General features: G+C 34.0%; 47 protein-coding genes and 2 pseudogenes (1 of these 49 running past the window's edge). 31 read left to right on the forward strand and 18 right to left on the reverse strand.

Annotated features, from left to right (window positions below; all coding sequences use genetic code 11):
- Together FA045_RS19215 and FA045_RS15715 are read left to right on the forward strand one after the other, a co-directional pair.
- Positions 1-80 (forward strand): annotated as a pseudogene (locus FA045_RS19215) (integrase core domain-containing protein); the annotation flags it as partial.
- A pseudogene (locus FA045_RS15715) lies at positions 65-244 on the forward strand (integrase core domain-containing protein); the annotation flags it as partial. The pseudogenes FA045_RS19215 and FA045_RS15715, both read left to right, overlap by 16 nt.
- Positions 245-374: 130 nt before the next feature.
- Here FA045_RS15715 and FA045_RS15720 read toward each other — a convergent pair.
- From FA045_RS15720 to FA045_RS15740, 5 genes are all read right to left on the reverse strand, one after another.
- The gene (locus tag FA045_RS15720; protein WP_136878038.1) at positions 375-1,730 is read right to left on the reverse strand and encodes a DEAD/DEAH box helicase; all 1,356 of its coding nucleotides are present in this window, start codon (positions 1,728-1,730) and stop codon (positions 375-377) included.
- A 400-nt stretch (positions 1,731-2,130) separates the two neighbouring features.
- Positions 2,131-2,691, reverse strand: a complete 561-nt coding sequence (locus FA045_RS15725; protein WP_136878039.1) for a hypothetical protein — start codon at positions 2,689-2,691, stop codon at positions 2,131-2,133.
- A gap of 43 nt (positions 2,692-2,734) precedes the next feature.
- Positions 2,735-4,078: an MFS transporter gene (locus FA045_RS15730; protein ID WP_136878040.1), complete on the reverse strand. Its 1,344-nt coding sequence runs from the start codon at positions 4,076-4,078 to the stop codon at positions 2,735-2,737.
- Positions 4,079-5,239, reverse strand: a complete 1,161-nt coding sequence (locus tag FA045_RS15735; protein ID WP_136878041.1) for a trans-sulfuration enzyme family protein — start codon at positions 5,237-5,239, stop codon at positions 4,079-4,081.
- Positions 5,239-6,591: an APC family permease gene (locus FA045_RS15740; RefSeq protein WP_136878042.1), complete on the reverse strand. Its 1,353-nt coding sequence runs from the start codon at positions 6,589-6,591 to the stop codon at positions 5,239-5,241. Before FA045_RS15740 ends, FA045_RS15735 begins: the two co-directional genes overlap by 1 nt.
- 268 nt (positions 6,592-6,859) lie before the next feature.
- Between FA045_RS15740 and FA045_RS15745 the strand changes: the two genes are divergently transcribed.
- Positions 6,860-8,749, forward strand: coding sequence for a DNA topoisomerase IV subunit B (locus FA045_RS15745; RefSeq protein WP_136878043.1), 1,890 nt, complete (start codon positions 6,860-6,862; stop codon positions 8,747-8,749).
- Positions 8,750-8,868: 119 nt separating this feature from the next.
- A complete protein-coding gene (locus FA045_RS15750; protein ID WP_136878044.1) occupies positions 8,869-11,022 on the forward strand; it encodes an ATP-binding protein in 2,154 nt (717 codons plus the stop codon).
- Here the strand turns inward: FA045_RS15750 and FA045_RS15755 are convergent.
- From FA045_RS15755 to FA045_RS15765, 3 genes are read right to left on the reverse strand one after another with little or no spacing between them, the layout of a single operon-like run.
- Positions 11,019-12,017: a YihY/virulence factor BrkB family protein gene (locus FA045_RS15755; protein ID WP_136878128.1), complete on the reverse strand. Its 999-nt coding sequence runs from the start codon at positions 12,015-12,017 to the stop codon at positions 11,019-11,021. The genes FA045_RS15750 and FA045_RS15755 overlap by 4 nt on opposite strands.
- 6 nt (positions 12,018-12,023) lie before the next feature.
- Positions 12,024-14,342 carry a translocation and assembly module lipoprotein TamL gene (tamL, locus tag FA045_RS15760; protein ID WP_136878045.1) on the reverse strand — a complete coding sequence of 773 codons (2,319 nt, stop codon included), beginning with the start codon at positions 14,340-14,342 and terminating at the stop codon, positions 12,024-12,026.
- The gene (locus tag FA045_RS15765) at positions 14,326-19,314 is read right to left on the reverse strand and encodes a translocation/assembly module TamB domain-containing protein (protein WP_136878046.1); all 4,989 of its coding nucleotides are present in this window, start codon (positions 19,312-19,314) and stop codon (positions 14,326-14,328) included. Before FA045_RS15765 ends, tamL begins: the two co-directional genes overlap by 17 nt.
- Positions 19,315-19,469: 155 nt before the next feature.
- On the opposite strand from FA045_RS15765, the gene FA045_RS15770 reads away from it, so the two are divergent.
- The 3 genes from FA045_RS15770 (at position 19,470) to FA045_RS15780 (ending at position 23,922) form a co-directional block, all read left to right on the forward strand.
- Complete coding sequence (locus FA045_RS15770; protein ID WP_136878047.1) at positions 19,470-19,958, forward strand: cytidine deaminase; 489 nt, start codon at positions 19,470-19,472, stop codon at positions 19,956-19,958.
- Positions 19,959-20,408: 450 nt separating this feature from the next.
- Complete coding sequence (locus FA045_RS15775) at positions 20,409-23,372, forward strand: DNA gyrase/topoisomerase IV subunit A (RefSeq protein ID WP_136878048.1); 2,964 nt, start codon at positions 20,409-20,411, stop codon at positions 23,370-23,372.
- Positions 23,373-23,430: 58 nt separating this feature from the next.
- A complete protein-coding gene (locus tag FA045_RS15780) occupies positions 23,431-23,922 on the forward strand; it encodes a hypothetical protein (RefSeq protein WP_136878049.1) in 492 nt (163 codons plus the stop codon).
- 112 nt (positions 23,923-24,034) lie between these two features.
- Here the strand turns inward: FA045_RS15780 and FA045_RS15785 are convergent, their stop codons facing one another.
- Entirely contained in the window at positions 24,035-25,432 is a 1,398-nt protein-coding gene (locus FA045_RS15785) for a thioredoxin domain-containing protein (protein WP_136878050.1), read from the reverse strand.
- 357 nt (positions 25,433-25,789) lie between these two features.
- Between FA045_RS15785 and pnuC the strand changes: the two genes are divergently transcribed.
- Together pnuC and FA045_RS15795 are read left to right on the forward strand one after the other, a co-directional pair.
- A complete protein-coding gene (gene pnuC, locus FA045_RS15790; protein WP_136878051.1) occupies positions 25,790-26,413 on the forward strand; it encodes a nicotinamide riboside transporter PnuC in 624 nt (207 codons plus the stop codon).
- Between the two features lie 103 nt (positions 26,414-26,516).
- Entirely contained in the window at positions 26,517-27,599 is a 1,083-nt protein-coding gene (locus FA045_RS15795) for an acyl-CoA dehydrogenase family protein (RefSeq protein ID WP_136878052.1), read from the forward strand.
- 62 nt (positions 27,600-27,661) lie between these two features.
- On the opposite strand, the gene FA045_RS15800 is transcribed toward FA045_RS15795, so the two are convergent.
- The 4 genes from FA045_RS15800 to FA045_RS15815 form a co-directional block, all read right to left on the reverse strand.
- Positions 27,662-28,696 carry a hypothetical protein gene (locus FA045_RS15800; protein ID WP_225871362.1) on the reverse strand — a complete coding sequence of 345 codons (1,035 nt, stop codon included), beginning with the start codon at positions 28,694-28,696 and terminating at the stop codon, positions 27,662-27,664.
- A gap of 98 nt (positions 28,697-28,794) precedes the next feature.
- Positions 28,795-29,679: a class I SAM-dependent methyltransferase gene (locus FA045_RS15805; protein ID WP_136878053.1), complete on the reverse strand. Its 885-nt coding sequence runs from the start codon at positions 29,677-29,679 to the stop codon at positions 28,795-28,797.
- A gap of 91 nt (positions 29,680-29,770) precedes the next feature.
- Positions 29,771-30,523: an ABC transporter ATP-binding protein gene (locus FA045_RS15810; RefSeq protein ID WP_136878054.1), complete on the reverse strand. Its 753-nt coding sequence runs from the start codon at positions 30,521-30,523 to the stop codon at positions 29,771-29,773.
- Positions 30,520-31,254 (reverse strand): MlaE family ABC transporter permease, encoded by a 735-nt coding sequence (locus FA045_RS15815; RefSeq protein ID WP_136878055.1) that lies wholly within the window; start codon positions 31,252-31,254, stop codon positions 30,520-30,522. The genes FA045_RS15810 and FA045_RS15815 overlap by 4 nt, the downstream gene beginning before the upstream one ends.
- Before the next feature lie 142 nt (positions 31,255-31,396).
- Between FA045_RS15815 and FA045_RS15820 the strand changes: the two genes are divergently transcribed.
- From FA045_RS15820 to FA045_RS15835, 4 genes are all read left to right on the forward strand, one after another.
- Positions 31,397-32,086, forward strand: coding sequence for an SDR family oxidoreductase (locus FA045_RS15820; protein WP_136878056.1), 690 nt, complete (start codon positions 31,397-31,399; stop codon positions 32,084-32,086).
- A 25-nt stretch (positions 32,087-32,111) separates the two neighbouring features.
- Complete coding sequence (locus FA045_RS15825) at positions 32,112-32,759, forward strand: PspC domain-containing protein (RefSeq protein WP_136878057.1); 648 nt, start codon at positions 32,112-32,114, stop codon at positions 32,757-32,759.
- Positions 32,760-32,793: 34 nt separating this feature from the next.
- Complete coding sequence (locus FA045_RS15830; RefSeq protein ID WP_136878058.1) at positions 32,794-33,741, forward strand: LiaF transmembrane domain-containing protein; 948 nt, start codon at positions 32,794-32,796, stop codon at positions 33,739-33,741.
- Positions 33,742-33,864: 123 nt separating this feature from the next.
- Positions 33,865-34,470, forward strand: coding sequence for an RDD family protein (locus FA045_RS15835; protein ID WP_136878059.1), 606 nt, complete (start codon positions 33,865-33,867; stop codon positions 34,468-34,470).
- Positions 34,471-34,475: 5 nt separating this feature from the next.
- Here FA045_RS15835 and FA045_RS15840 read toward each other — a convergent pair whose 3' ends face one another.
- On the reverse strand, positions 34,476-35,672 hold the full coding sequence (locus FA045_RS15840; protein ID WP_136878060.1) for an ATP-binding protein: 1,197 nt from the start codon (positions 35,670-35,672) through the stop codon (positions 34,476-34,478).
- Between the two features lie 173 nt (positions 35,673-35,845).
- Here FA045_RS15840 and ispG point away from each other — a divergent pair, with 173 nt between their 5' ends.
- Entirely contained in the window at positions 35,846-37,816 is a 1,971-nt protein-coding gene (gene ispG / locus FA045_RS15845; RefSeq protein WP_136878061.1) for a (E)-4-hydroxy-3-methylbut-2-enyl-diphosphate synthase, read from the forward strand.
- A 58-nt stretch (positions 37,817-37,874) separates the two neighbouring features.
- On the opposite strand, the gene FA045_RS15850 is transcribed toward ispG, so the two are convergent.
- The 3 genes from FA045_RS15850 to FA045_RS15860 form a co-directional block, all read right to left on the reverse strand.
- Positions 37,875-38,294: a secondary thiamine-phosphate synthase enzyme YjbQ gene (locus FA045_RS15850; RefSeq protein ID WP_205943175.1), complete on the reverse strand. Its 420-nt coding sequence runs from the start codon at positions 38,292-38,294 to the stop codon at positions 37,875-37,877.
- Positions 38,295-38,390: 96 nt separating this feature from the next.
- Positions 38,391-38,723, reverse strand: coding sequence for a cupin domain-containing protein (locus FA045_RS15855; RefSeq protein WP_136878063.1), 333 nt, complete (start codon positions 38,721-38,723; stop codon positions 38,391-38,393).
- Positions 38,724-39,118: 395 nt separating this feature from the next.
- Complete coding sequence (locus FA045_RS15860; RefSeq protein WP_136878064.1) at positions 39,119-39,952, reverse strand: alpha/beta hydrolase family protein; 834 nt, start codon at positions 39,950-39,952, stop codon at positions 39,119-39,121.
- 175 nt (positions 39,953-40,127) lie between these two features.
- Here FA045_RS15860 and hemA point away from each other — a divergent pair, with 175 nt between their 5' ends.
- The 17 genes from hemA to FA045_RS15945 all read left to right on the forward strand — a co-directional run bounded on the left by hemA (position 40,128) and on the right by FA045_RS15945 (position 57,052).
- Entirely contained in the window at positions 40,128-41,354 is a 1,227-nt protein-coding gene (gene hemA, locus FA045_RS15865; protein WP_136878065.1) for a glutamyl-tRNA reductase, read from the forward strand.
- A gap of 172 nt (positions 41,355-41,526) precedes the next feature.
- The gene (gene hemC / locus FA045_RS15870) at positions 41,527-43,098 is read left to right on the forward strand and encodes a hydroxymethylbilane synthase (RefSeq protein WP_136878066.1); all 1,572 of its coding nucleotides are present in this window, start codon (positions 41,527-41,529) and stop codon (positions 43,096-43,098) included.
- A 356-nt stretch (positions 43,099-43,454) separates the two neighbouring features.
- Entirely contained in the window at positions 43,455-44,423 is a 969-nt protein-coding gene (gene hemB, locus FA045_RS15875; RefSeq protein ID WP_136878067.1) for a porphobilinogen synthase, read from the forward strand.
- A 65-nt stretch (positions 44,424-44,488) separates the two neighbouring features.
- Positions 44,489-45,859 carry a glutamate-1-semialdehyde 2,1-aminomutase gene (hemL, locus tag FA045_RS15880; protein ID WP_136878068.1) on the forward strand — a complete coding sequence of 457 codons (1,371 nt, stop codon included), beginning with the start codon at positions 44,489-44,491 and terminating at the stop codon, positions 45,857-45,859.
- Between the two features lie 96 nt (positions 45,860-45,955).
- The gene (locus tag FA045_RS15885; RefSeq protein ID WP_136878069.1) at positions 45,956-46,822 is read left to right on the forward strand and encodes a sensor histidine kinase; all 867 of its coding nucleotides are present in this window, start codon (positions 45,956-45,958) and stop codon (positions 46,820-46,822) included.
- Position 46,823: 1 nt separating this feature from the next.
- Positions 46,824-47,531, forward strand: a complete 708-nt coding sequence (locus tag FA045_RS15890; RefSeq protein ID WP_136878070.1) for a response regulator transcription factor — start codon at positions 46,824-46,826, stop codon at positions 47,529-47,531.
- On the forward strand, positions 47,531-48,064 hold the full coding sequence (locus FA045_RS15895) for a hypothetical protein (protein ID WP_136878071.1): 534 nt from the start codon (positions 47,531-47,533) through the stop codon (positions 48,062-48,064). Before FA045_RS15890 ends, FA045_RS15895 begins: the two co-directional genes overlap by 1 nt.
- Positions 48,057-49,082, forward strand: a complete 1,026-nt coding sequence (hemE, locus tag FA045_RS15900) for a uroporphyrinogen decarboxylase (RefSeq protein ID WP_136878072.1) — start codon at positions 48,057-48,059, stop codon at positions 49,080-49,082. Before FA045_RS15895 ends, hemE begins: the two co-directional genes overlap by 8 nt.
- A 43-nt stretch (positions 49,083-49,125) precedes the next feature.
- On the forward strand, positions 49,126-49,359 hold the full coding sequence (locus FA045_RS15905; RefSeq protein ID WP_136878073.1) for a hypothetical protein: 234 nt from the start codon (positions 49,126-49,128) through the stop codon (positions 49,357-49,359).
- On the forward strand, positions 49,359-50,102 hold the full coding sequence (locus FA045_RS15910) for a hypothetical protein (RefSeq protein WP_136878074.1): 744 nt from the start codon (positions 49,359-49,361) through the stop codon (positions 50,100-50,102). Before FA045_RS15905 ends, FA045_RS15910 begins: the two co-directional genes overlap by 1 nt.
- Position 50,103: 1 nt before the next feature.
- Positions 50,104-50,652 carry a CopD family protein gene (locus tag FA045_RS15915; protein WP_136878075.1) on the forward strand — a complete coding sequence of 183 codons (549 nt, stop codon included), beginning with the start codon at positions 50,104-50,106 and terminating at the stop codon, positions 50,650-50,652.
- Positions 50,653-50,753: 101 nt separating this feature from the next.
- Complete coding sequence (locus tag FA045_RS15920; protein WP_136878076.1) at positions 50,754-51,881, forward strand: hypothetical protein; 1,128 nt, start codon at positions 50,754-50,756, stop codon at positions 51,879-51,881.
- A 415-nt stretch (positions 51,882-52,296) separates the two neighbouring features.
- Positions 52,297-52,866: an RNA polymerase sigma factor gene (locus FA045_RS15925; protein ID WP_136878077.1), complete on the forward strand. Its 570-nt coding sequence runs from the start codon at positions 52,297-52,299 to the stop codon at positions 52,864-52,866.
- Positions 52,847-53,590, forward strand: coding sequence for a hypothetical protein (locus tag FA045_RS15930; protein WP_136878078.1), 744 nt, complete (start codon positions 52,847-52,849; stop codon positions 53,588-53,590). The genes FA045_RS15925 and FA045_RS15930 overlap by 20 nt, the downstream gene beginning before the upstream one ends.
- Before the next feature lie 106 nt (positions 53,591-53,696).
- Positions 53,697-54,515 carry an outer membrane beta-barrel protein gene (locus tag FA045_RS15935; protein WP_136878079.1) on the forward strand — a complete coding sequence of 273 codons (819 nt, stop codon included), beginning with the start codon at positions 53,697-53,699 and terminating at the stop codon, positions 54,513-54,515.
- Positions 54,516-54,741: 226 nt separating this feature from the next.
- Positions 54,742-55,734 carry an ABC transporter ATP-binding protein gene (locus FA045_RS15940; RefSeq protein ID WP_136878080.1) on the forward strand — a complete coding sequence of 331 codons (993 nt, stop codon included), beginning with the start codon at positions 54,742-54,744 and terminating at the stop codon, positions 55,732-55,734.
- 109 nt (positions 55,735-55,843) lie between these two features.
- Positions 55,844-57,052 carry an ATP-binding protein gene (locus FA045_RS15945; protein ID WP_136878081.1) on the forward strand — a complete coding sequence of 403 codons (1,209 nt, stop codon included), beginning with the start codon at positions 55,844-55,846 and terminating at the stop codon, positions 57,050-57,052.
- Between the two features lie 66 nt (positions 57,053-57,118).
- On the opposite strand, the gene FA045_RS15950 is transcribed toward FA045_RS15945, so the two are convergent.
- A protein-coding gene (locus tag FA045_RS15950; protein WP_136878082.1) for a RagB/SusD family nutrient uptake outer membrane protein crosses the window boundary here: on the reverse strand, positions 57,119-57,671 show its end. 1,160 nt of this gene lie beyond the right edge of the window; only the last 553 of its 1,713 coding nucleotides appear in the window; the start codon falls outside the window, past its right edge; it ends in the stop codon at positions 57,119-57,121.

The following is a 57,671-nucleotide window of genomic DNA, read 5'->3' on the forward strand; positions in this document are numbered from 1 at the left end:
TGATATTGTACACAGGTACACAAGACCCTATAGGCCACAGACCAATGGAAAGGTAGAGCGGTTCTGGAGAACACTGAAGGAAGATCTGATAGAAGAAACGGACTTCGATACAATAGAAGAACTAAAAGATGAACTGATGCAATACATGCTATACTATAATCAGCAAAGACCGCATCAGGGCATCAATGGCAAAACTCCAGCAGAGATGGCAAAACTAAGCGGGAATAACGAAAATAACAACTAAATTAATGCTACTCAAAAACCCAAAATCTGTTACCGAATTATTAAACCTTTACAATTCTGACGAAGGAAGAATCTCTCTTAAAAGCATTCTTTAAACGAGATTCCTCGTTCCTCGGAATGACAAATTCTGATTAATCCCTTCTTCTATTGCCTCCTCCGCTAAACCTTCTGTTGCCGCCACCAGCGTTTGCACTTGCAGTGCTACCTGTATGGTTTGGTTTTCTAGCACCAGCATTAGGTTTCTTTTTAGCGCCACTTAAGTTTGGTTCACGCTCACGAGGTTCACGTTGGTTACCTTTCTTTTTGCCACCACTTTTAGCTGCAGCAGCTGCACTCATTAAACTTTGCCAGCTCATTGCATAAGGATGATCTTCGATTACAGGAAGTTTTAAACCAATCAATTTCTCAATATCGTCTAAAAATTCTTTCTCTTCGCCATCGCAAAACGAGTAGGCTATACCGCTTAACCCAGCTCTACCAGTTCTACCGATACGGTGTACATAAGTTTCAGGAATGTTTGGCAATTCGTAGTTAATTACGTGTGCCAATTCATCAACATCAATACCACGAGCAGCAATATCAGTAGCTACTAAAACTCTGGTGGTACGAGCTTTAAAGTTTGTTAACGCTCTCTGACGGGCATTTTGTGATTTATTTCCGTGAATAGCTTCAGCCTTGATATTCATTTTGATCAAATCCTTAACTACTTTATCTGCGCCGTGTTTGGTACGTGTAAATACCAAAACAGTTTCAATCGCTTTGTCTTTTAACAAATGTGCTAACAAACTTCTTTTGTCGTTTTTCTCTACAAAATACACGGCTTGCTGTATTTTTTCTGCCGTAGAAGAAACCGGAGTAACTTCAACCTTAACAGGGTTCGTTAAAATAGTGCTAGACAATTTCTGAATTTCTGTTGGCATTGTAGCCGAGAAAAACAAAGTCTGTCTTTTTGCAGGTAATTTTGCGATTACTTTTTTCACATCGTGGATAAAGCCCATATCTAACATACGGTCGGCCTCATCTAATACAAAAATCTCGATATCACGTAAGTTTACAAAACCTTGGTTCATTAAATCTAATAAACGGCCAGGCGTTGCCACCAAAATATCAACACCTCTATGCAAAGCATCAGTCTGTGCTTTTTGTCCAACACCGCCAAAAATTACCAAATGTTTTAAAGCTAAGTTGCGGCCATAAGCCTTAAAACTTTCTTCAATTTGGATGGCTAATTCTCTAGTTGGCGTTAAAATTAAGGCCCTAATTGGTTTAGGTCCTTTTGTGTTTAAATGTGGTTTATCTAATAATTGCAACATCGGTATAGCGAATGCTGCGGTTTTACCAGTACCAGTTTGTGCGCAACCCAATAAATCGCGTTTTAGTAAAATAGAGGGTATAGATTGCTCCTGTATAGGTGTAGGTTGTGTATAACCTTCGGTTTCAAGCGCCTTTAAAATAGGGGCTATGAGGTTTAATTCTGAAAATAACAAAGTATAATTTTTAAATGTAAAATGTCGAAGAAGCTAGAACAATCATTATGAGAAGGACTAGCTTGTGTTTTGCTTTAAATGATAAAGAAATTCTGCTTCGCTGCAAAGGTAAGTAAAATAAATGGATGTAAGATGTAAGAGGGAAAATGGAAGATGGATTGCTTTATTGTTAGATTGTTAAATTGTTGTGTTTGAAATCTGCTGAATGTGCCAAAGGCATCCCTTTGGGAATAATTGGAAACTGATGTTAGTGCTTTTCGGCAATTACAGCCCTGCCCTCGCTACAATCTTTTACCCCTAAATCCCCTAAAGGGGACTTGGTAAAAGTATTTCCGCTAAGTCAGGTTTATAGAGTGAAGAAAGAAGGGCGTGGGAAATGTAAGATGTAAAATGGAATGGGTTACGTTTTCCACCAAGATATTTTCTTTGGTTTTTCAAACGGATAACTTCCTCCATTTAAGATTTTTGTTTCAATGTTGTAAGTGAATTCTTTCCATTCATTATCATTATCTGTTGGGTCAAAGGCTAATCCACTAACAATATTCTCTTCAAATGAAACATCTTTAATTCCATCATAAGAAATCCTTTCCGACTGCCAATATTTTTCATAGTTATCTACAATTGTTAAAGAAATATCGTCACATAGAATAACATATTCATCACTAAAAAGAAATATATTGTGATAGCCTCCTCCAAATATTGTGATAGCTTTTGTTTCTTCTACATTAATAATATAACATAGTCCTTGAGCTATAATTAATAGGTTATTACTTTCTGAAAATTCGTGAACATAGACTAAGTCAGTCCAGCCAGGTTTAAAATTGGCAACCCAATTTGTTCCATCCGCTTTAAAAAATCTAACAACAAATCCTTCAGAATAATACGGCTCACCATCTGCTGTAATAGAAATATACATAGGTCCATAAGCAGGCAAAGAATTTAAAATTTCAAATCTTTTCATACTATTTATTTAGCTCCCAATCTCATATCTCAATACTCAAATCTCACTTCTCTTTAGCCTCCTTAAACCTCGTAAAAAATAACAAAGCCAAAACACAAAGCGCAAAACCAACCACGCCATTTAAGCGTAATCCATAATCATTGCCAGTGTCTTTACCGTAAATAGTTAGCATTGCAAAAATGGCAATCCCTAAAGTTTGCCCAAGTTTTACGAAAAGATATTTAACAGCAAAGAACATTCCTTCGTGGTTTTCGCCAGTTTCTAGGGTGTCTTTTTGAGCAATATCTGCTAAAATTGCGTTTGGTAAAATACCTAAAGCCGCCAATGGAAATGAAGCAAAAGCAACCAATAAATACATTTGGTTTGCTGGTGTAAATGGTAACTTCCCTAAAAAGAAAATGGTGACAAAGATTAAGCTCAAAATACCAAAAGCTAAAAGCACCAAAGTCTTTTTGCCGAATTTTTTAGCACCAACATTTATAAATGGATAAAAAAACAAAGAAAGTAAAACCATTGTGCCCATAAATTTACCACCATCGCTATCGGGTAGGCCGAGTAAAACGGTTACATAATATAACAAACCGCTACTCATCAGGCTTAATGCCGTGTAATAAGTAAAATCTGAGATAAGGTAATATTTAAAATTTGCGTTTCTAAAAGTGCTTTTAATGGCAGGCAGCAACGGAATATGTGTAGGTTTACTTTCTACATAATCTTTCTCTTTGATGAAAATAATAGGTAAAAACATAACCAAACCAGAAAAAATAGCCAATGCCCAAATGGTATATTGCAAAGCGTGAAAACGTTCGGTTACGTGGAAAACAGTCTGAATTAAATCGGCGAAGTTATTGCAAAGAGCCCCTAAAATCATCCCTAAAACAAAACCCACTTGCTGATAGGTAGAAAGTTTTACTTTTTCTTCGGGTGTGTGAGTTAATTCGGCCAAAAGCGCATTATACGGAATGATATAAGTCGTAACTGATACAAAAAATCCAGCTAAAACAAATGTTAACCACCAAGCATTATTTATGTTTTCTCCTTTAACCAAGGGGTAAAAAACCAAGCTACAAAATATCACCGCTGGTAAAATTGCCCATTTCATTATCGGGAAACGCCTACCTTTTGGGTTGGTGCTGCTATCACTTACCGAAGCAATAAACGGATCGTAAGCCGCATCAAACAATCGGCCTGAAGCTAAAATTAAAGAGAGAATATTAAATGCACCAAAAACCAACAATTGCGGAATTAATGGCGATAAACCTGCATTATTTGGCGGTAAATAAAAATAGGGGAGCATCACAATGATAATGTTTGACATCACGCTCCAGCCCATCATTCCGGCACAATAAGCTAATTGTTTTTTAAAAGGTAGTGTTTGTAAAGGCATTTATATTTTTGAGAGTGCTTGTTCTAAATCAGCGATAATATACTCAGCTTCTTCCAATCCTACATAAATTCTTATCAACACGTGTCTATTATTGTTGGCATCAAAATCAGCTTTGCTTATGCCCGCACAAGCCGGGATGATCAAACTTTCATATCCGCCCCAAGAAACTGCCATTGAAATGTGCTTTAAACCATTGCAAAAAGTTTCAATTTTAAGTAAATCTGCATCTTTTAAAACAATGCTAAACAAACCACCACATTTTTTCATTTGCGCTTTGGCCAATGCTAAATCTTTGTTGGTGGCACTAAAAGGATGCAAAACCCTTTCCACTTTTGGGTGTGCGTTTAAATAAGCAATTACTTTATCTGCGGTATCGCTAATTTTTTCGAGGCGAATAGGTAAAGTTCTTAAACCACGCAACAACAGCCAAGCATTTTGAGGTGCCAATGCTGCGCCAATATTCAAATATTCTTTGTTGAAAATTTTTTCTAACAATTCTTTTTTGCCTGTCACAACTCCGGCAACTACATCGCTATGGCCTGCTAAATATTTAGTAGCCGATTGTGCTACCAAATCAATTCCGTAAGCAATGGGTTGTTGGTAAAGTGGCGAACAATAACTATTATCAATCATTGTTAAAATGCCATTTGCTTTTGCAATTTTAGACACGCCTTCCAGATTTTGAACATCAAAACTAAAAGTATTTGGAGACTCTAAATAAATCAACTTTGTTTTATGGTTGATGGCATTTTCGATTTGGCTCAAATCTGTACCATCTACAAATGTGGTTGTTATCCCAAATTTTGGTAAAAACTCTTTAAATAATTTAATGGTCCAGCTGTATGGGTTTTCTACACAAACTACTTCATCACCACTTTGCAGTAAAGCCAAAACAGGAACCGTAATTGCCGCAATACCACTGCTAAAAACCAAGGCATCTTCAGCTCCATCCAGCGCAGCCAATTTTTTTCTTAAAATATCAATTGTCGGATTAAAGCCCCTAGAATATAAATTACCTTGATATTCATCGGCCAATGCTGCCCTAAAATCTTCTACTGTGTTAAACTTAAAATTACTGGTTTGTATAATTGGTGGCGCAATTGCATTAAAATAGTTTTCGCGTTCTTCGCCTAATTCGTTTAAAATGTAAGATAAATCCATTATTGGTTAGTCGCCTTTTTGTTATTGAAAAATTTTGTAATGAAATAAATTGCTACAAAACCTAAAAAGATGATTAAACCATTTGTAGCTGCGTTAGGGTCATCTGCATAAATACTTACTGTAACAAACAAATATGCGGCAATGAATATGATGGGCATTATTGGATAAAATTTCATGGTATAAATGGTGCTTTTATCTAAATGAGCCGTTGTTTTACGTAAATAAAAAATTGCAGCGGCAGAAAAAGCCATCCCTATACTATCTAAAAAAATGGTGTAATTTAAAATTTTATCGAAGGTTTGCGCATAAAATAAAGTTAAGATTGAAATAAGCGTAAAAACAGTTAGGCTCACAATCATTACCTCATTCTTTTTGGTCTTTTTAGTAAAAATACTTGGTAACGCTTTTTCTTCGCCCATGGCATACATTGCCCTTGGATTACTTAATAGATTTACGTTTACGTATCCTAAAACAGAGAAAAATATCAACACAGAAAGTACAGTAAAACCTGCCGGACCGAAAATTTTTCCTGCTAAAATGGCTGCAATACTTTCGGCTGTTTTTAATTGCTCGAAACCAATAACCCTTACATAAGCATAGTTTATTGCCATGTACAAAGTGATAATTATTCCTAATCCTATGATGATAGAACGAGGAATAACTTTTTTAGCTTCTTTAACTTCGCCACCAAAATTAATGGTTTGTTGGTAGCCACCAAAACTAAATGAAACTGCAATTAAACAAAGTCCGAGTGCTTTTCCATAATCGCTCCAAGTGGCTGGTAAACCTGTAGTGGTGTTAAAAATTGGCGTAATGCTAGAGGTTTGTTCGCCAAAAAATACAGCGCAAATTAAGGTAAGTACCATTACAATTTTAATCACAGTAAGCACATTTTGTGTTCTCGAACTGGTTTTTAATCCCAATAGGTTAACTAAATAAAATATAATAATACTTACAGCAGCAATCGCGATTCGATATTCTGCCGTTTGCATATCAGCACTTAAAATAACTTTGCTTAAATATTCGGCGCCAATTAATGAAACACCCGCAACCGAAGCAGCGTTAGATACTACGATAATGCAATTAATAGCAAAAGCTATGGATGGATGGTAGCAGACCGAGAAAATTTTATAATATCCGCCAGTTACAGGAAACCTTGAGCCAATTTCGGCATAAGTTAAAGCGCCACAAAGGGCAACGAAACCACCAACAATCCAAGCTAAAAAGAAGAGTTCGGGTATTTGAGCTTTGCTGGCAACGTTTACAGGAGTTCTAAAAATCCCCATACCAATTACCAAGCTCACCACAATCATGGCAAGATCGAATAGTGAGAGTTGTTTTTTTTCAGGCATTGTAATTTAAATTGATTTTGGAAGATAGGGATTTTAGTTTGGAGTTTAAAGTTTGAAATGAGGAGCAATAAAATTGCGAATGTTCATTTGTGGAAACTTTGTAATTGATTTGCGCTAAGATTAAATTAAATTTGTAATGCTGAGTTGTTTCTGTTTTAACTAATCGTTATTGCGAGAAGTGAAACGACGAAGCAATCTTTTTTGCTAGAAAGATTGCTTCTCCCGATGAAAAATCGGTATCGCAATGACGCATATTAATCATAAAACTATGGCAGAACCGATTTATAACGAAGATAGTATCAAATCATTAGATTGGCAAGAACATATTCGTCGCCGACCAGGGATGTATATTGGTAAACTTGGCGATGGTTCTGCACAAGACGATGGTATTTACGTGCTTTTAAAAGAAATCATGGACAACTCTATTGATGAGTTTATGATGGGTGCAGGAAAAACAATTGATATTACACTAAGTGACCAAAAAGTAAATATCCGAGATTATGGTCGTGGTATCCCTTTGGGTAAAGTGATTGATTGTGTGAGTAAAATGAATACCGGTGGTAAGTATGATAGCAATGCTTTTCAAAAATCTGTAGGGATGAATGGGGTAGGTACAAAAGCAGTAAATGCTTTATCTACAAGTTTTGTAGTACAAAGCTATCGCGATGGTAAAACTAAAAAGGTAGAATTTAGCAAAGGCTTAATTACGTTAGAACACCCAGAAATTGAAACTACGCAGCGTAATGGTACCGCGATCACTTTTTATCCTGATGAAACTATTTTTAGAAATTACCATTACATACCAGATTTTGTGGAGAGCATGATTTGGAATTACGTGTTTTTAAATACTGGATTAACCATCAACTTCAACAATCAAAAATATTTTTCGGAGCGTGGTTTATACGATTTATTATCTAAACAAAATAAGCCTGAAGAAATTCGTTATCCAATTATACATTTAAAAGGGCACGATATTGAGTTAGCAATGACCCACGGCCAACAATATGGCGAGGATTATCACTCTTTTGTAAACGGACAATATACTACACAGGGTGGAACACATCAAGCCGCTTTTAGAGAGGCGGTTGTAAAAACAATTCGTGAGTTTTATAAAAAGGAATTTGATGCCAATGATGTAAGAGCATCTATAATTGCTGCTGTAGCTATACGTGTGCAAGAACCTGTTTTCGAATCGCAAACAAAAACCAAGTTAGGATCAGAGAAAATTGCACCAGAAGGGCAGTCGGTAAGAGGTTTTGTAAATGATTTTGTGAAGAAGGAATTAGATGATTATTTGCACAAACATGCAGATGTTGCCGACGCACTTTTAAAAAGAATTATCCAATCTGAAAGAGAGCGTAAAGACATTGCTGGGATAAAAAAATTAGCCAATGATAGAGCTAAAAAGGCATCGTTACATAACAAAAAACTGAGAGATTGTAAGGTGCATTTTAACTCAAACCACGAGAAAAGATACGATACTACACTTTTTATAACCGAAGGTGATTCTGCTTCTGGTTCGATCACCAAATCTAGAGATGTAGATTGTCAGGCTGTTTTTTCCCTAAAAGGAAAGCCTTTAAACTGCTACGAATTAACCAAAAAAGTAGTTTATGAAAATGAAGAATTTAACCTTTTACAACATGCTTTAAACATTGAGGATGGATTGGAAGGTTTGCACTACAACAACATTGTAATTGCTACCGATGCCGATGTAGATGGAATGCACATTCGTTTGTTAATGATGACTTTCTTTTTGCAATTTTTCCCAGATTTAGTGAAGGCTGGTCATGTTTATATTTTACAAACGCCTTTATTTAGGGTTAGAAATAAAAAGGAGACCATTTATTGCTACAGCGAAGAAGAGCGTAGAGATGCCATTGAAAAGTTAGGTGGTAAACCAGAAATTACTAGATTTAAAGGTTTGGGAGAAATCTCTCCTGATGAGTTTGGCTTGTTTATAGGCAAGGATATCAGATTAGATCCAGTGATTTTAAAAGAGCAAACGATTAAAAAATTATTGGAGTATTACATGGGTAAAAATACACCCGAAAGGCAACAGCACATCATCAAAAATTTGCGCATCGAAAAGGATGAAATTAGAGAAGGAGATGAGGAGCGAAATGCAGCGAATACTAATCTTGTAGAAGTTGCTTAAAAAAGTAAAATAATTTCCTGAAACAACATTTTTTTAACGTATAATTGCATATCCCTATTTGTTAATGATATTTTACCCTAAATCTGATTTAGGAGATGTACATTTTTTAACAAATATTTATGCCTTTTTCTTCTAAAAAAAACGCCTCAACTCGTTATGGCCTTTTAGTATTTCTAATTTTAACTTTATTTATTTGTGCTATTTTTTTCTACATAAAATATAGTAAAGTAAACGATCTTACTAATGATATTAAACAACTTTCTGAACTAGAAGAGGATTATTCTCTTATTGATTCTTGCATAGTGGTACTGTACAAAGCAGATAATAACTCGAGGTTATATGCAGTTACCGGTAAAAAAGAATACATCAAACAATTTGCTAGCGATATTAATTTTGTTTCAAGTATTTTAAATAATATCAAAAGTGCCGCAGATGGCAATGAAAATAAAGAGCCCAAAAGTTTAAGTAGTTTAGTTGTTCAAAAGCGGATTAGAACCCAGCTTTATCTCAAATTGAGGCAATTAACTGATAGTTTAATTAGCGTATCAACAGGAATAGATACCTCTAATGCTACATTTAAAATTAATGAAGCCAAAGAGCTAACTTATAAACAGTTTAAAACTTTGGTTACGGTAGATACCATTCATACATCTCAAATTGCCGAGGATAAGAAATTTTTACAAAAAGTAGGCGATTTATTTAGGGGTAAGAATAAAAATAAAGTTGCTGATACTTCGGTTAAATTTGTAAGAACTGAAATTAAATTGGATACTACTTTACAAAGCAAAAATTTCAACAAGCTTCAGTTAAAAAACATGAATAATTATTTCCGCAATTTATATGCGGCAAATAATATGCTGAAAAAAAATGAGATTGCTATTCTTAAGCTTAATACCAGAATTATTACAGAAATTGTAAGTTTATTAAAGCGTTACAAGGATAAAGAAATTTCTTTTGTACAAATAAACAAGGCAGAATTTAAAAGTAATATAGAAGAAACTTTTAAAAGCATTGATAAGATTTTTGTTTTAAGTTTGATATTGCTTTCAGCACTTGTTTTGGCAATATTATACAATCTCTGGAAAATATTTAAAAATGAAAGCGATCTAATCCATTATAGCCAAAAAGCCTCTCAATATGCTATTTCTAAGAGTAGATTTTTAGCAAATATGAGTCATGAAATTAGAACTCCTCTAAATTCTGTAGTCGGTTTTTCGGAGCAACTTACGCAGAGTGAATTAACTTTACAACAATCTGAGCAAGTTAATGCAATAAGAAGTTCATCAATCATGTTATTAGAAGTTGTGAATGATATTTTAGATTTTTCTAAGTATGAAACAGGTAAAGTAAGTTTTGATCATATTTCATTCATTCCGTTTGATGCAATTACTGATGTTTTTAACAGTATTAAAATTCAAGCAATCAATAAAAATATCGAACTAAATAAGGAAATGTCCATTAAAAGTGATTTGTGTTTTTCGGGTGATCCACTTCGATTAAAGCAAGTGCTAATGAATTTGCTTAGTAATGCCATTAAATTTACTGATGAAGGATCTGTTACACTAAAAGTGGAGGTGGGTAATCTTTCAAAAAAACAAAATTTGTTAAAAGTTGAAGTGGTTGATACAGGTATAGGGATTGGAAATGAAGATATTGATATGATATTTGATGAATTTGCACAAGTTTATTATTCTTCTACCAAAATTAAACAAAAAGGAACCGGCTTAGGTTTGGCTATTTGTAAAAGAATAGTAGAGTTTCAGGGCGGAACCATTGGCGTAACAAGTGAGTTGGGAAAGGGTTCTGTTTTTAGTTTCGAAATACCTTATGAAATTGATGTTGATAATTTGGCTTTAAAAAATGAAATAAAAACTAACCTAGAAATAAACGGAATAGAAGGAGCACGTATTTTATTGGCCGACGATAATAAAATGAATATCCTTTTAGCCCAAACTGTATTAAAGAAATATAAAATAATTAGCGATGCAGCTCATGATGGTGTTGAAGCTTACGAGTTATTTAAGCTTAATGAATATGATTTAGTGCTAACCGATATTCAAATGCCTGAAATGGGAGGAGTTGAATTAACTAGAGTTATAAGAGCTAATGCGGATAGGGAAAAGGCAAAAATTCCAATATTAGGGGTTACTGCTAATGTTTTAGAAGAAGATAGGAAAAAATATATAGAATCTGGTATTGATGATTTAGTGTTAAAACCATTTTCTGAAAGAGATTTAATTGATAAAATTGCTACCTATTTAAAGAAAAACTAAGTTTCTTCTGGGCAATCGACCGTATCTTCTGGATGTTGAGGAGGCAACACTGCAACTTTTTTCTCTACAACAATAGTTTTTAAGTGAACAGCATATTTACTCGGTGCAATTCCATCTGTGTATTTTTCTGCATAAGCCTGCGTAAACTCTGCTCCAAAATATAAAATAACAGAAGTGTAATAGATCCATACCAATATTACAATTATTGAACTTGCGGCACCAAATGCAGAACCTGGGTTACCTTTTTCTATGTATATGCCAATTACATATTTGCCCAGACTAAACATTAACGCAGTAAATAATGCACCAATTAACGCTGGCTTCCATTCTAAATCAACATCGGGTAACACTTTAAATATTACGGCAAATATTATGGTTACTATGGCAAGTGTTAAAACATTAGTTACAATGAGCATAAAAAAACCTGAAACTTCTTCAATTCCAATTCTTGATGCATATATTTCTAATTTATTGCCAATACCCACCACAACGCTATTGATAACAAGAGAAACTAGAAGTAAAAAGCCTAATGAAGCAATGAGAGAGAATGATAATAAGCGATTAGTAATTAACTTTTTCCATCCTTTTTTTGGCACTGCTTTAACTTTCCATATTAAATTGATGCTGTCTTGTATTTCTATAAAAATGGCAGAAGATCCAATAAGTAAAGTTACTACACCAATTATTAACCCCAATGTACTTTTGCCTGAGAAGTTGGCATTGTCAACAAAACCTTTTAACTGATTTGCTGCATCAACACCAATCATTTCACTAATCTCACCAAATAATTTGGTATTAGGATCCATGTTATCGCCTAAAAAAATACTTACAGCAGAAATTATAATGATGATTAAAGGAGTTAACGAGAATATGGTATAATACGCTAATGCAGCGCTAAGTTTCAAAACTCTATCTTCTATAAAACCCTTGCCAGCAGCAATAAACAAATGGTATAATACAATAAAAAAACTTCTAATCTTTTTAATTAAAATCATCATAATTTAAAACGGATATCCGATGCCAATATTTAAAATAAAATTTTCTCTGCGCCAAGTTTTACTTCCAAAATCTATATCATTTAAAACCCAACGTTGTCCATTAGGTAAAAATGGTTTTCTAATTGGAAATGCACCATCTAATCTAATTACAAAAATTTGGGCATCAACTCTTAAACCTGCACCAGTACCAATCGCTAACTCAGTAAAAGCTCTATTTAGTTTAAATCCAGATCCTGGCCTACCCAAATCTGTAGTTCCTGGCGTTCCTGTATCTTCTTTTCTAAGCCAGATATTTCCAGCATCAACAAAAACAGCACCATGCAAAACACTCACAATTTTAAACCTTAGCTCTGTGTTCAGCATCATTTTTATATCACCACCTTGGTCTGAAAACGTTTGGTCGTCAGGTACTTTATAAGTTCCAGGGCCGAGTGTTCTTGCTCTAAATGCCCTGATGTCATTACTTCCGCCAGCAAAAAACTGCCGAACAAAAGGTAATGTTGTGGTATTGCCATAAGCAAAACCATACCCTAAATTAAGTCTGCTTGCCCAAGTTATATTTCTATTAATCTTGTAATAATCTCTTAAATCAGCTTCTAATCTAACAAATTGGTTTAAAGATGTATTAAATAATCTTTTTTCGCCTAAGTTGTTTTTAGCTACAAAAAGCCCCCAAACGTTACCAGCAGTTTCAATTCCTCCATTAAAGTAAATATTGTTTCTTCTATAATCTTCCATTTGATTTGAGAAAGTGAAATTATAATTACTACCAATAATGAATTGATTTTCTAATAAGCTCCTTAATACCGGGTTTTCTCTATAAAGGCGTTCTTCAGTTGTATCACTAGGGAAACCAGCTTGTACATAATTAACAGAAATAGGATTAAAAGTATGTTCTTTACGAGCATTTTCTTTCCAATTATATCCAAATTCTGCTTTAAATGCGTTAAGCGAGTACTGCGAACCTCTATTTAACAACTGATATGAGAGTAAAGCTACCGTTTTAGGGATAAAAGCATTTGTTGAACTAGGTTTGTAAAACGGAACAATAAACTGAGGAAAAGTTAATTTACCTTGTAGCGTTAATGAATATGAATTTAATCCTTTTGCTAAACCGCTATACTGCGTTTCGAAACCACCGCTGGCACTCACATCTAATTGTTCTGCTCCTCTAAATAAATTACGTGTGGTTTGCGTAACCTTTACCTCCGAACCTACAAAATTGTTCGATTTATTTGTTCCAGTAACCGAAAAGCTCAATGAATTTTTCTTCAAAGGGGTTAAAAAAATGTTCAAATTAAGTTGATTGTTTTTAAAACTATCCAATGGTAAAAACTCAGCTCTAACATCTCTAAATGCACCCAAATTAACCATTCTATTTAAGGATTGATTATGATCGGTTCGGTTATAGTTTTCGCCTTTTTTAAAGAAAACTAAACGATCAAATAACTTTGGTTTAAATGTGTTTCTATCGTCGTATATATTAAAATCGTGGTATTTATTAGGTTCTAATGTTCTTAATAAACTATCTCTTCTTAAATTATAGTTTGGGAAAATGTTGATGTTATTTATGGTGTAGGGTTTTAATCCTGCATCTGGCGTAGTGTTTTTTATCGCAACATTAATATCAACCAAGTTTTTTCCAATAGTACTATCTACCTGTAAAATCAAATAATCAGGACTGAAATAGAAATATCCGCTTTCTTTTAAATCATTATCAATTCTTATTCTTTCGTTTTTGTAAGTATCTAAATCGTAAAAATTACCAACTTTTAATAAGGTTTTATCTTTATTGATATTGATGATTTTGGTTAACGTTCCTGTATCTGGCGGAAAAGTAATGCTATTAATTTTATATCTAATACCTGTATTTGCGGTATAAACAGCTTTACCTTTTTTGCCTTTAATTACTGTATCTCCAGTAACGTCTGCTTGCAAATATCCCTGGCTAATCAAAAAACTCTCTAATACATCGTTATTATATTGGATTTTAACTTCACTTAATAAAACTGGTTTTTCACCAATTTTATTTTTAAGCCAATTACCAATTCCCTTTGGCTTAACAGTATCAGGCGCAAGATTATGAATTAACAATTTCCATTTTATGCCAAGTAAAGATTTGTTAGGCCTAGGGCGAGTTTTGTTTTCTAATGAGATTTTGATGTCTTTCTCATTGTCTATTTTCTTGCTCGAATCAGGATTGATAATTACATCAGCACCAGTATATAAATATTGTCCGGGCTTTAACTTTTTAGTAGTGCTACAACTCGCTAAAACTACAAAAGCTAATAATATAAAAGTAGGTTTAATTAGTTGTCTCATTTTTTGGTTTTTGTTCTGTTTGGTTTCTTAATCGCTTTGCTCTTTTTTGAAAAATCTCTCTAAATTTATTGTAATCTACTACTAATGTAAATCCAACTCCAGTTTCAATAATCTGACCCTCCACAATTCCTTCATTTTGGTCGCGTCTGTAAAATCTCAATCTGTATCTTCCATCACTAGATAAGGCATAATCGATATTTACATTTCCTGCAATATTTGCATTGTTTTCTCCGGCAGTTCTTGGCCCTTCTAAACCGAAAGAGCTACCTACAGTTATGGTTAATCTATCATTTAATAGTTTTTTAGATAAGCCAACTTCTAAATCCGTTTTTTGCTCAAGCGAGCCAGTTGAATAATCTTCTGATGAGTTAACCCCAAAGTTTAAATCTACACCTTGAATTAAGTCTGAAGCTAAATTATTTAACTGTTCGGTTAATAATTTGCTTACACTAGAACGTGCTAAAGTAGAAACACCGCCGCCGCCGCCAGCTAAACTTTGGAAAGGATTATTGGCAATAAATCTATTTAAAGCAAGTAGGGCGAAAACTTGTTTGTTCAACTCACTTTCATCTCTGTTGATGATATTTAATCGCGTTTGAGCCAAGCTTCCAATTGCACTTGTACGTTCGTTTTCTGGTAATTCTATTTTAAATGAGATGCTCGGTTTAAGCAATTCATCTTTCATGTAAAGGTAAACCTGAAAAGGCAATTTTGTTTTTGCTTGTACGTTTTCAGGCTCGTTTAACAAATCAATAGGAGCTGCTAAAACCTCGTATAATGCAGTTAAATTTACCGTGGCTGCAGTTGGCTCGCCAGTCCAGATAATGGTACTGCCAGCAACAATTTTAAAAGGCCTTTTACCTAAAGGAGCAACAGTTAAACTGTATGAACCATCAACAACTTCGTAACGGCCAGTCATGCTAATTTTCCCGCTAGGATCTATTGTCGCGTTTAAATTTGCTTCGCCTCTAATGTTTAATTGATCTCCATTTTGCGGATCTACAACTACATTTAATTCTGCTTCTGGATCGGTAGTAATAGTTGCTACTAAGTTTAATCCTTTCAATGGCGATTTGCTTACGCTGTCGGTTGTTAATGCTTTTTCACCGTTAAAAGGCGGAGCGTCTTTATCAACAAACTGTACAATGCCCTCTTGCTCAATTATAGATGGATCTGATGTTGGCAGCGCATAAAAGAATTTCGTTCCCTTGTCAACTCTTACATTCATATTCACATCTGGCTGGTTTAAATCTCCCCTAACTTTGATGTTACTGGTTAAATAAACCGTACCGTAAATCATATCATTATCGGCTGCAGTAGAGTTAATGGCTCTAAAATTATTGGTTCTAATATCCAAACCAAATCTGATATTTTTAAAATCTGTAGTAAAAATATTCCCATCAATTATCGCCTTTTTACCTAAAGAGTCGATTAGTGTAAAGTCATCAAACCTAATTCCTTCATTATTAAAAGTAATTTCTTGAGTTGGCATTGTGAAATAAGAATTGATGTAGGCCACATTAAATGCGGCATCATTAAACTTCAGCGCACCTAATATTTTTGGAGCAGTAGGTTCACCTTTAACAGTAAAATTTCCGGTTACTGTTCCTTTGCCTTGTCTTATTTGCCCCATACTCACACTTTCAATTTGGGTTAAATCGATTTTATCAATATTAATGGCTAAATCCAAGGCACTTTGTGGCGCAGTATAGTAAAAACCGCTGGCTCTTAATTCATGTACACCTTTAAGCCTCACATCAACTTCAAAAGCATTATTGGTATTGTTATTTACCAAAAGACTGAGCTCGCCAAGTTCATCTTTTTGGTAGCGTAATTTGTTAATGTTCAAATTTGCTTCAAATTTTGGTGTCGATGCTAAATCTTTAACATCAACCAAGCCGTTTATTGTTCCGCCAACTAAAGCGGTGTCAGCATCTGCAAATTTGGTTAAGGTTTCTATCTCAAAGTTTTTAAACTCTACACGTAGCGGAGCGTTTGGTGTGTTGTTTATGCTATTTATGCTTAATAATTGTGTTCCCTGACTTAAGTTAAACTGATTTGCCAAAATACCTGATTGACCGAATTGAATGTAGTTTTCTGGAGATACAGTCCACTTTTCGTAATCTAACAAAAGTTTGTTTGGATCAAGGTTAAATCTAAAATCCTTATTAATAGACTGAAAATTACCAGCAATAACGTATTTATCTTTGCGCTGTCTGTCTCTTAAAAAGATGTTTAAGCCTAATTGATTATTTGCAGCAGCACCAGAAATTTCTGTATTAAACAACACAACAGATGGGCTTTGAATACTCTTAATGTTTAGCGCATAATTTAACTTTTGGTTATTGTTATTTACCGCAAGGCGGATGCTATCCACATTAAAATCGCCATAAACTACTTTTGGAAAGGATGCATTCATGATCAAACTATCTTTTTCGGTATCAATTAATCCGCTCATGCGAGAAGGTAAAAAGGTAGTAAGCTCAGGCACAAAATCTTGTAGAAACTTAGGGTTGTAAAGATTTACCACAAACCTAAATCGCTGATCGGGTATTTGAACAACCTCACCAAATTGGTAGTATTTATTAATTTGGTTAATTACCGCATTACCAATTTTACTTAATTGATATTTGCCATCAATTTTGGCACTTAACAACTCAGATTTTAGGCTTAAACTGTTTGATGTTGCATTAGAAACCGCGTTAATCTGAACAGTATCAACATTAAATTTCTTTCCATCTTTTACCAATTGCAAGCCTGTAGCATACACATCTCCGTTTAAATAATCAACATCAGCTGTAGTAATATTTGCCTTAATATTTCCGGCAACTTTAAATTCAGTCGGACTAAAGTTTAATTTTTGTAAATCAATTTGTTTTAAACCAACATTTGCTTTTATTGCCGGATATTTTCCTGCCAAATTAATTTGCGCAACTAAATCGAAATTGGCATTACTATCTGGCATGTTACCTTTAATGTTAACCAACTGTTTAGCGTAAGTGCCACTCATTTTTAAGTTGCGGTAATTGTATTTATTGTAAACCGCACTAATTACGTTCGCATTAAATTTGGCATTGATTTTTTTAGGATCTAAACCTGTTCCAACTACATCAGCTTTAACCGTTACTCTACCAATAGTTGCCTGTTGTTTTAACAATCTGCCGACATTAAAATTATTTAAACTCACATTAGCTTTATAACTTTCTCTGCCTTTAGGTCCTTTCATGCCAGCAACAATTACCGCACTACCCATGTCTGTTTGGATATTTAAATTGGTATTAAAATCGGTCATCGAACCTTTAAAATTACCTCTGGCATTTATGGCATTTGGCAATTCTATAGATGGTGGTAATGATCCTTTAGGCGCTAAAACCAAAATATCACTTTTGGTTAAACTAAACCTTTTAATATTTAAATCTAAGTAAGCTTTATTAATATCTGGTAAACCTTTGGCTACACCACTTATGTCAATTTGCGTATTTCTTAAACCGTTAATTTTTAACTGAGCGATATTTAAATTGTTTAAATAACCATTTACATTAGCGTTTAAGGTTATTTTTTCATTTCTATAATTAGCAGGAATTGCGTCACTGAAAAATACAGCGTCTTTTAAGCCAATTACCGTATTTTTAAAGTTGAGGTTTAATTTAACACGCTCGGGGTTTTTTGTTAAATCATCTAATGATGTAAAGTTTAACTCTGTCGAATTATCAATGCTTGTATTTGGCGTTTTAACTACAAAATTGGCTAACTTAATTTGTTTGTCAGTATAAGTTGCATCGCCTCTTAATTCATTTAAAATAAATCCACTTTTATCTTTAAACGAACCGTTTTTAACTTTCACAATGATGCCGCCATTGGCGTAGGTTAAATCATTGGCACCCAAATTAAGGTTGGTAATTTTTAAGTGGTTAAAATCTAAGCCTTTTGCAGGTTTTGCTCCCAAATTATCAAATTGAACTGTATTGTCGTTAAAATCAATTTTCTTTAAAAAAAGTTCCAAAGGCGATGATTGTATTGCAACCGTATCTTTTACCTGAACTAAATTATTGCTTGGAGCAGGTTTAAAAGCAAACAAGATATTCGATTTATTTAAACGTGCTTCATCTGCAGTGTATTTGCCATTTGTTAAGTCAACTTTTAAGTTTACTAAACCCAACTCATTTATGTTGGCAATGGCTTTTGTTGTACTTAACTGGTCATCGTAATTAACCTTTACATTGCTAAACTCAAAATTTTGGATTTCAATATTCGGCAATTTTCCTGTGGCCTTTTCAGTGCTATCTACACTTTTGGTAATTTGTTGTACCAGTTCAGTTAATGGTTTTTGCTGTAGGTAATTTAATGAGGTATTTTTTAAACTAAGTGATTTGATCACATAATTTTGATTGGCTAGATCGAAGTCTTTTATTTTGGTTTTAAACTCTCCTAAATAAAGTTTAACATCATTACCTGCTACATCATCACGATAGGTAATTCCAATATCTTCAAACAAAACTTTGTCTATTCTAAATTTAAGCGGGGCTGATGTGGTATCTACTTTTGGATCTTTTTTCTCTTCGCTCATAAAGGCATCAACTAAAAAAGAAAAGTTAAAAGTAGTATCGGGATTGATGCGTTTTACATTAGCACGTATAGTTTTTAGCTCAATACTGTTAATCTCAACAGTGTTTTTTAAGAGTTTAAATAAGCTGATGTCTACTTGTAATTTTTCGGCATAAAGTAAAGTATCACCTTGTTTATCTTCTATGTAAAATTTATTCAGCACCACATCTTTAGGCAAAGCAATTTTAATGCTTTCGAGGCTAACTTCTGTCTTGGTCTTATTTTTAAGGTAGGTTATTGCTTTATCTTTTACAAAATTTTGAACTGCTGGAATATTTAGAGATAGTGCAACAAGAACAACAAGTAGGATAACACTTGCAATTGTCCACAGTAAAATCTTAAGGCCTTTACGTAAATATTTATTCAATTGAGATCAATTTTGGGATGGTAAGTTTAGTTTATTGCTAATATTATGCCACTAGTACAAAAAATAAACAACGGTTAATTAAAAAAGTTCTTTAGAAAATAAAGAAAAAATAACTTAGGTTTATAGCCCCACAAATTATTTGAGGATAAAGGAATATGGAAGTACAAAATTTTACAATAAGTTACGAGACTTTTAACAGTATCAATCAACTTGAAGCAGCAGATCAGCAATTATGCTTAAAAGCGGTTGATGCAATGGCGACTTCGCATTCTCCCTATTCTAAATTTAAAGTGGGAACGGCTATTTTGTTAGGTGATGATGAAGTTGTTTTGGGAAGCAACCAGGAAAATGTGGCTTATCCATCTGGCTTGTGTGCCGAAAGAGTTGCGCTTTTTGGTATTGGAGCTCATAAACCAAATGCAGTAATTAAAAAAATGGCCATAACTGCGCAAACAGAATTATTTAAAATTGTAAATCCGGTTACTTCTTGTGGTGCCTGTTTGCAAGTGATGATTGAAGTAGAGAAAAGACAAAATTCGCCTATAGAAGTGCTGTTTTATTGCATAGATGGACAAATTTTAAAAGTAAAAAGTGTGAAGAGTTTAATTCCATTTGCTTTTGTAGAGGATAGGTTGGGAGCTTAGGGTTTTGTAACCACCTAAGAAAACCTTAGGTAAGGTGTTTTTTTTCATCCTGACTTTGGAGGAATCTTGTTGTTGTTTAATTGAGATTCTTCGCTGCGCTCTGAATGACAACCTTCTAATATAAATCATACTCTTTCGTGTCCTTAGGTTTCTTAGGTGGTTAAACTATTAGCCAATCTGCAACCTCAAATAATTGCACAACATTTTATTAAATAAACCCGATGGCAGCAAACATGTATCCGCCGCGGCGGAGAAATAAAGCGAACAGCGGGACGAACGTTACTAAGAACTCCTGTTTTTGCTTTTCAAAATGTGTTTATTATTGATTTTAACTCATTCTAAAATCTAAAATCCAACATCGTAAATCTATTTCACAGCTTGTTAAAAACTTCCTTCGTTAATTCTATTTGCAAGCCTTATATTTACGCATCCCAAATACTTTTATAGCGAATGAGTGAAGAATTAGACCAAAATTTAAACGAAGATGCCTTGCCGGATAATCCGGAAAATAAACATTCGGTTATACCCATTAACGGACTTTATGAAAACTGGTTTCTCGATTATGCTTCTTATGTAATTCTGGATAGGGCGGTGCCGCACATACACGATGGTTTAAAACCTGTGCAGCGCCGTATTATGCATTCGCTAAAGGAAATGGATGATGGGCGTTTTAACAAGGCGGCCAACGTAATTGGGAATACGATGAAATACCATCCGCATGGCGATGCCTCTATTGGCGATGCGATGGTGCAAATTGGTCAGAAAGATTTACTAATTGATTGCCAAGGAAACTGGGGCGACCCGATTACAGGAGATAGCGCTGCGGCACCTCGATACATCGAAGCTCGTTTATCGAAATTTGCCAACGATGTTGTTTTTAATGCAGATACCACCATTTGGCAATTAAGTTATGATGGTAGAAACAGTGAGCCAGTAACTTTGCCGGTTAAGTTTCCGTTATTGTTGGCGCAAGGAGCAGAGGGAATTGCCGTAGGTTTGGCAACTAAAGTAATGCCTCACAATTTTGTGGAACTTTTAGATGCATCCATTGAAATTTTAAAAGGCAACAGGAGCAATATTTTGCCTGATTTTTTTACGGGTGGCATGGCCGATTTTTCTAACTACAACGAAGGGATGCGTGGTGGTAGAATTAGGGTTAGGGCAAAAATTACAGAAAAAGATAAAAAGACTTTGGTTATTACCGAAGTGCCATATAGTACCACAACAGGATCGGTTATCGATAGTATTTTGGCTGCCAATGATAAGGGCAAAATCAAAATCAAAAAGATTGAAGACAATACTGCTGCACATGTTGAGATAGTTATTCAACTGGCGCCTGGTATTTCGCCAGATGTTACAATTGACGCCTTGTATGCCTTTACTTCTTGCGAGGTTTCAATTTCGCCGAATACCTGTATTATTAAAGATGATAAACCGCATTTTTTAACGGTTAACGATATTCTTGAGCAAAATACAAAACACACCAAATTTTTACTGAAACGAGAATTAGAAATCCGTTTGCATGAGTTACAAGAGAAAATTTTCTTTAGTTCGTTGTTAAAGATTTTTATTCAGGAAGGGATGTACAAAAACCCTGAATATGAAAATTCTGTTGATTTTGATGGTGTAGTTACAGTGTTAAATTTATTATTTGATCCCTTTAAACCATCGTTATACAGAGAAATTTTACCAGAAGATTTTAAAAAGCTGATTGATAAGCCGATGAGTAGCATTACTCGTTTTGATGTGAAAAAGGCTGATGAGCAAATGAAAGCTTTGGAGGATGAAATTAAGGTTGTAAAAGGGCATTTGCGTCATTTAACTGATTACGCCATTGCTTGGTACCAGAAACTGAAAGATAAATACGGAAAAGGAAGAGAACGTAAAACGGAAATTCGTTTGTTTGATAGGGTAGAAGCCAGTAAAGTGGCGCTAGCAAATGTTAAACTTTACATTAACAGAGAAGATGGTTTTGTGGGTACAGGCTTAAAGAAAGACGAGTTTGTTGCCGATTGTTCTGATATTGATGAGATTATCGTTTTTAGAGAAGATGGCAAATGTATTGTAACCAAGGTAGCCGATAAAACTTTTGTAGGCAAGGGAATTATCCATGCGCAAGTATTTAAAAAAGGTGATGAACGTACGGTTTACAATTTGATTTACAGAGACGGTGCTAGCGGAACAAATTACATTAAACGTTTTGCTGTTTTAGGCGTTACCCGCGATAAAGAATATGATTTAACCAAAGGTAGTAAAGGAAGTAAAATTTTATATTTTACGGCAAATCCGAATGGAGAAGCAGAGGTTGTAACTATACAATTGAAGCCACATTCAAAATTAAAAAAATTACAGTTTGATTTAGATTTTGCAGAAACCGCCATAAAAGGGCGTGCTTCGCAAGGTAATATTGTATCGAAATATCCAATTAAAAAAGTGCTGTTTAAAAGCAAAGGCGTTTCTACCTTATCAGGATTAAAGATTTGGTATGATGAATTGCTGAAACGCTTAAATGTGGATGGTAGAGGAAAATACCTTGGCGAATTTGATGGCGATGATAAGATTTTACAAGTAAATGCTGCGGGTTGGTACGAGTTAACCTCATTTGATTTAAGCAATCACTTTGATCCGGGTATTGTTTTAATGCAAAAATTTGACCCAGAACGAGTTTATGGTTTAGTTCATTATGATACAAAAGCAAAAAATTATTTCGTAAAACGATTTGTTTTTGAGCTGCAACCTGCCGGAAAGGAAGTTAGTATTATTAGCGAAGAGCCAGGTTCTAAAATGATTTTTATTACAGGCAAAGCCGATGCCCAGTTACAAATTGATATAGAAAAAGGTAAATCGAAAACTCCTGAAACTTTGGTTGTTGACTTGGCAGGGCTGATTGATGTAAAAGGTTTAAAAGCAAATGGAAACAGACTTTCGCAACACGATGTAAAACAGGTTTTTTTGGTTGATGCAACACCAGAAATTGGAATGGAGTTGGTTGAACCTATAGTGGTTGAAGATGTGGAGCCTAAAATTGCAGAGGTTGATGGAGATGAGGACAATTCATCTGTTGGAAATGAAGTCGAAGAAGGATTACAACCTGAGGATAATATTGTTGAAATTGAAGCAGATGGAATTGCAGAAATAAATCATTCACCTGTGGTAAAACCTGTTCAAGATGTAATCGAAAAGGTAGAGGTGAAAAATGATGTTCCTAAAGTTAAGAAGCCAATATTTAAATCAGAACCAGTACAAACTGAGCCAAAAGCAGAGGCAGTTAAAAAAGTAGATTTAAAAGAAGTTGAACCACCCAAACCAGAAGCAAAACCTGAAGAGGCAAAACCAGCTAAAAAAATAGATTTTGAAATCACCAATCCTGATGATATTAAAATTGATGATAAAGGGCAATTAGGCTTTTTTTAAGTCAAAACGCTAGATAATCTTATTGGTAGGGTAAATATCTAACAGATGTAAGAGAAAAATGATGTTAATAATTTTATTAAGCATGGGCGGTATCTTATTTTTCTTTGGCCTATTTTGCAGGAGTTCTAACAAATCGAACAAAAACCCTTTTAAAGAAAATATTGGAATACCGCTTACATTAAACAATGATTATATGTTATGCGAAAATCTCTCTTTGAAAGATAAAAATAAACGGTACTCTATTCTTTTTACAGATCACCTCCCAAATCAATATACAAAAGTAGAATTGCTTAAAAAAGGAACCATAATAAAACTTTCAAAAGCTATACAGTCTAAAACTAGCTTAAGTGGGGTTGTAGAAAGTTACGTTTTAGGAACTGTATATTCAGAAAGTTTAAATAAAGAAGTAATATTTTTTAAAAGTTGGGGAGGGTTGTATAACGATTTTTCTAGTGGTAAAAGACAAACCTATTGGAGCTTTGAAAAAGCAATTTGGCAAGACAAAGTGGATACAACAAAATACTACCCAAAACGTGGCGTCTTACTTTAAAGGCTAATTTGTAATGTGTTGAAGTTGTAACCAATATTTTAAATTTATTGGAGGGTGCTTTTAACAACTGATATTTTAAAAAGGCTTCGAGATTTTCTTTGAGGCTTTGGTGTTATAGTGTTTTGCTTTTCATCTTTTTTAAAATTTCTTGAAACTCTTGGAAAGGTCTCCCTTCTATTTTTGCTTTGTTTATAGCAGTTTCTTGAGCCTTAATAGCTTGTTCAAAATAGCCTAACTGATAAAAAAGATGAGCTAATGTATCGTGATGAGATGACATTGGGTTTAACTCAATAGATCTTGTGCTCCATGTAACAGCTTTAAGTAGGTGATTGATGTTTTTTGTTCCTGTTTCATACATATTCCAAGCAGCATTATTTAGTTCATTTGCATAATTGTTATAAGGTATGCCAACGGCGGAAGATACCATCGTTGTCTCTTTTTTCACCGTATTAGGGTTCGCCTTTATCAAACTATCTATTTTTTCCTTTGATATAATTTTTTTTCCAGTTGTTAGCGTTGGTCTACTCCTATCAAGTGCTACTTGTCTTTGTTTAGCTTCCAATTTTTTAATAGAATCAGCACTAATATTCATGTAGTAAGTATCATAATAATGAATAGCGCTTCTAATGTAACTCGATGTATCTTTAACAGATTTAAAATAGTACAACATATTATTTGCAGCATTTTTGTTCGCAATTTCGTAATTATTCCCATTACTAGATCTTGCAATGTTAGCTGCTGCTTGTGCTTGTCTTATGTTTTTATTTTTTACAGCGTTGTTAAGTGTGTTTTGTATAATAGCATTATTTATATCAATCCTTTTCTGTAATGGTTCTTTTTTAAAAATACTATCTACAATTTTTCTATTATTATAGGCTAGTTTATAAGCATTACCATCTGCAAACGGACCAGCTTGTAAAATGAATAAAACAGTTTGATAATCGTTAAAATCACTTATTTTTAAATTATTTACGAATTGCTCTATTAATACAGCATTATCGGTAATTCCATTTTTTCTTCTTAATTCTATTAATTTTTTTAGGTTATTATTGTCCCCTTTGTTTGATAAATAATCTTTCTCAAGCTCAGAAACTGATTTTTCTTTGCTAAGCGTTAGCGCAGTGGCTAACATTTGTATGTACTTATATTTTGTATTTGATGAGCCAAAATCTTTATGAAATACATCTTTGTTTGCATGCATAAAAACAAAAGAAGGAAATGCGTTAATTTTATACATTAAGATGATTTGCCTTATTGAACTATCTTTCATATCAGTCTCAAATGTTACAAAACTTTCTTTTAGCTTGTTCTTAATTTCAGGGTCTTGTAATCCAATATTTACCGGTATATTATTTAAATACTTTGCAGGCATTGAAATTATCAGAAGTAATGGTTTGTCATTTTTTTTAGCAAGATTAATAGCGTTTTCAAAAGACTTAGTATCGCTGATTTGGCAAAAAACTGTAACAGGTAAAATGAATAAAATAAAGAGAGAGGAAAAGATTTTCATGAGCGTTGTAATTTTTACTAATATAAAAATATTTTAGGATTACTGCTATTCCATCAAAACTTTACAACTTAATACTATGTTTCTATTAATTTAAATATATATTTGCCTTACTCAAAGGGGTGCTTGTAAAATTTACTCAAAAATTGTGCAGGCTGAGATTATACCCAGTTTAAGGGAGGAAGGTAAAAGGTAAAGCTGAGGGGAAACCCTAACCACTTATCGCCAAAACCTAACCCAATAAACGCACCTGATGCGGATAATACCGACGTAGGGAAGAGGTTAACAGCCAAATTACTGTTTCGCCCTGAAAGCAGTTTTCAATCATTTTTATCGCCTTATGGCATAAATGTTCAGAGAATGGAAATTCAGGAATATCTACGTTTGTTTGTAGAGCAGATTATAGAAACCTCATATTTAGAGTGGTTTGCAGTTAGTTTTGGTGTAACCGAAGTGCTTTTGGCTAAGCGCAATAACATATTACTTTATCCTGCCGGGATTATAGGTATTTTGCTCGGTATCTATTTGAAGCTACAAGCAAAGTTGTATGCCGAAACTTTGTTGAGCATGTATTATTTGGTAATGAGTTTTTATGGCTGGATCATCTGGTCTAAAAGAAAGGCTAAAAATCAAGTTTTACCAGTTAGTTGGATGACCAAGGAAGAGTATAAAATTGCTTTTGCTATCGCCATTGGCGGATATTTTGTGCTGTATTATGCGCTTGTAAACTTTACCAATTCTGATGTGCCGATTTTAGATGCATTTGTATCATCTACCGCTTGGGCGGGAATGTGGTTATTAGCCCGACGTAAAATAGAAAATTGGATTTTTCTTAATGTTTCAAATATTGTAGCCATCCCACTGTTGTGGCATAAAGATTTGGTGCTCTTCTCTCTGCTTACATTATTCTTGTTCATCGTAGCTATTTTCGGTTATGTCGATTGGAAGAAAATATATCAGAAACAGTTGGCAGTTAGCAGTTAATAGTTGGCAGGTATCAGTTAACAATTGGCAATCAACAATTCGCAAACATTGCAACTTTTCAACATTCCAACGTTCCAACCCTTCAACATTCCAACAACAAATTATGCAACAAACACAAACTTGGCAACACGCTATTCAAAACTTGGCAGCTCAATCTGAAGCATTAGGCACTTTACATCCAGATGTTTTGGAAATTGCCTATCAGCAAGAATGGTTTAAACTATATGTGCCTAAAGTATACAACGGACCTGGAAAAACATTGCCAGAAATTTTAAAGTTGCTAGAAGAATTGGCTTATGTTGATGGGAGTTTAGGTTGGACAGTAACCCTTTGCAGCGGAGCTGGTTGGTTTTCCGGTTTTTTGGATCCAGATTTGGCGAAAGAAATTTTTGCAAATAGGACAGCTTGTTTTGCTGGTAGCGGTGCAGTTGGCGGTACAGCAATTAAAAATGAAAATGGATATTCAGTAAATGGACATTGGAAATATGCCAGTGGAGCCTTACATGCAACTATTTTTACAGCAAATTGTAAATTAATTAATACAGATGGATCGGCTATATTATCAGAAGATGGCGAAGAGGTGATTAAATCATTCATCTTATTCAAAGATGAGGTTGATATTTTGCCGGGTTGGTCTTACTTCGGCTTGGTAGCAACCGGCAGTCATGCTTTTAAAGCACAAGACTTGCAAGTGCCTGCAAACAGAACGTTTTCAATAAATAAGGAAATTAAGGTTGAGATACCTGGATTTGACTATCCGTTTTTGCAATTAGCAGAAACAACTTTAGCGGTAAATAGCGCAGGTATGGCTAAACATTTTTTAGAATTGGTAGAGTTTTCATTTTATGGAAGAAGCGGCTTAAAAAGATACAATGAAGATCAAATATCGTTTTTTGAAAATGAACTAAAGCAATGTAAAATCGCCTTTGATCAAGTTAGGGCTGGCTTTTATAAAACATTTGATAATTCATGGCAGAGCTTGATGAAAAACCAAAAAATTGAAGACGATTTGCTAAAAGAAGTTAGTTTGGCAAGTAGAAAGTTAGCACATACCAGTAGAAAAATCTGCGATACGCTCTATCCTTACTGCGGATTAGAAGCCGCCAAAAAAGATAGTGACATTAATAGAGTTTGGCGAGATCTACATACGGCAAGTCAACATGCCTTGTTAACTTTCGAAAAGTAACAATCAATAAAAAAGGCCTTGAATGTTATTTTTCAAGGCCTTTTAATCTATTAAATTTTATATTACTGATACTGGATATAACTTGGTATCGGTTTTAATTTCATTAATTCTTCTGGTGTCATTAAACGATTTGGCGCTTTTTTCAAATCATTTTTATAGAAGATTTTAAAGCCAGTAAATTGAACAGGTTCGCCATATATAAAGTGACGGTAAGTACCTAATTTCAAATCAGGTTCGCCCCAACCATCCATGTGCATTACAATTTGCACTTCCGGTCTTAACTTAATGCTTTTATAGTTGGTTACCATCTTTTTTGTAAAACGATGTACTACAAATACTTTAGGTGTTAAATTATGTTTTTTAACAATATCTGCTAAATAACCAGTTACATAATTTAAATCAGCAGCATCATAAGTACCAATTTTCTTACCAGGAAGAGAACCATCTTTCATAGAAAACTCAGGATCGATACCCAAATGCACATTAGGCATAATTAAATACTTCTCTATATGAGGCAATTCTGCTTTGATGTTACTCAAGGCAACCTGTAAGTCTAAAAATACGATGGTATTTGGGCGCATTGCAGCAATTTTTAACACAGAATCAATTTGTTTATTACCCATTCTGTTGATGTACTTGCCGTCTTTACCAGGCGTACCACTTGCTACGGCAGCAATATAATGCAAACCAGCTTGTACAGGAGTAGAAGGATCTACCTTTTCCCAACGGTTAATTTCTTTAGTTAAACGAGACCACATTTCTTTAGGTGCATATTCGCCCAAAGCACCCATTTTTTTTGAGTGTAAATTACCATAATAAACAACAATACGTTTGAAAGGTAAAATTGCACCAGCCAAAGGATAAGGTTGTTTTTTTACAGGCCATTTACCAGTGGTATCGCCATTGGCTAATTTATTCATGATCTGATCATACTTTGCAGTATCTACAGGTGCACGTAAATTTTCCTCCTCAACTTTTGCGGTATCGGTTTTAGCTGTTTTATCTCCTGGCTTTTTAGCGTCTGATGTGCATTGTGTAAAAGCACACATTGTTGCAAATCCTAAAAGTAAACCAACAACATTTTTTGTTATTTTCATGGGTATTTGATTAAAATTGATATTCTATTGTCGTAAAAATACATTAATTCACACTCGGCGTTCACTAAAATTATCAACACATCAACATTTATTGATAGTTATTTAAATTTATTAAACTTCCCGAAAACACCTAAAGGTAATTTTATGCCAGATGTAGCTTGTAAATAAAGTTCGCCAGTTTCTAAGTTTTTAACTTGAGGATAAGATGTTTTAATCAAGTTTTCTACAATTACAGAAGAAAAACCCAAAGAGTAGGTATTTAAGATTAAAAAGTGTTCTTCCTCATCCAATAACTGAACAACATCTTGCATCATTTCTTGAATATGATCTTCTAATTTCCACTTTTCTCCATTTGGTCCATGTCCAAATGCAGGCGGATCTAAAATAATTCCGTTGTATTTTTTACCGCGTTTCAATTCTCTTTTTACAAATTTTAAAGCATCTTCTACAACCCAACGAACATCTTTTAAATTTGATAATTCCTGATTTTCGTTAGCCCAATTTACCACTTGTTTAATTGAATCAACGTGAGTGGTATCGGCTCCAGCTGCTTTTGCAACTAAAGATGCTGCACCAGTATAGGCGAAAAGATTAAGCACCTTCGGACTAGCTGTTTTAAATTTTTTGATAGATGATGAAATGTAATCCCAGTTAACTGCTTGTTCTGGAAAAACACCAACATGTTTAAAGGAAGTTAATCCTAAACGTAGGTTGATGCTAATGTCATCATTTTTGTAATTTACATTCCAGCGATCTGGAATATTTTTATCGGCCTTTAACCATTCGCCACTTGTTGCCGAACGACCTTTAAAGGTAATGTGCGTTTTTTTCTTCCACTCTTGTGGCGATAAAACCTTTTTCCAAACTGCCTGCGGCTCTGGGCGAGACAATACCAAATTGCCAAAGCGTTCTAGTTTTTCAAAATCGCCGCAATCTAATAGTTCGTAATCTTTCCAGTGGGTTGGTGTTAAAAGGCTTATCATATTGAATTTTATGTAGTAATTCTAAACGACAAAGTTATTCAAAATATCTCTATTCTATCAACCACATTGTCGGTTTGGTAATAAAGGATGATTACAATTTCCCTTTTGCTGCTTTCATAAAGCGACTAGCAAATACAAAATCATTTAATTCTGCAATATCTGTCTTCGAGATTTCTTTATTTGAACCTTCCCAGAATTTTTTTCCTTCGTGTAAAAAGATAATATAATCTCCAATACCCATTACCGAGTTCATATCATGCGTTACCACAATGGTAGTTGTGTTGTATTCTTCGGTTAATTCCTTAATCAACTCATCAATTACGATAGATGTTTTGGGGTCTAATCCAGAGTTGGGCTCATCGCAAAAAAGATATTTTGGGTTCATTGCTATTGCACGAGCAATACCAACACGCTTTTTCATCCCTCCAGAAAGTTCTGCCGGAAAAAGCTTGTTTTTGCCTTCTAAATTTACGCGTTCTAAACAAAAGTTTGCACGATCTAATTTTTCGCTTCTACTTTGTTCGGTAAACATATTTAATGGAAACATGATGTTTTCTTCAACCGTCATCGAGTCAAATAAAGCAGACCCTTGAAACAACATGCCAATTTCCTTTCTAATTTCAATTCTTTCCTGAAAATTTAGCTGTGTAAATTCACGGTCATCATATAAAACACTGCCTTGTTCTGGTTGATGTAAACCAATCATACACTTTAATAGCGTTGTTTTTCCTGATCCAGAACCACCAATAATTAAATTAGTTACACCTTCTCTAAAAATGCCCGAAATACCCTTTAGTACTTCGTTATCTCCAAACGATTTATGAATGTCTTTAATCTCGATCATAATAATAATTGGGTTACCAAGTAATCACAAGCCAAAATACTAATACAACTTACAACTACTGCACGTGTACTTGCTTGGGCAACTTCTAAGGCACCACCTTTTACGTAAAAGCCTTCGTAAGCTGGTACTGATGTAATGATAAAACCAAAAACAAAGGCTTTAGTTAATGCTACAACAATGGTGTAAGGATTAAAATCTGTAGTAATACCTTGTATATATTCTGCAGCAGAAATAGCGCCAGATAAAGTTCCGCCTAAATAACCGCCACCTATACTTAAAACCATAGATATAATTACTAAAATGGGTACCATAGTAATGCCAGCCAATATTTTAGGTAAAATTAAATAGCCAGGTGCATTAATACCCATAATTTCTAAGGCATCAATTTGCTCGGTAACCCTCATCGTTCCTATTTCTGAAGAAATTGCTGAACCAATTTTACCAGCCAACACAATAGCGCTAATTGTTGGGCTTAATTCCAAAATACTCGAATCACGATTTACAGAACCAATAATTGTTTTCGGAATTAAATCGCTCACCAATTGAAACGCAATCTGCAAAGTCATTACTGCTCCAATAAATGTAGAAATGATGCTTATCAAACCCAAAGAGCCAACGCCAATAAAATCCATTTGCTGAAAAATAGCTTTTACGTATATTTTAGTCTTCTCGGGTCTTCTAAATACTGCCTTTAATAACAGTATATACTTGCCAAAATTGGTAAAGTTCATTTAATAAAAATTAGCTGAGGTAATTACAATAATATACAAAGAAACAACAAAAAAAGTTCTGGCTTTGTGTGTTTGTAAAAAAATATTATTGTTAAGCCGCATAAATACGCTTTTTTTGCTTTGTTTAAACATATTTAAATTTATGAATGCAATAATAACTGGAGCAACAAAAGGCATTGGAAAAGCAATTGCTTTAAAATTGGCACAAAGTGGATATAATTTAGCTTTATGTGCCAGAACTGAGGCCGATTTATCCGCCCTGCGAAATGATTTAGAAATGTTTGGAAATAAAGTTTACATAAAAGCTGCAGATTTTTCTCGCAAAGTGGATGTTTTATCTTTCGTCGATTTTGCAAAATCTCATTTTAATCAAATAGATGTTTTGGTAAATAATACAGGTGTTTTCTTGCCAGGAAGTTTACTTGATGAACCAAATGAAAATTTTGAGTTACAACAAAACCTCAACTTAAATTCTACCTATTATTTGGCGAAGGAATTAGGTAAAATTATGCGTAATCAGGGTAATGGCCATATTTTTAACATTTGCTCTATTGCCAGTAAAACGGTTGTAGAAAATGCAGGTAGCTATAGTGTAACAAAAACCGCGATGCTAAGTCTTAATAATGTATTGCGTAAAGAATTAGCTCAATACAACGTTAAAGTTACGGCAATTTTGCCAGGTAGTACATTAACAGCATCATGGGAAGGAACAACAATAAACCCAGCAAAATTTGTACAGCCAGAAGATGTTGCTAACACCTTATATGCTATTTTAAATTTAAGTAGCGGAGCAAACGTTGATGAAGTTATTTTAACGCCTTTAAATTTTTAGTTTTTACCAATAGGAGGAGATCGTTATGGAAAAGAGATTGTTTAGAAATGAGCACGACAAAGTGGTGGCAGGCGTATCATCTGGCTTAGCAGAATACCTGCAAGTTGATATTACTATAGTTAGATTGCTTTTTGTACTATCCACTTTATTTTTAGCCGGTGGTGGTTTAATCGTTTACATTGTGATGTGGATTGTAGTACCAGTTAATAACGATCCGGTAGCGAAAATGAAGAAGTTTAATGAACAATTCGAAAAACATAAATCTGCTTTCAATAGTCCATTTGATGCGCCTCAAAACACTGCAGAAACCAAGTGGAATACCCCAAATACTGATTTTAATAACCTAAATAATATGAACAGTTTTCAGAAACCACAAACCAATGATACAGGCAGAACCATTGGCGGATTAATTTTATTGGTGCTTGGTTTTTATTTCTTGTTACGTCAACTAGATATTTTGCCACATTGGTTAAACATTTGGAAAATCTATAAACTTTGGCCATTAGCGCTAGTTGCAATTGGTATCAGCTTAATTTTCAGAAATCAGCGTAAAACTGAATGGGATAATTTTAAGAAAACCACTGAGCAAGCACAAAAAACGCAAGATGATAAGCCAGTTGAAGATGCTGTAGTTATAAAAGATGACAATGATCAGCCTCAGCCAAACGCTTAAATAAACCAAAAACGTTAATTTAAAACATACGGAAATGAAATTTGATAGAATAATATGGGGTGTGCTGCTTTTATTTATTGGTGGTGTACTATTGTTAGATAATTTTGATGTAATTAATTTTTATTGGAGAAATGTTTGGGATTTTTGGCCTATATTTTTGATCATCCTTGGCGTTAATATTCTTTTCAATAAAAATAATTCACAAACAGGAAACATCATCTCTTTGGGTATTTTAGTAATTGCTTTATCAGTACTTTTTGTTAAGGGACAAGAAGAGCCAACAAATAAATTTTGGTGGAGTAATGGAAGGCATACTATAGAAATTGATGGCGATGAGGATAATGATACAGATAATAAAAAGCTAAGCTTTAGTGAACCATATATTGAAGCAGATTCTGCGAAAAAAACAATACTAAACCTTTCTGGTGGTGGTACTTCGTTTGATTTAAAAGGCGAGACTGATAGTTTGTTTGCTGCTGAAGTAAGAAAAAGAAATGGTGAATTTTCTTTAACTAAAACTACATCAGATAGTGTTAATACGTTAACCTTTAAAATGCAAAACAATAAAAAAAGTTATTCTTTTGGTAATGGCACAAGTGTTGATGTTCGTTTAAATACCAATCCGGTTTATGAAATGAACCTAAAAATGGGGGCAGGAGAATTAAAATTCGATTTAGCAGATTATAAAGTAAGAACCTTAAACTTTGATGGCGGTGCAGCAGAGCTAAACATTAAATTTGGCGCTTTACTGCCAATTACCGATGTAAATGTAAAAACTGGTGTAGCCGATGTAAAAATCGAAATCCCTGAAGGTTCTGGTTGCAGAATTAAAACTAAAACAGGTTTATCATCAAAAGATTTTACAGGCTTTACTAAAATAAGTGAAGGCGTATATGAAACGCCAAACTATCAATCGGCAGCAAATAAAATATTTATCAATTTTGAAGGCGGTATAAGTAGTTTTGAAGTAGATAGATACTAAAAAGTTTAGGGTTTAGAGGTAAAGGGTTTAGGGATAGCGTAAAGACAAAATGTTTAGTATTTTTGTTCTTACGCTATTCGTATAATATCTCAAATCTATCATCTCAATACTCAAATCTCTTCTATGAAAGAATATACAATTGTTGTTAACGGTAAGCCAGAAGGACCATACAGTATCGATGAATTGAAAGGTTTAAAAATTAGGCCAGAAACATTTATCCGTAAACCAGGCATGGATGATTACAAAGAAGCTCATGAATTGGTAGAATTGAGAGAAATGTTGGGTTTCAAATTTCAACAAACTGCACCACAATATTTCGCTTCATTCGATCAAAGGTTGATGGCCTCGGCTATAGATTATTTCTTTCTATTGGTGGGTTACGTAATTATTGTGCTGTTTATTTATATTTTCATCGACCAAAAAATGTTTCGCATAGGTACTGCGGTAATTTTTTTACTCTTAGTTCCTGTAGCAAAATTTATTTATTCGAGCATTGCCGAAGCCTCTATTAAACAAGCAACTATCGGCAAACGATTAATGGATATTAAAGTAGGCGATTTATTTGGTAATCGTTTAGATATTGGCACTTCAATTTTACGGAATTTTGCCAAAATTTTATCAACCTTGCCTTTGTTTATCGGTTATTTATATTGTTTTATGAACAAAAAGCAACAATGTTTGCATGATGTTATGGCCAATACATTAGTGGTTAAACAAAGGTTGTTGTAAAATAGTTAGTAAAGTAATCCAAACATCCAAAGCGGTATTTTATTATTTATTCCTGCCTCCATATCATCAACAGCAATAAAAGAATAATCTACTCCATTTAATTGTTTGGTCGATTTTCCTTTTCCTCCAATTTCAAAAGTATACTTATCATCAATATAAAAATCACCTTTTAAAGGTAAATTAATTTCATGTCCAGCATTTTTAAGCTGATTCATAAAAAAAGCTTCACGCAATGAACCTTTATCTGTATTATTTGGGCTAAGAGCAAATGATAAATTGGTGTTTTCTAAAAATATTTTATCTGGTTTTTGTAAAGTGCTAATGCTCTTGCCTGCTGCCGTAAGCGAATTGATTAATTTTGCATTGTTAAGGTAGTAAAGGTATTCTACAATCATATTTCGGCTAATGCCAGTTTTTTCACTCAAATTACTAACGTTTGGTTTAAAAGGTACATTGGTTGATAAAATATAAAGCAACTGATAAATTTTACGAGAATGATGTGGGTTAAAACCTGCTATAAACTGTAAATCTTCCTCAATAATTAACCTTGCCACTTTTTCTAACTTTAAATGGTAGGTACTCTTGTTTTCTAAAAAAAAAGGGTAGTAACCATTTTTTAAATAGTCGTTAAAATATTGTAAGGGTCTAAATTTTGAAATTAAATCATGAGCAATTTCTACATGTTGCTTAAGCAAATCTTTTAATGTTATTGCCTGCAAATTGGTAATGCCTGTAAAACTTAAATACTCTCTATAAGACAGGCCAGACAGTTCATATTGTGCGGCTCTTCTGCTTAAATCTGTATTTTGTCTAGAAATATCTATAATAGACGAACCTGTAAAAACTATTTTTAAGTCTTTATAAAAATCGTATATGTTTTTAATTTCTTTTGCCCAATTTGGATATTTATGTACTTCATCTATAAATATTACTTTGCCGCCACTTTGCCTAAATTCTTGTGCAAAGTCTGTTAGCAAATTATCTGTAAAATAAATATCATCCATAGTAATATAGATAGCTTCGTTGTTTATCCCATAATTAGCTTTAATATGTTGTAAAATAAGCGTTGTTTTTCCTGTTCCCCTTGCCCCTAAAATGCTAATTAATCTGTCATTCCAATCTATAGTTTTTGCTAATGGCCTAATAATTTCCATAGGCTGTTGTTGTACAATCAAGTTTGATTTTAATTTCAAATTTTCCATTATGCTCAAATTTTAAAGCAAATATAGTTAAAATTGCTATAAATTTATAGCAAAATTTATTAAAATTGCTTTTAATAAGTGTCAAAATGCCTTACAAGCGAGTTTCCCAACTTCCCAACAATTTAACAATTCAACAATATAACAATTAAACATTTCCTATATCTTTGCTAACCATGCAAGAAATGAATAAGCCTATCCAATTAGAAGGTGGTTATTGTAATAGCCTAACGCAATATTCGCGGTTTATAACAAGAGAAGTTCAAATTGGAAATATCCCAATGGGAGGTTCAAATCCAATCCGTATCCAAAGTATGACAACTACTGATACCATGGATACTTTAGGTACTGTAGAGCAAACCATAAGGATGGTAGAATCTGGCTGTGAATATGTTCGTATTACTGCGCCAAGCATTAAGGAAGCAGAAAATTTAGCTAATATTAAAAAAGAGCTTCGCTTACGCGGATACGATGTTCCACTAATTGCTGATATTCATTTTACACCAAATGCTGCCGAATCTGCTGCTCGGATTGTAGAAAAAGTTCGTGTGAACCCAGGCAATTATGCTGATAAAAAGAAATTCGAAAATTTAGCCTATACTCAAGATACTTATCAAACAGAGCTTGAAAGGATTTATAAAAAGTTTACACCTTTAGTAAAAATCTGTAAAGAATATGGTACTGCTATGCGGATTGGTACCAACCATGGTTCTTTATCAGATCGTATCATGAGCCATTATGGTGATACACCTCGTGGAATGGTAGAGTCTGCAATGGAATTTATCCGCATGTGCGAAGACTTGAAGTTTTATAATTTGTGTATTTCTATGAAAGCGAGTAATACACAAGTGATGGTACAGGCCTACCGCTTGTTGGTAGAAACCATGGTAAAAGAAGGAATGAATTATCCTTTGCATTTGGGTGTAACCGAAGCTGGCGATGGAGAAGATGGTCGTATCAAATCTGCAGTTGGTATTGGAACCTTGCTTGCTGATGGTTTAGGAGATACCATTCGTGTTTCTTTAACAGAAGATCCAGAATTTGAAGCGCCAGTTGCCAGAGCATTGGCTAATAGGTACCCCCCTAACCCCCTGAAGGGGGAGTTGGAGCGGATTAAAGACTTTGCTTCCCCCTTTAGGGGGGCAGGGGGGTACAACCCATTCCAACATAAACGTAGAGTTACAAATGAAATAGAAAATCTGGGTGCACATCAAGTACCGAGAGTAATCATCAATATCGAACAAGAAAATTTAAAAGACCCTGCCATTTTAAATCCAGTAGGTTACAATTATTCAGCATTGCTGGATAAGTATAATTTAACCGATCAGGCTTGTGATATGGTTTATTTAGGCGATCAATTACCTTCTTTTTCATTTCCTGGCGGATTGAAACAGCTTTATAACTATGCAACTTGGTTAAAGTTGGTGGACAAGCAAAATTGTCATCCGATATTTAGTTTAGCTGATTTTAATTCGGCTCAACAGAAAGATGAAAAGTTAAATTTCGTGAAAATTCTGGCTGAGGAATTAAATGTTGAGCAATTAATAAATTTAGATAAAGCGGTATTGGTTTTATCAACCAATGCAGAAAATGCAATGCAAACTTTACGCAGTGCTTTTGTAAAATTATTAGCTGCGGGTATAAAAATTCCGGTAATTGTTGAACGTACATTTGATAAATTAACCATTGATGATTTTCAATTATACAGTTCTACTGATTTGGGAGGTTTATTAATTGATGGGTTTGGGGATGGTGTGTGGATTAATGCTCCTGAAATTCCTTTATCGGTAATTAACTCTACTTCATTTGGTATTTTACAGGCTACACGTACCCGTATTTCTAAAACAGAGTATATTTCTTGTCCGAGTTGTGGGCGAACCTTATTCGATTTACAAGAAACTACACAAGCAATAAGAGCAAGAACTTCTCATTTAAAAGGGATTAAAATTGGTATTATGGGTTGTATTGTAAATGGTCCAGGCGAAATGGCAGATGCAGATTACGGTTATGTTGGTGCAGGAGTAGATCGAATTACCTTATACCGCGGACAAGAAGTAGTTAAGAAAAATGTAAATACTGCCAATGCCATTAACGAACTGATAGAAATCATTAAAGGCGATGGTAATTGGGTACCCCCAACCCCCTAAAGGGGGCTATTGTAAGTATTACATTTGTTGCTGGCTTTAAAAGTCCCCTTTAGGGGATTTAGGGGTTTCCCCAAGCAGTAATCACTACATTTCTATTGCCGCCGTAATTTCTGTGTTCGCATAAATAAATTCCTTGCCAAGTACCTAGAGCAAGTTTTCCATTTCTAATTGGTATTAAAACAGAAGTATCCAGCAAAGCTGATTTAATGTGAGCAGGCATATCATCTGAGCCTTCGTAATCGTGCTGATAATCGGGATCATTTTCTTTAACTGCCTTGTTAAACCACATTTCGAAATCTTTACGAACAGTTGGGTCTGCATTTTCATTAATGGTTAGCGAAGCTGATGTATGTTGAATAAAAACCTGCATCATGCCCACTTTAAATTCCTTAATTTCTGGGATGGCGTGCAAAATTTCATCTGTAATCAAATGAAATCCTCGGTTTCTTGCTCTTAAGCTTATTGTTTTTTGGATCATTTTTATTTTACATTGTCATGCTGAGCGTAGTCGAAGCATCTCTGTAAAAATACATTATAGAGATCCTTCACTGCGTTCTGGATGACAAAATCGTGGTTAATACTTAAAATCTTCTCTTCCCGGACTAAAAATATCCAACAATGTACAATCAGTTATAGCTCTTCCGCCATGCGGCACATTGCAAGGTATAAGAACAAATTTACCAGTATCTAAAATTTGAGTTTCTTCGCCAACGGTCATCTCAAATTGCCCTTTTAGTACGAATGCACATTGGTGGTGTGGGTGACTATGAATAGGAGAGTCGCTCCCAGCTTTAATATCGATAAAATTGATGGTATTATTATCTGTATGTATCAATTTAGAAAAAAAGCCTGGGCTCATTTCTTTAACTTCAATATCGGCAAACTCTCGGAAAATTTCTTTGTTCATGATTTTATTTAATCTGTAAAGTTATTGATTTTTAAGCAACGAAATATCTTAAAATAGTTGATGTATAATCTTGTTTTAAAGAATTTGAAAATCAGTTTCCGTAATACTTTGATCATTACAGTCCCGTTATTCGTTTCAATCTTTTTTTCGTATCAAACCTCGTAGGTTTTTTAGACCTACCGGGTTTAAAAACGCAGGCTTATGCAACTATTTAGGTCTAAGCGTATAACAATCCCTCATAGTAGTATAAGCTAATGTTCTATAAACGGGATTTTAACGTAAATCCTTTTTGTGTCATGCTGAGCTTAGTCGAAGCACACAAAAAGATTGTAGTGAAAGCCCGACTAATTTTAATAATAGCTTTTGTCTCTGCTTTTCAAAAGAAAATCTAATTATTATCTGGATAACACCTCATTCAAAAATATTAAACTCCTTTCGCAAACCTGCAAAAGCTGTACGGGTAAAGTCTCTTTCTCAAAAGGATGAGATGCGCCATAAACATGATTTGCACCTTCAATTTTTACCAATCTGCTGTTTAGGTTTGTCCCATTGAGTTTTTGTGCATGTGCAAAGAGTACATTTACATCATCATCGCCCTGCACAATTAACCACGGAATGTTTATCCGCTTTGCGTTTGCTAAAATATCAAACTGTTGTTGGTTAGCCTCAAAATCTTGTAGCAAAGTTACATTTAATGGCATTTTTTCTTTTGTGCGAGCGTTAATCACATCAATTTTTCCGTTTTTTCTCCAGTCATCTTCCTGCTCTTTTTTCCATAAACTGTTAAAAGTAGAGATTGCACTCCAAGTAATTAAACCCTTCACATGAGGGTTGTTTACAGCTTGCAAAATTGCCAAACCACCGCCTCTGCTGTGGCCTATTACAAAAACAGAATCAACATTTAAGTTAGCTATGGCATAACTAATTATCAAATCAACATCCAACATCTCTTTGCTAATTGTATTTGCAGCAAAACTTTTCATGTCAGTAACATCAGTAGGTTTTTGCGGATCAACACCACTATGCGATAAATTAAATTTCAAATATCGAAAGCCTTGACTTGCAAAATACCTTGCAATTAAGTTATGTGCACCCCAATCTTTAAAACCTTTAAATCCATGTATAAAAATTATTAAAGCTGCATTTGTATTTCTATCGTCATAAGTAATGTCGCCAATTATTGTTTTTTGCTCTGCCCCAATTATCGAAAATGAGTTTTGATGTATCATAATCTGTATTTAAATAACACTAGTACCCAATATAACAAAATTATTTTAGCAAGGTTTAGTTGAATTTAGTTTATTTAAAATCTTTCTAAATTAGGGCTAAATTACAGCTCAATGACAGATTTACCACTTAACGTTTTTACTTTTGTTACACTAAAAATAACAGGCTAACCCTATTTTGGAATATTTAAAGATTATTGCATTTACACACAAGCAAATTGACCTAAAAGCCTTAGGTAAATTAGTGATTTGTGAGCATACGCTGGATGATAGGTTGAGGAATATCCAATCGGAACTAAATATTAGAGAAATATTTTATGTTGGTACTTGTAACCGCGTAGAATTTATTTTTACCTCTGCAGCAGCATTAGATAAAGAATTTATCAGTCGGTTTTTACATGTATTAGATATGGGCTTACCTGAGCAATACATGGAACAGTTTATAGCAAATGTTTCTGTTTACGAGAAAACTCAGGCTTTTAATCATTTATTACGTACATCTTGCTCATTAGAAAGCTTAGTTGTTGGCGAGAAAGAAATTTTAGCACAAGTTCGCAAAGCTTACGAAGCTTGCAGAATTGCTGGTTTTACTGGCGATTATATGCGAATGATTATGAACCGTGTTGTTAAAACCGCAAAAGAGGTTTATACGCACACCAATATTTCAAAAAATCCGGTTTCTATTGTTTCTTTAGCTTACCGCAAATTACGTGAGCTAAATGTTTGTGCAAATTCTCGCTTGTTAATTATTGGTGCAGGTGAAACCAATAAAAATATAGCACAATACCTTAAAAAGCATAAATACGCTAACTTTTCTATTTTTAACAGAACGGTAGCTAATGCCGAAAGTTTGGCTAAAGATTTAAATGGTACAGCATATCCGTTAAGCGAATTAGAAAATTACAGCAAAGGCTTTGATGTAATTATCACTTGTACAGGTTCTACTGAGCCAATTATAACCGAAGAAATTTATAATAAGTTATTGCAAGGAGAAATTGGTAAAAAGGTAATCGTTGATTTAGCTATACCTAATGACATTGCACCAGAAGTTGTTAAAAATTTCCCTTTGCATTACATTGAGGTAGAATCTTTAAAAGAAATTGCCCGTAAAAATATTCAAGAGCGTTATGACGAATTAATTAACGCCGAACAAATCATTGAAGCAAATATTAGTGAGTTTGATGCCGTTTTACGTCAGCGTAAAATTGAAATTGCCATGAGCGATGTGCCTCAAAAAATAAAAGACATTAAACATAAAGCAATTAATGCTGTTTTTGCCGATGAAATCAATACACTTGATGATAACTCTAGAGCAGTATTGGAAAAAGTAATGGATTACATGGAAAAGAAATACATTAAAATTCCGATGGTGATGGCAAAAGAAATACTGGTTAAAAACAGTTAAAAAGATTTGCGTATTGAGATTTTAGGCCAAATCAATCTTAATATTCTTTGTTTTCTTTTTGTCTATATGGTACTGCAATGCGTAGGGCAACATTACAACCATTCAACGTTCTAACATTTCAATTCCAATCAATCATTCAAAATTCTTAATTTAGCGGAAAATCTTATATAAAGTGAAGAAAGTAATTATCGGTACCCGTGGAAGTGATTTAGCATTATGGCAAGCAAACCACACTAAAGATAGATTAGCGAGCATTGGAATAGATGCAGAACTAAAAATTATAAAAACGCAGGGCGATAAAATATTAAATCTTCGTTTAGATAAGCTAGAAGGAAAAGGATTTTTTACTAAAGAATTAGAAGAAGAACTTTTAGGTGGCACTATTGATATCGCGGTTCACTCTCACAAAGATTTGCCAACAACAAATCCGCCAGGATTAATTATTGCTGCAGTTTTTGAAAGAGAAGATCCATCAGAATTGTTATTGGTGTTAAAAGACACAGTAGATGTAACCCAAAAATTATCTTTAAAAACTGGTGCAATTGTAGGTACTTCTTCAAACCGTCGTAAGGCACAAATGTTAGCTTTAAGATCTGATTTAAATATTGAAGATTTACGTGGTAATGTACCAACGCGTATTCAAAAGTTACGTAATGAAGATTATGATGCTATTTTATTGGCAAAAGCTGGTGTAAATAGATTAAATATAGATTTAAGTGAGTTTCATGTAGAAGTTGTAGATACAACTGAATTGGTTCCTGCACCTGCTCAAGGTGCTTTGGCTATTCAAATTCGTGAAAATGATAACGAACTTTTTACTGCTTTGCAACAAATAAACGATGCTGCAACGGCCGAAGAAATTGCTGTAGAACGTAAAGTGCTAAACCTTTTTGAAGGTGGTTGCCACATGCCTTTAGGCTGTTATTGCAAAAAAGAAAACGGTCTTTTTGAGGTTTGGACTTCTAAAGCAGAAACAGATGAGGATTTTCCGGATAGACTTTTTGTAAGAGCCGAAACAACAGAAGGTTTAGCTGAGAAAATTGTAGCTAAGTTTAGTAAAGAAAGAAAAATGCCAGCTAAGGTGTTTATTTCAAGAGAAATTGGCGAACACAGCTATTTCAGAAAAGCCTTAGCTAAACATGAAATAGAAATTGATGGACGGTCATTAATTCGTACTTTTCCTATCGTAAATATTTTAGATCCTTTTTATTTAAAAAATATTGATTGGATTTTCTTTAGCAGTAGAAACGGAGTAGAATACTTCTTTAAGTTAAATCCTGCATTAAGCAAAAAGGTAAAATTTGGAGTTGTTGGTCGTGGTTCTGAAGCTACGCTAAGAAAATTTGGTCATTTGGCAGATTTTGTTGGCGAAAGTGGAGACATTGTTGAAGTAGCAGAAGAGTTTGCAAAATTGGTTACAGGCCAAACGGTGATGTTTCCAAGAGCACAAGATTCGCTTTTAACGATACAAAAATCATTAGGTGCTGATACAAAAATTGTTGACTTGCCGATTTACGAAACCGTTGTTGCCGATGATATTGATGGTACTACAGCCGAAGTATTGATTTTTACCAGTCCGAGTAATGTACATGCTTATTTTGCTGATAACTTATTAGACCCAGAACAAAAAGTAATTGCCATTGGTAACTCAACAGGTAAAAAATTCGATGAAATGGGCGTAAAATACGTTTTACCTTATTCACCAGATGAAATTGGTTTGGCAGAGGCTGTTTTTGGAATATAAAAGCCTCTCCCCTAAATCCCCTCTACAGAAGAGAGGGGACTTTTGGACAGAAGATATTAGCATTAATTGCAACATATTTTTACGGTTGCATTTAAGGCGTTTAGAAAGTCCTCCCTTCTGGGGAGGGACGGGTGGGGCTTTAAAGCGGTTGTAGTAAAAGAAAGTTGTTAGCACTAAACTTTCTTAACTAAACCTGATAGCAGTGAATCCCGATTTTTCATCGGGAGTAACGAATAGCAGGACTACCTTAACAAAAGAACCACTGGAACTGCTTTTCTAAAAAATGATATTTAGGTTATCATACTAAATTTTAAAATAAATAGGTTTGCAGTTTAATACATATCAACACCAAATTTATGTTCAGACCACGTAGGTTAAGAAAAAATCCAGTTGTTAGAGAACTAATTGCCGAAACGCGATTGTCAAAGGATATGTTTATCTATCCTTATTTTGTAGTTCCAGGAAATGGAGTTACAAAGGCAATTGATGCCATGCCTGGAATTAACCATTTTTCTACAGATACTTTATTAAAAGATGTAGAAAAAGGATTAAAATTAGGTGTAAACAAAATCATGCTTTTTGGGGTGGGAGATGAAAAAAGTGATGATGCAAAATCTGCTTTTGATCCAAATTCTTTAGTGCCTGTAGCAGTTAAACAATTAAAACAAAACTTTGGCGATGATTTGTACGTAGTTACTGATGTATGCGTTTGTTCTTACACTACACATGGTCATTGTGGTATCATGAAAGATGATTATATCCAAAATGATTTATCGGTTGATTTGATTGCTAAAATGGCCTTAGCCCATGCTGCGGCAGGTGCAGATATGTTGGCACCTTCAGATATGATGGACGGCAGAGTTGCAGCAATAAGAAGTACTTTAGAGCAAAATGGCTTTGCCAACACAGCAATTATGAGCCACGCTACCAAATTTGCATCGGCCTATTACGGGCCTTTTAGAGAAGCGGCAGATTGTGCGCCAAATAAAGGAGATAGAAAAGCTTACCAAATGGATTACCGAAATGGAACAGAGGCAGTAAGGGAAGCTTTATTAGATGAAAGTGAAGGTGCAGATGTGTTAATGGTTAAACCTGCTTTAGCTTATTTAGATATCATTAGCAAATTGAAACAAAACAGCGATTTACCAATTGCTTGTTACAATGTATCGGGAGAATACTCGATGATAAAAGCAGCTGCGCAAAAAGGCTGGATAGATGAACAAAAAGTGGTTATGGAAACCATGCATGCCTTTGCAAGAGCGGGAGCAAGCATTATAACCACTTACCACATTAGAGATATTGTAGAACAAGGCTGGATGCCATAGGTTAAGCGTTTGGAGATAGGCGTAATAAACGCAAAACGCATTACGCTAGACAAAAAATTCAAGACATGTTAGAACAGTTAAAAAAGATATTCTCGGGAAACGAAGAAGAGACGCCAGTAAATACAGGTGCAAAACCTGATATTAGTAGAGAGAAATCGGCAGAGTTGTACGCAAAATCTAAAACCTATTTTCCGGGTGGGGTAAACTCTCCGGTAAGGGCATTTAAGTCTGTTTACGGCACACCACTGTTTATTCAAAAAGGCGATGGTTGTTACATTTGGGATGCAGATGGTAATCAATTTATAGATTTTTGTGCAAGTTGGGGTCCGCTAATTTTGGGGCACAACAATGCGAAAATTAGAGAAAAAGTAATTGAGGTAATGCAAAGCGGAATGAGCTTTGGCGCACCAACTGCATTAGAAAATGAATTAGCAGAGCTGATTATTAAGAATAATCGTTTTGTCGAAAAAATTCGTTTTACAAGTTCGGGTACTGAGGCGGTAATGTCGGCCATTCGTTTGGCTCGTGGCTTTACTGGTAAAGATAAAATCATCAAATTTGAAGGCTGTTACCATGGGCATAGCGATTCGCTTTTGGTAAAAGCTGGCTCAGGCTTAGTAACTTTTGGCGAAACATCTTCGGCTGGTGTGCCTAAATCTTTTGCCGAAGAAACGATTGTTATTCCGTTAAATGATACGGATGCAATTACCAAAGCTTTTGAGCAGTTTAAAGATCAAGTTTCTGCGGTAATTATAGAAGGTATTCCGGCAAATAATGGTTTGTTAATGCAAGATCAAGCCTATATTGAGTTTTTGAGAAAAGCTTGTACAGACAATAATGCTTTGTTGATTTTTGATGAAGTGATTACTGGTTTTAGAGTTGGTTTTGAAGGTGCAGCTGCTCATTACGGCATCAAGCCTGATATTGTAACGTATGGTAAAATTATCGGAGGTGGCTTGCCTGTCGGAATGTATGGCGCTTCTAACGAAATTATGGCTCATATTTCTCCAGATGGAGGCGTTTACCAAGCCGGAACTTTATCGGGCAATCCAGTAGCTATGGCAGCTGGTATTGCAACCTTAACTGAGTTGTTAAAATCTGGGTTTTATAAAGATTTAACCCAAAAAACCAAAGATTTTGTAGATAGTATACAGCGTTTTGCAACTGCAAGAAATTATAAATTTAAAGTATTTACAGTTGGATCAATATTTTGGTTCGCTTTTACGGATAAGGATATAAAAACTGCCGAAGATATAGATCCAGCAAGTATGGAGAAATTTAAAATCATGCACCGCGAATTGTTAAATAGAGGTATTTATTTAGGTCCTTCTGGTTACGAAGTTGGGTTTGTTTCTGCAGCACATACAAAAATTGAGTTAGAGAAAGCAAAAAGAGCTATTTTTGATGCGTTGGATTTAGTGTTTAGTAAAAAGTAAATTTGTCACATTGAGCGTAATCGAAATGTAAACGAAAATCCTTCGACAACTTGTCCCGATTAATCGGGAAGCTCAGGATGACAACACATATATAAAATGAAAAAATCAATACTCATATTCTACTTCCTTTTACTTTACGCCATGCTAGAGATGTTCTGGTGGGGTACCGTAATGATACAATTGCAACCACAACGTATGGCAATGGTAATGGGAGAAGGAGCGGTATTTTTGTTTTTGCTAGGAGTTGGTGCTTATTTTATTCATGATTCGATTAAGAGAGAAGATAAGCTAAAAGAGCAACAGCAAAATTTCTTAATGTCTGTAACGCATGAATTGAAATCGCCTTTGGCTGCTATAAAACTTTCTATAGAGACTATTATTAAACGAGATTTAGACAAAGAACAACAAGCGAAATTGCTAAGAAATTCTTTAAAAGATATTGAACGTTTAGATGATTTGGTTGAAAATATGTTATTGGCTACTAAAATAGAAAGTAAAACTTATTCTTTCCCGAAAGAAGAATTTGATTTTTCTGATTTGGTAACGAAGATAACTGATCGTTTACAGGTTCATTCTTGCGGCTATGAGCAAAATATTAAAACGAATATAGAAGAGGGCATAACTATTTTAGGAGATAAATTTGCCTTATCATCTGTGGTAACCAACCTAGTAGAAAATGCTGTTAAATATTCTGGTCCTTGTGCCGAAGTTGCAGTTGAGCTCTGTCAAAATGGCGGTAAGCCTGTTTTAACTGTCTCTGATAAAGGTCCGGGCATTCCAGACGATGAAAAAATGCTGATTTTTGATAAATTTTACCGTGTTGGGGCTGAAAATGTAAGAAAATCTAAAGGTACTGGACTTGGCTTGTTTATTGTGAAAGAGGTATTACAAAATCACGACGCGGATATTAGCGTAAAAGATAATACACCGCAAGGTGCAATTTTTGAAGTAACATTTAACTGATATGCAACAGAAATTAAGAATACTATTGGTAGAAGATGAAGATCATTTACTAGACGCCATTAAATTAAACCTCGAGTTAGAGGGCTATAAAGTTCATGCTGTAAAAGACGGCAAAACAGCATTAAAAGTTTTTAAGGAAGAACGTTTTAACCTTATCATTTTGGATGTAATGTTGCCAGAAATGGATGGTTTTCAAGTTTGTGAAACAATACGTTTAGAAAATACAGAAGTTCCTATTTTGTTTTTAACGGCTAAAAATACTAATGAAGATCGCGTAATGGGTCTTAAAAAAGGTGCTGATGATTATTTGGTTAAGCCATTTAATTTAGAAGAGTTAATTCTTCGTGTTGGTATTTTGGTAAAACGCAGTTTAAAACCAGATGATTTAAAAGAATTAAACTCTTATAAAATTGGCGATAAAACAATTTATTTTAATTCTTTCGAATTGAAACAAGATGACGGTACTGTTGTTCCTTTAACTAAAAAAGAAACAATGCTATTAAAACTGTTAATTGAACGTAAAAACGAAGCTGTTTCTCGTGAGCAGATTTTAGAAACCGTTTGGAATTACGATGTTTATCCATCAACCAGAACAATTGACAATTTTATTTTAACTTTCCGTAAGTATTTCGAGCCAGATCAAAAAAATCCGGTATACTTTCACTCTATTAGAGGAGTAGGATATAAATTTACCGATAGTTCGCATTAATGTACAGCAATAAAGGTAGATATGCTTTGGCAGGGCTTTTTGTGCTTTGCACTGTAATTTGTGTTTATATTGCACAATATCAGTTAGCATCTGTTTCCTTTTTCTTATTCGCATTTATTTGGTGGAGCCACATTAAACATAGCTCTGTTCTATTGGCTTCTAAATATTTCAAAAATGCAGAATACGAGCGTGCTGATAAAATATTAGAAGAAGTTGAAAATCCGGAAAGGTTAGCAAAAAACCGTAGAGGGTATTATGAATTTATGAAGGCCAATATCGCTCTGCAAAGAGAAGATTATGAAGTGGCTGAATTTCATTTTCAATTGGCCAGTCGCTATCCTTTAGGTGGAAAAAACGATACTGCTTTTGTGTTGATACATTTAGCCAATTTAGCGCTAAGAAAGAAAGACAAAAATAGAGCTTTAACCTATGCCGAAAAGGCAAAAAGTTTAGCCACAACATCAAGAGCAACAGAAATTATTAAAATTATAGAGAAAGAGGCTAATGCAATAGCCGATATACAAGATGAATAATAACTTATTTTTAGACGCTGCAAATTCAAAATCTACAGAACGCCCACCAGTATGGATGATGCGCCAAGCTGGTCGTTTTATGCCACAATATTGGGAGATTAAAAACAAATATTCGTTTTTAGAAATGTGTAAAAACCCTGAGATTGCGGCAGATGTAACCATGTTGCCTGTTGATTTATTGGGTATTGATGCGGCTATTTTATTTTGCGATATTTTGGTAACTGGCGAAGCAATGGGTGGAGATTTAAGCTTTACCCAAGGCGTTGGTCCTAAATTTGCAAATCCGGTTCGTACTGCAGCAGATATAGACAAATTGGAAGTTGATGTTTTGGATAGATTGCAATACGTTGCTGATGCAATTAAAGTTATTCAACAACGTTTAAATGGAAGCATTCCTTTAATTGGTTTTGCTGGTGCACCATTTACGGTAATGAGTTATTTGGTTGAAGGTGGGTCAAGTAAAGATTTTAAGTTAACCAAGTTGTTAATGCACAATCACCCTGAATTAGCACACCGTTTATTAGCTAAAATTGCAAAGGTTACTACCGATTATTTGAATTTACAAATTGCGGCTGGTGTTAATGCTGTTCAATTATTTGATAGTTGGGCTTTAGCTTTATCATGGAATGATTATCAAGAATTTTCTCACCAGTACAACCAGCAGATTATTGCAGGCTTAAACAGAACAAATGTGCCTGTTATTTCTTTCTGTAAAGGAAGCTCTGTTTTTGCGCCAATTATGGCAGAAGCCAAACCAGATGTTATTTCAGTTGATTGGAATGCAGATTTGTTAAACATAAAAAATGCTTTACCTGCTGGGATAGCTGTTCAAGGTAATTTAGATCCCCATATTTTATACGCAGACCAACCTGTAATTAAAAAACATATTCATCAGTTATTCGAAAGAATGCGTGGTACCGAAGGCTTTATTTTTAATTTAGGCCATGGTATTATGCCAGATATTCCTTTTGATAATGTGAAATATGCAATTAAAGTAGTAAAGGAATTTAGGTATTAATAGAACGTTTTTTGTATATTAGCAATAGTTAGAAAGAATTGTTATGACTGTTAAATCTCTGAAAGACGAAGATAAACTTCCAATGCAGCAAATTATAAATGCTATTAATAAAAAAATGGATGATGTAATTAGGGTTATTGATGCTATGAATTTAGGAAGAACGGAAGTTAAAGAGGACGGTGTTTACAGAACTTTTAATGATGGAAAAATTGTTAAAATAGCGGATGGTGTTTTCAAAAAAAAACGTCTAAAAAATAAAAGAATTAAATTGTTTTAATGCCAAAACAACCTAAATTAAGGATTTTTGCTGGTCCAAACGGTTCTGGTAAAACTACTTTGTTTGATTCTATACAATCAATCTACTTTTCTACTAGGTTGTTTATTAATGCTGATAACCTAGAACAGTTTTATAAAAAAAGTAATTTCATTAATTTATCTGAGTTTGAAATATCCTGTACAGCAGAAGAGTTTAATAACTTTTGCCTACATAGTGGATTATATAAAAAAGCATTTTTTAATATTGAAAATTGGAATTTGGCTGTAAAATCTAATGTAATTGTAAAAGCAAATGATAATTTAGAAACCGTATTCAATTCATACCATTTTGCTATAATTGCCGATTTTATACGTCATACTTTAATTCAAAATAAACAGTCTTTTTCTTTTGAAACTGTTTTTTCTCACCACTCAAAATTAGATTTGATTGATTTTGCTCATCAACATGGCTATAAAGTTTATCTTTATTTTATTGGCACTGAAACACCATTAATGAACTTAGAAAGGGTTAAAGATAGAATTAAAAAGGGAGGTCATGCAGTTGAGGATGAAAAAGTGAAAAAGAGATATTTTTTGACGATGGGTTTGTTAGCCGAAATGATACAAAAAGCAAACGAAACTTATCTTTGGGATAACTCTGGATTAAAGCATAAATACCTTGGTAAACTGAAGAATGGATATGCTGAATTTGAGCATATCTCTGTTCCAAGATGGGTTGATACATATATTTTAGATAGAGTGTAAGATGGAAGAATACTACAGCTACTTCCTTGCAGTTCATATTGTATTTGTTATCAGTTGGATGGCAGGTTTATTTTATATTTTAAGCCTTTTTATTTATCATACCGAAGCACAAGATAAGCCAGAGCCAGAAAAAGCTATTTTAACAGCGCAGTTTACTAAGATGGAGGCTACGCTTTGGAAAATCATCGCCACTCCGGCAATGTTAATTTCACTTTTTGCTGGTATAAGTATGCTTTATCTAAATCCAGGTTTACTGCAGGCCGATTGGATGCATGTAAAATTGGCTTTTGTTGTCGCATTGCTGATTTATCATTTCATTTGCCAAAATATAGTTAAACAACTTAAAAACGGTGTTTATAAAATGAGCAGCTTTAAACTTAGGCTATGGCGAGAACTAGCTACCGTTTTTATGATTGCCATCGTTTTTGCAGTCAAACTTAAAGATGCTGTAGATTGGATTTACGGATTAGTTGGCATAATGGGTATTGCATTAGTAATTATGTTTGCTGTTAAAATTTATAAGAGATATAGAGAAAAAAAGGGAGAGTAAATCAAAAAATATATCATCCTGAACGTAGTGGAAGGATTATTTTTTGAATTGATAATGTGTCTTCGACTACGCTCAGACTGACAATTTCTAAAATAATTTAAATGAAAAAAAATCTACTTTTTGCTTTCATAATTTTACTTTCATTCGCTGCCAAAGCACAATTCAATAACGATGCAATTTTTAATCGTATTCGCCCAGCAGATAGCTTAGATAAAGAATTACACTTTAATTTCTACAATTTCAATTACGTTAGAAATTACGAATACTCCAATAAATTTCATGATGGTTACACCTTGTATGGTACACAATTAGAACCGCAATTGGTGTATTATGCCAATCCTAATTTAGCCATTACTGCAGGTGCTTATTTGCGTAAAGATTTTGGTAACGAAGGAATTTATGATGCACAACCATTGTTTAGCTTAAAATACCATAAAAAAGATTTAACCTTAATTTTTGGTAGCCTAGAGGGAAATATACAACACAATTATATAGAACCGATTTATAATTTTGAGAGAAAAATTACCACACCAATTGAGTATGGAACTCAGCTATTGGTTGAAAAAGAAAAATTTAGATTAGACAGTTGGATTGCATGGCAAAAAATGATTTACCGAGGCGATGCAGCTAAGGAAGAAATTGTGGGTGGTTTAATTACTGAAACCGATGTACTGAAAACAGAAAACTGGAAACTGACTATTCCTGTACAATTTTTGGCTTACCACCAAGGCGGGCAAATTGATGTTTTAAAAGATATTCCATTAACTACTTTATTTAATGGTGCTGCTGGATTTAAATTGCATAAAAAGATTGGCTATCGAATAAAAGAAGTTTTTACGGATAATTATTTGGCTGTTTATAAAGATTTTTCGCCAACTAAGGTTAGGGCTTACCAAGGCGGTTTTGGTTTATGGCTAAATGCTGGTATGGAAACTAAATGGGGTAGTTTGGTTGCTTCTTATTGGAAGGGAAATAAATTTATCACAATTAAAGGAATGCCATTGTATCAATCGGTTTCTGAAACTTTGTATGATGAAGGATTTACACAAAGCAGCAGAAATATTTTGGCTTTAAGATATGTTTACCAGAAACAGTTGATCCCAAATTTATATTTAGATGTTCGCTTTGAACCTCACGTAGATTTAGACAACTCTGATACGAACTTACAATTTAACCATTCGCTATTTTTAACTTATAAAGAGAGTTTTAGGCTTTTTAAGAGAAAATAAGGGGGAAGCTGAGGAGTTGAGTAGTTGGGAAGAAAAACTTACAATGTTTTATAGGTTGTGAATTGTGAAACATCGTAAGTTTAGCAAGCCCAAGACCCACCCTATGAAACACATCCTTTTGTTAAATAAACCCGATAGCAGTGGAAAGTTTTTGTCATCCTGAGCGTAGTCGAAGGACAAAAAGTTGAAACGAACAGCGGGACTGCAGCAGCTATGAAAAGCTGACACTCATTTTCAAAAGATTTTAAACATTAAGAAATGAAGAAGCATTAAGCTAATTAACTTAAGCCTTAATGTCGTATTTTTACATCTTTTAAATCATCCTAAAAATCTGTGAAATCTTTATTTAAAAATTTATTTGCAACACCGTGCAACCTTTTACCGCTAGGGTTCATCTACCCTATACAAACAGACAATGAAGGTGACTAGAACATATACGATAAATGATTGCTTAGATGGCTGCAAGGCGGGCGACAGGAAGACGCAAGAAATGCTATATAAGCTAACTGCATCGAAAATGTTAGCGGTTTGTATGCGCTATGCAAAAGACCGTATGGAAGCTGAGGATGTATTACAGATGGGTTATGTTAAGATTTTTCAGAAGGTAAAAGAATATCGTGGCGATGGCTCTTTTGAAGGCTGGATACGCAGAATTATGGTAAATACTGCCATTGAAAGTTACCGGAAAAACCTGAGAATGCTTAATGTAGTGCCAATTGAGGATGCTTATGAGCAACCATCTACAAATTTTGACTACAGTAGTTTAGGTATGCAAGATTTATTAAAAGTGATACAGAAATTGGCCGATGGCTACCGCATGGTTTTTAACATGTACATTATAGAAGGTTACTCGCACAAAGAAATTGCCGAAACTTTAGGGATATCTGAAGGAGCGAGCAAATCGCAATTGAGTAGGGCGAGAGCAATATTGCAACAAGAAATTATTAAAATGGAGGGCTTTGGTTATGCAACACATGCCGGATAAAGAATTTGATCAGTTATTTAGGGATAAATTTAGCGATGCTGAAATTGAGCCATCGGCAAATTTATGGGCAAATATTGAACAACAAATTGAACCTAAACTCAAACGCACATTTCCTATATATTGGATGGCTGCTGCAAGTGTAATAGTTGCCATAACGGCGATGTTAGTTTTTCAGAAAACAGAAAAAATTCAGTTACGCGGTGCAGATGCAATTGCAAATGTTACTCAATCTAATGTAGAACTTAATGTTGCAGATGAAAATAATACATCTGCTAATTTGCCTACCAAAAGTTTTGTAACGAATGAAAATAAAGGTGCTTCAAAAAAAATATCATTAATTGACGTGTCTGATAATAAGGGTGTTGAAGAAAAATCAAAAAATGTTGAAGAAGCCATGCAACCGATGGTAGCAGATACTCGTCTACAAATTAAACAACAAGAAGTTAGACCTTTAGTTATTGCGCCAATTAAAGAGACTGTTGTTGAAAGTCCAATTGTTTATACACAAGTAATTGTTCAGCAAGATTTAGATGAAAATTTAATAAGTGAAGACAATGTAGAGAAAAAAGGAATTAGAAACGTTGGCGACTTGGTAAACTTTGTGGTAGATAAAGTAGATAAAAGAGAAAAAAAATTGTTGAGATTTAATACTGATGATGATGACAACTCTTCTTTAGTGGGTATTAACATAGGATTTTTAAAGTTTAACAAGAAAAGCAAATAGGAGTAGGATTTTAGGATTTACAGGATTGTTAGTAGGAATGATAACATTACAACATTCAAACCTTTCAATATTATTAACATATTATATAAACCAAACAAACACACAAATGAAAACCTCAATTTTAACCACAGTTTTAGTAAGCGGACTTACTTTACTGGCAACATTAAGTGCAAGTGCACAACAAGATAGCGTAAAAAAAGATATCAACTACGGTAAAGGCATCACTATAAATGTTGGTGGTAGTGATAATGGCTTAATCACTCGAAACAATAGAGATACAGTAGATGCTAGCAAAGGTCGTTTTGTAGGTGGAATTACTTTTACTCGTTTTGATGTTGGTTTTTCTAAACTTATAGATAATGGAAGTTTTTCTTTATCGCCAGCTAATGAGTTTTTAGATTATAAAGCGGGTAAAACTAGTCATGTATCTTTTGATGTTTTACAAATTGGCTATAGATTTAACTCTAATTTTAAAATTTATGTTGCTGGTGGTTTCGATTGGACATTGATCCGTTTAAAAAGAAACATCACTATTGCTAAAGATAGTCCGGTGCTAACTTATACTACCGAAACACCAGAAGTTTTATATGAAAAAAACCGTTTCTCGAGCAGTTATGTTCACTTACCATTAAACTTTGAGTTAAGAAGCAAAGAGAATAAAAAAGGAAACAGATTTTATTTAGTAGCTGGACCAGAGATTGCTTTTTTAATTAATGGAAAAGTAAAACAGATTAGTGATGAATATGGAAAGGTTAAAATTAAAGATGATTACAATTTTGCACCTTTTAGATATGGTGGAACTGTAAGATTAGGTTATGGTAGTGCGGCTATTTTTGCTAAATATTATGCAAATGATATGTTTGATAGCGCACCACAAAAGGGATTGAAAAATATGGCTTTCGGTTTAACGTTAGGGTTAAATTAAGGAAGTCTAAAAAGTTGGGAAGTGAGTAAAGCTAGAAAGACCGTAAAACCTGAAATTGATGTGCCCAATGAACTACTGAACCACTAATAAATGAATTAGTAAACAAATACACCTGCCTGCGGCAGGCAGATACAACTTGATCCTGCAGATGTAAATTTGCAGGATTTTTTATTTTAGGCTATATCTTCCACCTTTAAGCTTAAACCTTTTTATTTATCTTTACAAAGTGAATTCTCAAATCATCTCTGTAAATAATTTAACCAAACAATACCAGCAAACTCAGGTTTCGGGTATTTCAAATATTAGCTTTTCAATTAAGCAAGGCGATATTGTAGCCATAATTGGCGAAAGTGGTAGTGGCAAATCAACTTTGTTGAAATGTATTTATGGTTTAATTAAAGCCGATGAAGGCGAAGTGCTGTTAAATGGGAAAAAAGTTAAAGGCCCAGATGAGCAATTGATACCCGGCAATGCCGAAATGAAAATGGTTACACAAGATTTTTCGCTAAACATTTACGCCAAGGTTTATGATAATATTGCTTCGATGTTATCAAACACTGATATTAAAGCTAAGCAAGAAAAAACTTTAGAAATGATGGAGCGTTTGCACATCACTAAACTAAAGGATAAAAAAATAATAGAGTTAAGTGGTGGCGAGCAACAGCGTGTAGCCATTGCAAAAGCACTAATTAGCAATACCAAGGTTTTATTGTTAGATGAACCTTTTAGTCAGGTAGATTCGTTATTAAAAAACCAGTTGCGTGCCGACATAAAGCGATTAGCTAAAGAAACTGGATTGACGATTATTTTAGTGTCTCACGACCCTACAGATGGTTTATTTTTGGCAGACCAGTTATTGATTTTGAAACAAGGCAAACTTTTACAAAATGATAGTCCAGCAGCAATCTATCAAAATCCATCGGATATTTATACAGCCAAAATTTTAGGAAATGCAGTGGTTTTAGATGCAAATGAAGCGGATAAAATCGGAATTAAAACAAGTAAAGATAATGTTGTTTTTTATCCAGAATGGGTAGAATTGAAAAGCACTTGGAACAGCCGTAGGTTTGAAGTTGAGGAGGTTTATTACAAAGGCTTTTACGATGAACTTTTGCTAGAACGCAATGGTGTTAAAATTAGAGCTTTACAACTAAACAGTGGCGAGCATAAAAAAAACGACCACGTACAAGCGAACATTGGTCGTTTTTTAGAGTTTTAATATTCTTATAACATTTACTTTGTAGCCACAGGTTTTTTTATAAATAAAAGTTGTAGTTATAGTTATAACTTTTTGTTATATTTGACATAGTTGTAAGTGTAATTATAAAATGAATATACCTTCTAAATTTATAAATCGCGATAAATACATAGCCAAAATAGAACCTTTTTTGGGTAAAAGCATAATTAAAGTGCTTACTGGTCAGCGAAGGGTAGGTAAAAGTTATTTAATTTTTCAGCTCATATCATATGTCAAGCAAAAAGATGAGAATGCAAATATTATTTACATCAACAAAGAAGATTTACAATTCGATTTTATTAAAAATGCTAATGATCTTAACCAATATGTTGCTTCTAAATTAAAAAACAAGCAGATCAATTATATTTTTATAGATGAAATACAAGATATTATTGACTTTGAAAAAGCTTTAAGTTCACTTTTGCTCAACGAAAATAATGATATATATATTACAGGTAGTAATGCCAAGATGCTTTCTGGAGAATTGGCTACTTATTTAAGTGGCAGATATATAGAATTTAATGTTTATAGCCTCTCGTATCCAGAGTTTCTGTTGTTTCATGATCTTGACAATAGTGAGAAGAGTATGGATTATTATTTTAGGTATGGAGGTTTGCCCTACTTAATTAATCTGCCATTAAATAATCAAGTGTTTGAATACCTTAAAAGTGTTTATGCTACCATTATATTTAGGGATATTGTATCTAGATATAATTTGAGAAGTAGTAATTTTTTGGAGAAACTGGTTGCCTTTATCGCAGATAATATAGGGAGCATGTTTTCGGCTAAAAAGATCAGTGATTTTTTAAAATCACAACAAGTAAAGATAGCGCCAAACCAAATACAATTATATAATCAATATCTAAGCAATGCTTATATTATTCACGATGTTGAACGTTATGATTTAATTGGTAAACGTATTTTTGAATTTGGAAGTAAGTTTTACTTTGAAAATCTGGGAATAAGAAACGCAATAATAGGATACAGACCAAATGATATAGGTAAATTATTAGAAAATATAGTTTATAATCATCTTCTTTATTTGGGTTATGATATAAAAGTGGGAGCTTATGCTACAAAAGAAATCGATTTTGTTTGTAAAAGAAATGGGGAATTGTTGTACATACAAGTGGCATTAAGATTAGATGCTGAAGACACTATTAAGCGTGAGTTTGGTAATTTATTAGCTATTGCAGATAATTATCCTAAATATGTAATTACAAATGATAATTTCGAAGGAACTAGTTATCAAGGTGTTAAACATGTAAATATTCGAGAATTTTTAATGTGGGATGATTAAGCATAAAAAAAACGACCACGTTCAAGCGAACATTGGTCGTTTTTTAGAGTTTTAATCTAATTGTTATTAATTGGTAGGATTTTGTGTTAGTTTTCCTGGATAAGAGTTAATCGCACTTTGTGGGATGTAAAATACTACCCTGAAATCATTTGCAGCTATGCTCGTACTTTGGTTTTGAGGACCAGGATAGACACGAGTAAGCGGTTTACCATTACGGAATACATCAAAACTACGTTCAGCTTGATATGCCAATTCCAATTGTCTCTCTTTATCGATCAATTCTGATGCATTTGTAGCATTTAAAGAAGTATAACCGCCATTTACAATAGAACGTGTCCTTATGGTATTCAAATCAGTAAGTGCATCGTTATATCTTTGCAACTTTGCATAAGCCTCGGCTCTGTTTAAATAAACTTCTCCTAATCTACTAATTACAGGAGAGTGCAGGTGAGAATTTTCTCCTTCACGCGAAGCTTTAGTGATATAGAATTGAGGGTAAACACGGTTCAAAGTAATAAAATAGTCGATTACACCTGTATAAGTTTTACCATTTTTATAGGTGATATTATAAATTTCCTGAGCAGCATCAACTGGTGTAAGTGTATAAGTATCTGTACCT

Origin of the sequence: Pedobacter cryotolerans, assembly GCF_005116475.1 — a bacterium.
In the GTDB taxonomy this organism is placed as follows: Bacteria; Bacteroidota; Bacteroidia; order Sphingobacteriales; family Sphingobacteriaceae; genus Pedobacter; species Pedobacter cryotolerans.

Coding starts and splice junctions, on each gene's coding strand:
- FA045_RS15725 (WP_136878039.1), bottom strand. CDS start 2,691: ATGAAAAGATTTGAAATTTTAAATTCTTTGCCTGCTTATGGACCTATG.
- FA045_RS15730 (WP_136878040.1), bottom strand. CDS start 4,078: ATGCCTTTACAAACACTACCTTTTAAAAAACAATTAGCTTATTGTGCC.
- FA045_RS15735 (WP_136878041.1), bottom strand. CDS start 5,239: ATGGATTTATCTTACATTTTAAACGAATTAGGCGAAGAACGCGAAAAC.
- FA045_RS15740 (WP_136878042.1), bottom strand. CDS start 6,591: ATGCCTGAAAAAAAACAACTCTCACTATTCGATCTTGCCATGATTGTG.
- FA045_RS15745 (WP_136878043.1), top strand. CDS start 6,860: ATGGCAGAACCGATTTATAACGAAGATAGTATCAAATCATTAGATTGG.
- FA045_RS15750 (WP_136878044.1), top strand. CDS start 8,869: ATGCCTTTTTCTTCTAAAAAAAACGCCTCAACTCGTTATGGCCTTTTA.
- FA045_RS15755 (WP_136878128.1), bottom strand. CDS start 12,017: ATGATTTTAATTAAAAAGATTAGAAGTTTTTTTATTGTATTATACCAT.
- tamL (WP_136878045.1), bottom strand. CDS start 14,342: ATGAGACAACTAATTAAACCTACTTTTATATTATTAGCTTTTGTAGTT.
- FA045_RS15770 (WP_136878047.1), top strand. CDS start 19,470: ATGGAAGTACAAAATTTTACAATAAGTTACGAGACTTTTAACAGTATC.
- FA045_RS15775 (WP_136878048.1), top strand. CDS start 20,409: ATGAGTGAAGAATTAGACCAAAATTTAAACGAAGATGCCTTGCCGGAT.
- FA045_RS15780 (WP_136878049.1), top strand. CDS start 23,431: ATGATGTTAATAATTTTATTAAGCATGGGCGGTATCTTATTTTTCTTT.
- FA045_RS15785 (WP_136878050.1), bottom strand. CDS start 25,432: ATGAAAATCTTTTCCTCTCTCTTTATTTTATTCATTTTACCTGTTACA.
- pnuC (WP_136878051.1), top strand. CDS start 25,790: ATGGAAATTCAGGAATATCTACGTTTGTTTGTAGAGCAGATTATAGAA.
- FA045_RS15795 (WP_136878052.1), top strand. CDS start 26,517: ATGCAACAAACACAAACTTGGCAACACGCTATTCAAAACTTGGCAGCT.
- FA045_RS15800 (WP_225871362.1), bottom strand. CDS start 28,696: ATGAAAATAACAAAAAATGTTGTTGGTTTACTTTTAGGATTTGCAACA.
- FA045_RS15805 (WP_136878053.1), bottom strand. CDS start 29,679: ATGATAAGCCTTTTAACACCAACCCACTGGAAAGATTACGAACTATTA.
- FA045_RS15810 (WP_136878054.1), bottom strand. CDS start 30,523: ATGATCGAGATTAAAGACATTCATAAATCGTTTGGAGATAACGAAGTA.
- FA045_RS15815 (WP_136878055.1), bottom strand. CDS start 31,254: ATGAACTTTACCAATTTTGGCAAGTATATACTGTTATTAAAGGCAGTA.
- FA045_RS15820 (WP_136878056.1), top strand. CDS start 31,397: ATGAATGCAATAATAACTGGAGCAACAAAAGGCATTGGAAAAGCAATT.
- FA045_RS15825 (WP_136878057.1), top strand. CDS start 32,112: ATGGAAAAGAGATTGTTTAGAAATGAGCACGACAAAGTGGTGGCAGGC.
- FA045_RS15830 (WP_136878058.1), top strand. CDS start 32,794: ATGAAATTTGATAGAATAATATGGGGTGTGCTGCTTTTATTTATTGGT.
- FA045_RS15835 (WP_136878059.1), top strand. CDS start 33,865: ATGAAAGAATATACAATTGTTGTTAACGGTAAGCCAGAAGGACCATAC.
- FA045_RS15840 (WP_136878060.1), bottom strand. CDS start 35,672: ATGGAAAATTTGAAATTAAAATCAAACTTGATTGTACAACAACAGCCT.
- ispG (WP_136878061.1), top strand. CDS start 35,846: ATGCAAGAAATGAATAAGCCTATCCAATTAGAAGGTGGTTATTGTAAT.
- FA045_RS15850 (WP_205943175.1), bottom strand. CDS start 38,294: ATGATCCAAAAAACAATAAGCTTAAGAGCAAGAAACCGAGGATTTCAT.
- FA045_RS15855 (WP_136878063.1), bottom strand. CDS start 38,723: ATGAACAAAGAAATTTTCCGAGAGTTTGCCGATATTGAAGTTAAAGAA.
- FA045_RS15860 (WP_136878064.1), bottom strand. CDS start 39,952: ATGATACATCAAAACTCATTTTCGATAATTGGGGCAGAGCAAAAAACA.
- hemB (WP_136878067.1), top strand. CDS start 43,455: ATGTTCAGACCACGTAGGTTAAGAAAAAATCCAGTTGTTAGAGAACTA.
- hemL (WP_136878068.1), top strand. CDS start 44,489: ATGTTAGAACAGTTAAAAAAGATATTCTCGGGAAACGAAGAAGAGACG.
- FA045_RS15885 (WP_136878069.1), top strand. CDS start 45,956: ATGAAAAAATCAATACTCATATTCTACTTCCTTTTACTTTACGCCATG.
- FA045_RS15890 (WP_136878070.1), top strand. CDS start 46,824: ATGCAACAGAAATTAAGAATACTATTGGTAGAAGATGAAGATCATTTA.
- FA045_RS15895 (WP_136878071.1), top strand. CDS start 47,531: ATGTACAGCAATAAAGGTAGATATGCTTTGGCAGGGCTTTTTGTGCTT.
- hemE (WP_136878072.1), top strand. CDS start 48,057: ATGAATAATAACTTATTTTTAGACGCTGCAAATTCAAAATCTACAGAA.
- FA045_RS15905 (WP_136878073.1), top strand. CDS start 49,126: ATGACTGTTAAATCTCTGAAAGACGAAGATAAACTTCCAATGCAGCAA.
- FA045_RS15910 (WP_136878074.1), top strand. CDS start 49,359: ATGCCAAAACAACCTAAATTAAGGATTTTTGCTGGTCCAAACGGTTCT.
- FA045_RS15915 (WP_136878075.1), top strand. CDS start 50,104: ATGGAAGAATACTACAGCTACTTCCTTGCAGTTCATATTGTATTTGTT.
- FA045_RS15920 (WP_136878076.1), top strand. CDS start 50,754: ATGAAAAAAAATCTACTTTTTGCTTTCATAATTTTACTTTCATTCGCT.
- FA045_RS15925 (WP_136878077.1), top strand. CDS start 52,297: ATGAAGGTGACTAGAACATATACGATAAATGATTGCTTAGATGGCTGC.
- FA045_RS15930 (WP_136878078.1), top strand. CDS start 52,847: ATGCAACACATGCCGGATAAAGAATTTGATCAGTTATTTAGGGATAAA.
- FA045_RS15935 (WP_136878079.1), top strand. CDS start 53,697: ATGAAAACCTCAATTTTAACCACAGTTTTAGTAAGCGGACTTACTTTA.
- FA045_RS15945 (WP_136878081.1), top strand. CDS start 55,844: ATGAATATACCTTCTAAATTTATAAATCGCGATAAATACATAGCCAAA.